Consider the following 55,431-nt stretch of genomic DNA (forward strand, 5'->3'; position numbering starts at 1 on the left):
AAGAGCCGGAGTATCCCCCGAGCGCCACACCAGTGTCCCTGATCAAACGGAATCGTTATCCCCGATCAGCCGGAATGCCCGTCCCAGATGGCGTGGAATCGGTGGCCCAGATCGGGAGTATTCCGCAAGAGGAGGTTGAGCGGTTTATCGACCGCCACCTTGGCTTTTGCGTGCGCATCAGAGGCGCTGATCGTCCACTGATCCGCGCCCGCGCTGCGGCGGTTCTGATTACCCTCGCCACGCACCATCGCCGCGGGCTCGGGCGCTTCGAGGCCGGCGAAGTCCTCTAAGGTCTGCCAAAAGCTCAGCGTGTTGGACTCCTCGAGCAGCAAAGGGCAGACGTTCTCGGCACCGAGGGCAGCGTCGAGCGCGCGCAGCCAGCCTGCGTAGTCATAGGAGCGGGGCTCACGGAGTACCTCGCTGAGCCATGCCTCGAAGTCCGCCTGACCGGGATTGGGCCGAGCGCTGGATCCCTGCGCATACCCCGATGCCAATCGTTCGGCCAGATTGCGGAAAACGATCACCGCCCGGACGGCGCCCTCGCGCCAGACCGCTTCATTGAGCACGCGCAGAAGCCGCACGATCGGGCGCGTTTCGAGTCGACTCCTCGAGCCAAGCACCTCGTCGCTTGCGATGAGCCGCTGCGCATCGGGCGCGTGTTGTTGCTGGTGCGCTCGCGCGCGAAGACCTCGCGCTGGAGCGTCGTTGAGCCGCATTTCGGCAGGCCAATGTGGACGATCAGATCGGTCATGGATTACGGCGCTGCGGCGAGGAGAGCCATCGCTGATCAGCGCGGCGGGTATCGCTTCGCGTACGCCGCGCCCGATCGGCGAAGCTCAGGGTGAGAACATTCGCGGTGCTAAGCGACCGGCGCGTCGCTGCGTGCCGCCTCCCGCCGCCGCACGCTCACCGAGAGCCCGAGCGCGGCGATGGCGAGCAGACCCTGCGCCAGTGCCTCACCATCGATCTCGGGGACGGCGCGGGCGTTGACAAAGACAAGCTCGGCGCTTGTGACGTAGCTCTTTACCACCGCGCTCTGCTCATCTGGATCGTAGTACGCCGCCACCAGCGACGGGCTACTCTGGAAGTAGACATAGTGCGCATCCGACTCGGAGAGGCCATCCGCGAGGAACGGCGCCCCGTAAACCTCGGTGGCGTATTGTTGCGCCACCGACGCACTCCCCCACCAGGGCAGCGTCGAGGCAGTGAATGCGCTGTCGAACTCGCTAAAAGTCCCCTGATAGGCGGTGAACTCATAGCGCTGGCCATCGACGACGACCTCTTTGCTATTGCCACCGGCAATCAGTTCGCCAGCCGCCGAGGGGGCGAGGAGCAGGAGGGCGATCGCGACCAGCGCCAAAGCGCTCGGGCGCATGCCCGGCGACGCGGTGCTCAGCGGGTCATCCACCCACAACGCCGCGCGCCACCTCGCGCCGCCGGGCGCCCGCCCAGAGCCCGAGCGCGGCGATCGCGAGCGTGCCCTGCGCCAGTGCCGCGCCGTCGATCTCGGGCACCGGCGTCGGGGCGGCGAGCTCGTAGGCGAAGGTCACCGTGGCATTCGTGGCGAAGTCTGAATCGGCAACCGTGCCCGCGGCGCCGGTCGTCGCATAGCCTGTCGTGGGATTCCCTGCCCCGGAGATAAAATCAACGAACCACCCCCCTGAGGACGTCCCCGCGAGCGGGCCCTGCGCACTCTCAATCGCGAGCTTTCGGGAGAGCACACCATTGCCGTACCAGGAGGTGCCGCGCACGTCCTTGCCGGCAAACTCCGGATCACTATCCGTGCGGCCGCTCGCCCAGCCGATGGTGTAGTACTGGTTATCGACGATGATCGTCTCGGTGACCTCGCCCATCGCCGGTGTGGCGGCGAGCAGGGCGGCGAGCGCGGCAACTCGCCATCCGCTGGCTAGACGCATGGACGCGCCTCCGCCGCCTCGCCATCGTCGCGCCGCCGGGCGCCCGCCCAGAGCCCGAGCGCGGCGATGGCGAGCGCGCCCTTCGCGAGTGCCGCGCCGTCGATCTCGGGCACATAGCTCGGCGCGCTCGACTCATAGGCAAAAGTTACTTTCGTATCCGGGTCGAGCGGCGAGAATCGGTCAAGCTCGCTTTTATCTCCCGTACTGAAGATGCTGATGTTGTTCGACGTAATAAAGTCATACACAAACACCGCGCCGATGTCGGAGTCATTGCTTACCAGTCGATCCTGCGTGCTCTGGCTTGCCAGTGACTCGGCGAGCGTGGCGTTGCCGTACCAGGATGTGGTGCTGAGATTATAGGGGCTGGCGGTATAGACATCCCGATCACCCGAGGCGTAGCTCACCGTGTAGGTGACGGTGTCAACCACGATTTGCTCGGTGTCTTCGGCCTGCCCGAGGGAGGGCAGGCCGAAGACACCGAGCAGCGCGCCGGCGAGCGTGGCGAGTCGCCATCTGGTGGCTAGACGCATGGACGCACCTCCACCGCCTCGCCATCGCCGCGCCGCCGCGCACCCGCGCCTGCCCAGAGCCCGAGCGCGGCGATGGCGAGCGCGCCCTTAGCGAGTGCCGCGCCGTCGATCTCGGGGACGACGACGGGCGCGGCGAGCTCGTAGGCGAAGGTGACGATCTGGCCGTCGCTAAAGGTCGAATTCGCCTTGCTCCCTGTATTGGCCACTGTGTCGTAGCCCTTGATGGCGTTGGAGCTCGTCGACTCCGCATCGGCGTAGATGAACCAGGCCGAGCCTCGGTTGCTATTCCCGAGCGCACCCTGCGCGCTCTGCGTGGCGAGGTCGGCGGCGGTGCCCACATTGCCATACCAGGACGTCGAGGTAATGTCCTGCTCACTGCGATCGCCCCAGCCATTGTCTTTACTGCCCACCGCCCAGGCGATGGTGTACTCGATGTTATCGACGATGATCACCTCGGTGGGATCGGCCGCGCTCGCCGCGCCGGCGCTCATCAAAAGTGCTGCCATCGCGGCGGCAAGACCGGTGGCTTTCAGGCTCGCTTGGCTCATCGCGGCGTTGTCTCCGAGGCGCTCGGCGCGGGTTGGCGCCGGTATGATCCCAGTGATAAAGAGCCTAGCGCAGGCGCGGCGCGGCGGCAACGCCCGCCCGGGCGCGGGCGGCGCCGCGGGCTGGCCCGCGCGGGCGCGGGCGGCGCCGCGGGCTCGCCCGCCCCGGCGCCGGCACCCTCCGCCCGACCGGCTGGTCAACCATCCCCGCGGATCCGTCCGGCGGGCCGGGGCGGTTGCCGGCACTGAGACGGCAGCCACCGGTGCTGAGACATCGACAGATGCCCGCATGGCGGGCTCGAGCGGCTCGGGCGGGCGGTTCCGGGAGTTCGGCGGAACATTCAATCGCTTTAGCCTTTGTTCGAGGTCGGTTCCTGCGCATCCATTGACGCCCGCAACTCGGCAATCTCCGCCTGCAGCGCCTCGTACTCCGCCTCTTTGCGACGCAGGAAGCGCCAAGTCATGCGCGTCTTCTCCTCAATGCCCTGCGGCGTGAGGAGGTAGATGTAGCGCAGCTTTTTCGGGTTGCGATGAAAGTTCTGCAGTTTCACCAGGCCCTTGTCCACCAGCGCGCGCAGGCAATGGTTGGCCTTGCCCACGCTGATGCCAAGCTCATCGGCAAGGGCGCGCTGACTGAGTTCGGGGTTGCTGTGGAGGGCTTCGAGGGCCCGTCGGGCGAGATCCTCTTCGAGCGCCCCCGGAGGACTTTGTCTGGACAATAACCGCAATCCGGGAAGGGACGTGATCGGTCGCATGAGCGACTTTTGGGCACGCTACCGCCGGAGCCGTCCCTTTTCATTTTTGCGGGACACCCGAGGAGCGTTCACGTTATGAACAGTAATGTTAACGGGTGAATTGGGTCGGCCGGGAGGGGTTGAACAAAGAAACGGCAATGTTTCTAATAGACTATACTTACGATTACTTTTTATTGGTATTTCTTGCGAATTTTGAACCGCGCTAATCCTCAATGTTAGTTCGCCTGTCGGGCCTCCGCTCGGCGCAAACGAACTCACTGAATGACGACGATTCAGCGCATGGCCGGCATCGCGCCTGCTGCAGGAACCAGGGGAAGAGCACGAACCCTGATTCGCCGATGGGCCGCAGGGGGATTAATGACCGGCGGAGGGGCCGACGGCTCAACAGGCCGACCCCCCCTCCGCTCCAGGCGGGATCAGCCCGCCGCGGCCAGCGCCTGGTCGATATCGGCGAGGATGTCGTCGATGTGCTCGATCCCCACCGAGAGGCGGACCATGTCACGGCTCACGCCGGCGCTGGCGAGCTCCTCGTCATTGAGCTGGCGGTGGGTGGTGGTGGCCGGATGGCAGGCCAGCGACTTGGCATCGCCGATGTTCACCAGCCGGGTGATGAGCCCGAGCGCGTCGATGAACTTCGCTCCGGCCTCTTCGCCACCCTTGATGCCGAAGCTGAGGATGCCGCCGGCGTTGCCGCCCATGTACTTCTGCACCAGCGAATAATAGGGGCTGTCGCTGAGGCCGGCGTACTTCACCCAGGTCACGCCGGGATGGGCCTTGAGGTGCTCGGCCACCGCCAGGGCATTTTCGCCGTGGCGCGCCATTCGCAGCGGAACGGTCTCAATGCCCTGCATGAGCAGGAAGGCATTCATCGGCGAGAGCGCCGCGCCCATGTTGCGCAGCGGTGCCACGCGGCAGCGCCCGATGTAGGCCGCCGGCCCCAGCGCATCGGTGTAAACCACGCCGTGGTAGGACGGGTCGGGCTCGGTGAGCATCGGATACTTCTCGGCATGCTTCGCCCAGGGGAAGTTGCCGGAGTCGACGATGACGCCGCCGACGGTGGTGCCATGACCGCCCATGGCCTTGGTCAGCGAGTGGATGACGATGTCAGCACCGTGCTCGATGGGCCGCCAGAGCACCGGCGTGGGCACGGTGTTATCGACAATGAGCGGCACGCCGTGGCGGTGGGCGATGGCCGCGAAGGCCTCGATGTCGACGACGTTGCCGTTGGGGTTGCCCACGGTCTCGGCGTAGACGGCCTTGGTGTTCTCGTCAATGAGCGCCTCGATGGCCGCCGGGTCGTCGCCGCTGCCAAAGCGCACCTCAATGCCCATGTTGGGGAGGGCGTGGGCGAAGAGGTTGTAGGTGCCGCCGTAGAGCTGGCTGGTGGTGACGATGTTATCGCCCACCCGGGTGATGCACTGGATGGCGTAGGTGATCGCCGCCATGCCCGAGGCCAGGGCGAGTCCCGCAATGCCCCCTTCCATCTCGGCCACGCGCTGCTCCAGCGCGGCGTTGGTGGGGTTCATGATGCGGCTGTAGATATTGCCCTCGACCTTCAGGTCGAACAGATCCGCCCCGTGCTGCGTGTCATCGAAGGCATAGGAGGTGGTCTGGTAGATCGGCACCGCCACCGCCTTGGTGGTGGGATCCGGCGAATAGCCGCTGTGAATGGCCTTGGTCTCGAGTTTCATGGGCAGATCTCGCTCCTGGTTGATCGCGTCCGCATCTGAGCGTCGTGGCACTGAATAATCGCAACTCTAACGTGTTTGCGGGAATGCGTCTCGAATATGCGGTGATAAAGAAATGCCGGAACGGCATAAAGAATGGACCCGCTTCAGGGATGCGGTCCGAAACGCCATCGATCGGCTCAGCCCTGCCGAGAGACGGAAGACCTACCGGCAAATGCCGAGCAAGGTGTTAACTCGGATCCGAGCGCGGCGCACACGCGCACTACACACGGGCGTCACACACGCTGTTAATACATGCTCGTAACACACGCGCATTGCACACGACTGGTATCCACCCTCGGAGGGATCGATGGTTCTTGGGACGGGCAAGCCACGCATGCCGCATCAGAAAAAGCGGATCAATGTCAGCATCGACCCGGATCTTCTGGACGAGGCCAGGGCGCTGGAGATCAACCTCTCCCGACTCTTTGAGGATCATCTGCGCGAATCGTTGCATGCCCTGCGCTGCCGGGCCTGGCTCAAGCGAAACCGCCGTGCCCTGATGGACAATCGGGTCGATACCGGAAGAGACCCGAATGACCCGGCACATGGATCATGGCCGTTCATCGATATCGACGATAGCGACGACTTGCTGGCCGAGGCGTGCGTTCAGGCAATGATCGATCGCGTGCCGATCCTCAAGGAGTCGGTCGACCGACGGCTGAGCGGACAGCTCGCCTCGACAAGCTATCCGGTGTACCGCGCCGGCAGGCTGCGAATCGACCGGCGCGCGCCGTTTCTCGTCAGCCTGCAGAGCGCCCTGCTCCAACCCCTTGGCCGAGCCATTGTCGCGCCGCTTATACCCACGGAGCATTTCGGGCGGCCGCTGCAGGAAGCTCACCCAATCGTGAAGCTCGAGTGTTCGCCCGGCAGCACTTTCGTGGTCGTCATCGACCGGCTGATGACGGTGCCGGAGAGCGCACTGGGCCAGTCGGCGGGATCGCTCACCGAGCAGACCCCGCAGATCATGCGCGCCATCGATTTCGTGTTCGGCGGAATATAGAAGCGCCCCTGAACCACCCTGACGATGTGTATCAGGCGTGTGGCTGGAGGATGTGTCGCGTTCATGTTCACGATGCCAGCGACGGGGATCACCGCACACCATCCAGAAAAAACCGGAGGCAGAGCGATCTGCCCCCGGTCATGATGGCTATCTGCGCCATATCATCACTCCAGCATGCTGCGGAGCATCCAGGCGGTCTTTTCATGGAGCTGCATGCGCTGGGTGAGCAGATCGGCGGTGGGCTCGTCATGCGCCTCATCGGCCAGGGCGAACACCTCGCGCGCGGTCCGGGCCACCGTTTCGTGGTCGCGGACGAGCTGACGCAGCATCTCGTTGGCATCCGGGTTGCCGGTCTCCTCCGGGATGGCGGTGAGCTTCTGATACTCGCTGTAGCTGCCCGGCGCCGGCTCGCCCAGGGCGCGGATGCGCTCGGCGATCTCATCCACCGCCGTGGCCAGCTCGGTGTACTGCTCTTCGAACATCGTGTGCAGGGAGTTGAACATCGGCCCTGTCACGTTCCAGTGGAAATTGTGCGTCTTCAGATACAGCGAATAGCTATCCGCGAGCACACGACTGACGCCGCCGGCGATCTCCGCGCGGGCGCCTTCCTCGATACCGATGTTGATGGCGGGCGTGGCCATAATGACCTCCTTTCTATCCATGTCCCAGGATTAGTTTGCAATGATTACAAACTAACATGTCGTCTCGCCGAACCCAAATACTATGCCAATCCCGTGACGGACGGATTGCGCCAGGTCATCCGCCGGCCCCCGGAAACCGGGCGATGGCCATGGAATCTAATGGCTTCCACCCGCCAGGTTGAGCCCCACCAGCCCGATCACGATCAGCGCCAGGCTGGCGGCCTTGATCCAGTTCATGGTCTCGCCGAAGAAAAAGACACCGACCAGCGCCACCAGTGCCGTGCCGAGCCCCGCCCACACCGCATAGGCCACGCCCACCTCCATGCGCTTGAGCACAAAGCCCAGCGCAATGAACGCCATGAGATAGCCCGATACCGTCACCACGGTCGGCACCAGGCGTGAGAAACCATCCGAGAGCTTGAGGGCCGTGGTGCCGATCACCTCCATGGTGACGGCGGCGACGAGCAGGAGCCAGGCGGGCATCGGATCTCCTTGCGGGCAATTGTGAACGGGGACCAGCGACCACTCTAGGGGCTGGCCCGGTGGGGTCAAGGGCGGTCCCGTCGCGGCGGCGTCATGGCCGTATCGCATGCTACGGTATCGGCGTTGATGCTCTTGTTGACCTGACCACGCCCGAGGAACGCGCCTTGCCACTGCCGAGCGCCCGCCTGATCCGCCCCGCCCTCATCATCCTCTTCGCCCTGGGCCTCGCCCTGCTCAGCCACACATGGCGCAGTGATGCGAATGACACCGAGGCGCTGCCCGAGGCCTGGCACTCGATGACGATGGCCGAGGTGCAGATCATCCCGGCATCGGGGGAGAGCCGCTGGCTCACGGTGCGGCTTGCCGACGAGGCCGATGAACGCGCCCAGGGCATGCAGCATCTGCCCGCCCGCGTCATCCGCGACCATCCCATCTGGTTTGAATTCCCCACGCCGCGTCGCACGGGCTGGCATATGCGCAATGTGCGCATCGCGCTGGATATGGCCTACGTGGCCCCGGACGGAAAAGTGATCGCCGTCGAGCGTATGGAGCCCGGCCACAGTGGCTATGGGGTGAGTGAGGAGATCGCCGCGGCCCTCGAGGTGGCCGCAGGCGAGGCCGAGCGCCTCGGCATCCGGCCCGGCACCCGGCTACGCCTCCACGATCAGATCCGGCCCGGCAACTAACCCTTCTGCGGCCGCCGCACGCGGATGTGCAGATCGCGCAGAGCGGTCTCGTCGACCTCGGCCGGTGCCTCGGTGAGCAGGCAGGCACCGGTCTGGGTCTTGGGGAAGGCCATGACGTCCCGGATCGAACTCGCGCCGGCCATCATCATCACGATGCGATCAAGCCCGAAGGCGATCCCGCCGTGCGGCGGTGCACCGTACTCCAGCGCATCCAGCAGGAAGCCGAACTTCTCACGGGCCTCTTCGGCGCCGATGCCGAGACGCTCGAAGACCGCCGACTGCATATCGGGCCGGTGGATACGGATCGAGCCACCGCCAAGCTCCGTGCCGTTCATCACCAGGTCGTAGGCGCGCGAGAGCAACGCCTCGGGATCGGCGGCGTTGACCTCCTCCAGGGTGTCGCACTGCGGCGCGGTAAAGGGGTGATGCAGCGCGTAGTAACGTCCATCGCCCTCGTCATACTCGAACATCGGGAAGTCGACCACCCAGAGCGGCCGCCACCCGCCCTCGACGAGTCCGAGGTCGTGGCCGACGCGTACCCGCAGGGCCGCCAGTGACTCGTTGACCACCTTGGCCTTGTCCGCCCCGAAGAAGATGAGATCCCCCGCCTCGGCCGCCGTCCGCGACAGGATCTCGCTCACAGCCGATTCGGGCAGGAATTTGAGGATCGGCGACTGCAGGCCCTCGACCCCCTCACCCGGGTCGTTGACCTTGATGTAGGCGAGGCCCCTGGCACCGTAGCGGCCGACAAAGTCGGTGTACTCGTCAATCTGCCTGCGCGTGAGCGACCCACCCCCGGGTACGCGCAGCGCCGCCACGCGGCCGCGGGGATCCGCCGCCGGCCCGGCGAAGACCTTGAAGTCCACCTCGGTGAGCAGATCGCCCACCGTGACCAGCTCCATGGGGATGCGCAGGTCCGGCCGGTCGATGCCAAAGCGCTCCACCGCCTCGGCATAGGTCATGCGCGGGAAGGGATCCGGCAGTTCAACGCCGGCCACTTCCTGCATCAGCTCGCGGACCATCTTCTCCATGAGCGTGGTGATCTGCGCCTCGTCCATGAACGAGGTCTCGACATCGAGCTGGGTGAACTCGGGCTGGCGGTCGGCGCGCAGGTCCTCGTCGCGGAAGCAGCGCACGATCTGGTAGTAGCGATCGAGCCCCGACATCATCAGCAGCTGCTTGAAGAGCTGGGGCGACTGCGGCAGGGCATAGAAGCTGCCGGCATGCAGGCGGCTCGGCACCAGGAAGTCGCGGGCCCCCTCGGGCGTGGCCCGGGTGAGCATGGGCGTTTCCACATCCAGGAAGCCGTGGGCATCCAGGAACCGGTGCATGAAACCGGTGACCTTCGCCCGGGTGATCAGGTGCTGCTGCATCTCCGGGCGGCGCAGGTCGACGTAGCGATAGCGCAGTCGCACATCCTCGCCGACGTCGTCCTCGTCGAGCTGGAAGGGCGGCGTCTTCGCCTGGTTGAGTACCTCGATATCGTGGCCGAGCACCTCGACCTGGCCGGAGTTGAGGTTGGGGTTGACGGTCCCCTCGGGCCGGTTGCGCACCTTGCCGCGGATTTTCACCACCCACTCCGGGCGCACCCGGTCGGCGGTGGCGAAGGCGGCCTCACGATCGGGGTCGAAGACCACCTGGAGCAGCCCCTCGCGGTCGCGCAGGTCGATGAAGATGACACCCCCATGATCCCGCCGCCGGTGCACCCAGCCGCAGATCTCCACTTCCTGATCGAGCAGGGCCTCGGTGACATCGCCGCAATAGTGGGTGCGCATGAATCCCTAACCGCCTTTGGCAAAAGCGGAAATGGTAAGCGGTGGGGGGTTGGCAGGCAAGCGAGCCGAGGGCCGGGCCGCTACACCCCGTTTTTTGGGGGATTGCCACGGGATTCGTGTGGCGCGATGTTAGTGCCCATGTCGACCTGGACCGCAAAGACCAGACAATCTTAAGACTCGGGACTCAGGAAGCCGGAGGATCAGCCCCCAATGAAAAACCTCACCATCACTGTTGATGAAGAGACCCTGCAGTGGGCGCGGATTGAAGCGGCTCGCCGCGGCAGCAGCGTCTCGCGCCTGGTGGGCGAAATGCTCGCCGAGCACCGCGAAAAGACGAGCGACTACGAACGCGCCCGCCAGGCGTTTCTCGCCCGCGGTCCCTTCCGCACAACCGGCAAGCGCAAGCCTTATCCAAGCCGAGAAGAGATCTATGACCGAGAAATATTTCGTCGATACGAACGTTCTGATCTATAAGTTTGACGCTGGTTATCCCGCGCACGCCAGTATCGCTCATCAATGGCTGAAAAGGCTTTGGAGGGAGCGGACCGGCATCATCAGTACTCAGGTGCTGAAAGAGTTCTACGGAGTCATGAGCCGTAGGATCACGTCCGAGCAACCACGCGAGCAGATCCGCGCGGTGGTGCGTAATCTACTCACTTGGCCAGTCGTTGAAACCGACGGCGGGGTGTTGGAAACCGCCTGGACGATTGAAGATAAAGGCCATTGCAGCTGGTGGGATGCCATGATCATCGCCGCAGCGCAGCACGCTGGCTGTAGCGCGATTCTGACTGAGGATCTCGGTGAGCATCTTATGCCGCCCGGCATGCGCCTGATCAATCCGTTTGCTGGCGCGATCCATGAACCATCGGCGCACTACGAGGTAAGGCCAGACCGGCTGCCGGGCTGACGCGTTGGTTGACCCGCCGCTCCTCAATCCGCCTTAGCGGATGACTTGCCGGACTTGCCACCGGCACTGTTTGTGTCGCCCGACTTGGCTTTGCCGGAGCCGGCCTTGGCGCCATCGGAGCTCTTGGCGCCGCCGTCGGCTGACTTGCCGCCCTCGGCTTTGCCCCCCTCGGCCTTGCCGCCGGACTTGCTGTCCGACGCGCCTTCGCCCGCGATATTACGGCGGTTGTCCCTCTTGAAGTCGGTCTCGTACCAGCCACCGCCCTTGAGCCGGAAGGCGGCCGCCGAGATCTTGCGGCGCAGCGCCGCATGATGACACTCGGGGCAGTCGGTCAGCATCTCGTCATTGATGCCCTGCAGCGCCTCGAGTTCGTGGCCACAGTCATCACACACATACTCGTAGATCGGCATGCTTTATGTCCTCACGCAGTGGGCCGTTACCGGCAATGCAAGCTTTCTGGGGACAGATCGCCCCGATTGCAAGGTATGATAGCGCCTTTCGGCCGGCCCCGGGTGCCGGACATCGACTTCCAGTGAACAGGAGAAACGTCGTTTGCCGTTCCAGATCATCGCCGCCATCTTTCTGTTCGCCCTGCTGTTCGTGTTCATCCAGATCGGCGTGGTCACCGTGGCCTTCGACAAGCTGGGGCTCTCGCATGGCTCGGCCATGCTCCTGCTGGTCACCTCGCTGCTGGGCAGCTCGATCAACCTGCCGCTGTTCAAGGTGGACGCCACCCGCGAGCCCGATCCGCAGTGGCAGCAGCGGATGCGCTGGATGGCGGCACTGCATCGCAGTTTCGACCCCAACAAGGTGCTGATCGCCATGAACGTGGGCGGCGGCCTCATCCCCATCGGCTTTTCCGTCTACCTGCTCAACCACAACCCACTGTCGATGGGCATCGTGCTCGCCGCGATCGCCATCCAGTCGGCGATCTGCTATGCCTTCAGCCGGCCGATTCCCGGCCTGGGCGTGGGCATGCCCATTCTGATCGCCCCCATCGCCGCCGCGGTGATCGCGGTGACGCTGGCGCCGGAGAACAGCGCCCCGCTCGCCTATATCTGCGGCACGCTTGGCGTGCTGATCGGCGCCGACATCCTGCGCCTGAAGGACGTCCGCGGCCTGGGCTCACCGCTCGCCTCCATTGGCGGGGCGGGTACCTTTGATGGTGTGTTCATCACCGGCCTGGTGGCGGTGCTGCTGGCCTAGCTGAAGGAGCAAAGAATGGACTTCAACCGCTATCGTGACGTCCTGGCCGAGCGGGTCGGCCGACTCGCACTGCCGTTTGATGACGACGAATACACCCGGCGACGCCAGGGTGTGGCCGATGCCATGGCCGAGGCGGGTCTGGCCGCGCTGCTGGTCACCGATGCCGCGGATATCTGTTATCTCACCGGCTACAACACCTTCGAGGTCTCGGTGCATACCGCGCTGCTGCTGACCGCTCCAGAGGCCGCGGAGGGCAGACCTCAGGGCCGTGCCGTCCTGCAGGTCCCCTCCATCGAGACGGGCCCCGCGGTGACCACTGCCCGGGTGGATGAGGTGTTCGGCTATCGCTGGGAGGCGGCCAATGGCGCCATTGATCAGATGGTCGGGATCATCAGCGATCTGGGGCTGATTGGAGCCGGCGGGGGCGGCCGTGATGTGGCGCCGATCTGGCCCGGCGACGTGGGCGCCTCGGCCGGGGTCGCGCGCAATACCCCTCGAATCGGCACGGACAATTGGGGGCCGGCACTGCGCTGCGGTTTCCGCGACGGCCTGGCCACGGCCCTCCCGGGCGTTGCACTGATTGATGCCTCCGGTCTCGTTGATGGCGTGAAAATCGTCAAGAGTGAGCCGGAGATCGCCCTGCTGCGCGAGAGCGCGCGTATCACCGAGACCGGCATTGCCGCGGCCGAAAGCCTCATCGCGCCGGGTGTGACCGACCAGCAGCTCGCCGCAACGGGTTCGGCGGCCATGCTCGCCGCCGGCGGGGAGTTCATGAGCCTGCAACCCATCGTCACCGCCGGATGGCGGTCGAGCGTCATCCACTGCAACCACCAGCGGCATACCGTGGCCGAAGGCGACCCGGTCTTCCTCGAGTTCGGTGCGGCCTGGCATCGCTACACCGCGCCGATGATGCGCACCCGGATCGCTGGCACACCGAGCGATGAGATGCGCCGCACAGCGGGGGTGATTCGGGATATCTATGAAGCGCTCACCGCCAACATGCGCCCCGGCGTCACCATGGACGCCGCGGCGGCCGCCGCCGATGCGGCCCTCGCGCCGATGGCCGAGCGGGCGTTTTTCTCCGGCGTCTATGGCTACACGGTGGGCATCCAGTTTCCGCCCTCCTGGGTGGAGGCCTCGGGCTACATCGCCCGCGGCGTCGAGCGCGAGTTCACGGATAACATGGTCTTCCACCTCCCTCTGATGCTTCGCCTACCCGGGGAGTGGGGCATCGGCATGAGCAACACCGTGCGCGTGACCGCCGATGGCGGCGAGGCGCTGACGAATAATGATCTGGCGCTGATGGGGGTCACGGGATAGCGAAACGGGATAGCAATGGATGGCGATGGCGATGGCGATGGCGATGACGATGACGATGACGGTAGACGTTATCAGGGCCGGAAGCGGGCCGCTTACAAGGTGTTCCTGGCCAGTTGAACACGCTTTTTACACACGATCATGTGGTCCAATCGTGTTCAGTCCGCGCAGCCGGGGGGGTAGCACCCCCTTTGGCGACCGGAACCGCCTTTTGGCCCTTAGCCCCGCCCCCCCTTGGCCCTCTCTCGCTGATGACATAACCCCCTGACCCTCAGGAACCGCTGACCATGGCCAGACCCCATCCTCCCGTCATTCTCATCACCGGCTGCTCGACGGGCATCGGCCGGCACTGCGCCTTCGCCCTGCAGAAACGCGGCTGGCGCGTGTTCGCCACGGCCCGCAGCCCGGCGGATGTCGAAGCGCTGATCAGCGACGGTCTGGATGACGCGCTGATGCTGGACGTCAGCGAGGATGCGAGCATCCAGCAGGCCATGGACACCCTGCTCAAGCGCACGGATGGCCGGATCGATGCGGTGTTCAACAACGCCGGTTTCGGCCAGCCCGGGGCGCTGGAAGACCTGCCCCGCGAGGCGCTGCGTGAGCAGTTCGAGACCAACGTCTTCGGTGCCCATGCCGTGACCCGGGCGGTGCTGCCGGCGATGCGCGCACAGGGCTTCGGGCGCATTGTCCAGCACAGCTCGGTGCTCGGCTTTATCGCGCTGCCCTGGCGTGGCGCCTACAACGCCAGCAAGTATGCGCTGGAGGGGCTGACCGACACCCTGCGTCAGGAGCTCCACGGCACCGGCATCGAGGCGATCCTCATCCAGACCGGCCCGGTCACCAGCCGCTTTCGGGCCAATGGCTGGGAGAAGTTCAGGCGCTGGGTGGGGGTCGGCGGGCCCGCATCACCGCCCGGTGAGCCCAGCACGGCGAGTGCTACGGGCGCCTACACCGGCACCGACTGGCGCGAGCGCGTGGCCGCCAGCACCCACCGCGACACCTATCAGGCAGTGATCGGCCGACTCGAGGGTGATGGCGAGCCGCCCTTCACCCTCGGCCCCGAGGCGGTGGCGCGCAGCCTCACCCTGGCCGTCGAGTCAATCACGCCCAAGCCGCGCTATCACGTGACCGTGCCGACCCATGTATTCAAGGCGCTGAAACGCTGCCTGCCCACCCGCGCGCTGGACATCGTTATTCGCTGGGTTGACCGCTAGACCCTCGCATCGATCCGGTCCAGATCACCTTCCCAGTCCAGTATCTCTCGGTCGGCGCTGACCAGTGACGCGCTCTTTGCCAGCGCCGTTGCAACGATGAAGCGATCAGCCGGGTCACGATGAAAGTCCTCCAATCGGCAGGCTTTCAGGACGATTGTTCCATCAACCGGTATTTCAATAAGCCCTGCCTGTAACCAGTCCAGGCGCCATTGTTCCGGCGAGACCGACAGAGCGACCCGCCCACGTTCCGCCAGCATGGCCACTTCCCAGAAACTGATTGCGCTCACTGCCACCCAGGCCGACCGCCAGGCTGCCTCGACCTGCTGCCGGGCCTGCATCCCCACGCTCGGATCATTACGGTCGATCCATAGCAGCGTATGGGTGTCGAGGATCACTCCATCGCCTTCCATAGATCGTCGCCCAGTGGCGATATCACGTCACCGTGGATTTCCAGCGCGGGGTGTAGACCGAACGGTGTACCGATACGACCCCCAGAATAGGGACGTAGCTCCGCGATCGGCCGGCCGTTTTTCGTCACCACCCAGGTCTCACCGGATTTGGCGACATCGTCCATCAGCGCAAGACATTTCGCCTTGAACTCGGATGCCTTGATGGAATGTGAAATCTCTTTTTTGACCATGGTCATGATCATAGTCACCTGCCTGCTCTCCCGCAAGGCTGCAGGGGATGCCGTGACGAGCGGCGGTGATTAAACCACCGCCGGTTCGCTGATGCGCTCGAAACGCAGCTCGCTCGCCTCGCCGCTGCCCACGGCATCCACCCGAATGCGGTCACCGGCGGTGAAATCACCGGCGAGGATGCGCTGGGCGAGCACGTTCTCCACCCGCTGCTGGAGGACGCGCTTCAGCGGCCGGGCACCGTAGATCGGGTCAAAGCCGGCCTCGCCGATGACATCCAGCGCGGCATCGGTGAGCTCCAGCGCCATGTCGCGCTCGCGCAGCCGCTCCGAGAGATAGCGCACCTGGATCTCGGTGATCCGCCGGATCTGGTCGCGCTCGAGCGGGTGGAACACCACCACATCGTCGACACGGTTGATGAACTCCGGGCGGAAGTGCTGCGAGACCACGCCCATCACCTCGCGCTTCATCTCGTCGTACTGCGCCTCGCCGGCATGCTCCTGGATGAGATGCGAGCCGAGGTTGGAGGTCATGACGATGACCGTGTTGCGGAAGTCCACCGTGCGCCCGTGGCTGTCCGTGAGCCGGCCGTCGTCCAGGACCTGCAGCAGGATGTTGAAGACATCGGCATGGGCCTTCTCGACCTCGTCGAGGAGCAGCACCGAGTAGGGCTTGCGCCGCACGGCCTCGGTCAGGTAACCACCCTCCTCGTAGCCGACATACCCCGGAGGCGCGCCAATCAGCCGGGCCACGGAGTGCTTTTCCATGAACTCCGACATATCGATGCGCACCATCGCCTCCTCGGTGTCGAAGAGGAAGGTCGCGAGCGCCTTGCAGAGCTCGGTCTTGCCCACACCGGTCGGGCCCAGGAACAGGAACGAGCCATTGGGCCGGTTGGGATCGGAGAGCCCGGCACGGGAGCGGCGGATGGCGTTGGCCACGGCCTCGACCGCCTCACCCTGGCCGATCACCCGGTCGCCCAGCGCCTCTTCCATGCGCAGCAGCTTGTCGCGCTCGCCCTCGAGCATCTTCGAGACCGGGATCCCCGTCCACTTCGAGACCACCTCGGCGACCTCTTCGTCGGTGACCGAATTGCGCAGCAACTGCATCTCCTGGCTGTGTTCGGCCTGGGTCGCGGCCTCCAGCTTCTGCTCGAGCTCCGGAATGCGGCCGTACTGCAGCTCCGACATACGCGTCAGGTCGCCGGCACGACGGGCGGTGTCGAGCTCCTGACGGGCCTGCTCGAGGGCCTCCTTGAGCCCGGTGGTGCCCTCCACCGCCGACTTCTCGGCGTTCCAGACCGACTCCATCTCGTTGTATTCGCGCTCGATCTCGCCGATCTCGTCCTCGAGCGTGGCGAGCCGCTTCTTCGAGGCCTCGTCGGATTCCTTGTTGAGCGCCTCGCGCTCGATCTTGAGCTGGATGAGCCGGCGCTCGAGCCGATCCATGGCCTCCGGCTTGGAGTCGATCTCGATGCGGATGCGACTGGCGGCCTCGTCGATCAGATCGATGGCCTTGTCGGGCAGCTTGCGATCGGTGATGTAGCGCTGCGAGAGCGTCGCCGCCGAGACGATCGCCGGGTCGGTGATCTCCACGCCGTGGTGCACCTCGTAGCGCTCCTTGAGCCCCCGCAGGATGGCCACCGTGTCCTCCACGCTCGGCTCGTCCACCAGCACCTTCTGGAAGCGGCGCTCAAGGGCGGCGTCCTTTTCGATATTGGTGCGGTATTCATCCAGCGTGGTGGCGCCGATGCAGTGCAGCTCGCCGCGTGCCAGCGCCGGCTTCAACATATTGCCCGCGTCCATCGAGCCCTCGGCCTTGCCGGCACCGACGATGGTGTGGATTTCGTCGATGAACAGGATGATCTCGCCTTCCTGCTTGGCCAGGTCCTTCAGGACCGCCTTCATGCGCTCCTCGAACTCGCCGCGGTACTTCGCACCGGCGACCATCGCGCCCATGTCGAGCGAGAGCACGCGCTTTTGCTTGAGCGCCTCGGGCACCTCCTGGTTGACGATGCGCAGCGCCAGGCCCTCGACGATGGCGGTCTTGCCCACGCCCGGCTCGCCGATCAGCACCGGGTTGTTCTTGGTGCGGCGCTGGAGCACCTGGATGGTGCGGCGGATCTCCTCATCGCGGCCGATCACCGGATCGAGCTTGCCCTGCTCGGCCCGCTCGGTGAGGTCGATGGTGTACTTCTCGAGCGCCTGGCGCTGGTCCTCGGCATTGGGGTCGTCGATGTTCTCACCGCCGCGGGTGGTCTCGATGGCCTTCTCCAGCGCCTCCTTGTTGGCGCCGGCATGCTTAAGGGCCTCGCCCACCCGCGTCTTGCCATCATCCACCGCGGCCAGCAGGAACAGCTCGCTGGAGATGTAGCTGTCACCCCGCTTCTGCGAAAGCTTGTCGGTGAGATTAAGCAGGCGATTGAGATCATTGCTGACATGCACCTCGCCGCCGGTGCCAGAGACGGTGGGCAGACGGTCCACCGCCTCGCCGAGCTGCGAGCGCAGCATATTGACGTTGACGCCGGCCTGCTGGAGGAGGTGGCGCGCACCGCCCCCCTCCTGGTCGAGCATGGCGAGCGTGAGGTGCTCGGGCTCGATCATCTGGTTGTCGCGGCCCACGGCCAGCGACTGGGCCTCGGCCAACGCCATCTGGAACTTGGTGGTCAGTTTGTCCATTCGCATGGGACAGACTCCTCTGATGATCGGTCCGTTCGCTTACCGGAGATCTGGGGACGATCGCCACCGGATGCAAGCTTTTGTCCACGCCGCAGGCTTCGCCTCTGGCGTAAGCTTCAGTAGGATCAGAGCACCGAAGCGCATATAACGCAGGGACCGCAGACTTGGCCGACCGCAAACTCCGCATTCTCTGGGCGAACCCCTACTGCCTTCTGGACCTGTCCAGTGGGGCGTCGATGACCGTCCGGGAGCAGCTCCGACAGCTCCATAAACTGGGCTGGGAAGTCCGTGTGATCGGCGCGACGATTTTCGACTCCCCGAACGGCATCACACGCCTTGCGAACCATTGGGAAAAAATCAAGCAGTCGAAATCGAGGATCGTGCGCGTAAAAGACGCACCCCTTGTTCACAACCTCGTCAAGACCCGCTCAACCCAGCGCGCCGAGATGACCGCGGCCGAAGAGGCCATCTGGTATCAGACCTACACCAAGGCGCTCGATCAATTTAAACCTGACATCGTTTACTACTACGGCGGACGAACACTGGACCTGCTCATCGGTGACGAGGCGCATGCCAGAGACATCCCAGTAGCCGCCTATCTTGCCAATGGAAACTTCGGTGGAAAACGGTGGTGTCGGGACGTTGATCGTGTGATAACTAACGCGAAAGCAACAGCACATTACTACAAAGAAAAGGATGGCATAGACCCGATACCAATCGGCGTGTTTATCGATCCCGCCCGCGTTGTCGCTCCCAAGAAGGAGCGGAAAACGTCTTATTCATCAACCCATCACTCGCAAAAGGCGCCGCTTTAGTAGTACGAATTGCTATGCTACTCGAAGAAGAAAGACCTGACATCACATTCGAGGTAGTCGAATCACGTGGTGCCTGGGAGGGACTATTGAGACAGGTCTCTTCACAGTACGGCCCAACTCGAAACAGGCTTAACAATGTCACCCTAACTAACAACACTAATGACATGCGGCCTGTCTATCAACGGGCCCGTCTCCTTTTAGCGCCAAGTCTGTGGTGGGAAGCATACGGACGCGTCATTGCCGAAGCTCATATGAACGGCATACCGACGATCGCTACCAATCGAGGAGGCCTTCCAGAGGCAACGGGGAACGGCGGATTTCTGATTGATTTACCAGATGCATGCTATAGCTCTCCCTACAAAGAAATACCGTCCGATCGAAAACTTATGGAAATAATCAATCTAATTACTCAGCTCCATGACAACGAGGACGAGTTCAATCGGATGCAGGCCCACGCTAAAGAGGCAGGCACCCGGCACAATCTTGAGAAAAAAGGAAAAATGCTGGAAAAAATACTCAACAGCATCATGGAGCATAAGCAGCATGAAACTTAATGCTTACCAGTTGAGCGTTATGGCGGCTGCATCAGTAAAAAAGAATTTAACGATTACCATAATCGGTGCGAATGATGGAAGAATTAATGACCCGTTGTTTCCGTTGATCAGTGGGCCACTGAAGAACCGATGCACTGCTGTTCTGATAGAACCAAATGAATCACTCAATTCAATACTTCGGGAAAATTACTCATTCACTAAAAGAAAGGTTATTATCAACTCGGCAGTAAGCAATCAATCCAATATCACTCTATACTCCGTTAAAGAAGCGTTTTGGGCGCACTGCCAACCGACCTATGCCCAAAATTGGCCAAATTATCGCGCCCCGACCGGAATAACCTCTGTAGATCGTAATTTTGTAAAGAAGTGGATTGAAAAATATCAATCCGCCAGCTTCAACTCAGATGCCGCGATTGATTCTCGCACCGTGAGATGTAGCCGGCTACAGCCTCTTCTCTCCGAAAAAGCCTCCATGGAATCTATTGACGTACTACAAATAGATGCAGAGGGACATGATGACCATGTTCTGTATGCTAGCGATATCGAACTTCTTTTACCAGGGATAATTTTTATAGAGATCACACACCTTTCGCGCGAGCGTTTAAATGCTCTACGAAAACATCTAGTAGAATGCGCTTATTCGTGTGTACTACAAGGTGAGAATATGATGGCAATCCGCGTGCCTCAGGATACGACCGATCCATAAAAAGCGCTTCGAACGGCCGCTCTAACGGAAACTGCAAATATACTTTAGTAGAGCAAAATGCTTCGTCTAACACGGGGATCTAAGGTCACGGGTGCATTGCTCACCACCGACGAATATAACCAGCGATCCGCCCGGTGCTCTCGTCGCGGCGATAGGAGTAGAGCCGAGCGGGATCGGTGAACGTACAGTGGACTACGTGCGTGGCCGCGCCGGCCCGGATGCCGACCTGACTGAAAACCCCCTCTGCAGTGGCGGCCAAATCCAGCTGAAACTGCTCATCCCCCGACAGTGACGGCCAGCTGCGCGGCACCGTCCCACCTGCGATCATCGCCTCAATCACCTCTGCGCCCACCTCATACGCGTCAGGCCCGATGCAGGGGCCGATACAGGCAACCAGATCCGACGCCGGCACCGGCAGTGTCTCGATGGTACGCTGGATGATCCCGGCGGCGAGCCCCCGCCAGCCAGCATGGACGGCGGCCACGCAGCGGCCGGCGTGATCGGCGAGCAGAATGGGCAGGCAGTCGGCCACCAGCACCGCGCAGACCTGCCCCGGCTGATCGGTCCACACCGCGTCGGCCTCGGTCACATCACGCTCGACCTCACCGGCATGAACCACTCGGGTCCCGTGCACCTGGGCGACCCAGCGGGGTTGCTCGGGCAGCCCGGCCTGCTCGGCCAGACGCCTACGATTCTCGCGCACCGCGGCGAGATCATCGCCAACATGCATGGCGAGATTGAGTGAGTCGTACGGGGCCTTGCTGACTCCGCCGCAACGGGTGGTAAAGCCGGCCTCAACCGGCAATGCCCAGTCCGGGCGCAGGATCCCGATCTTACCGCCGGTCATGGCCGCCAGCGGCCGTCATCAGCCGCGCCTTCGGCCACGAAAGATTGATGGTGACGAAGTGCGGCGCACAGCTGCTCGAAGTCCGCCGGCGGTGCGGCCGACCAGCGCAACGTCTCGCCGCTCACCGGATGGGTCAGTGTCAGCGTCTCGGCATGCAGGGCCTGGCGGTGGAAGCCCCGCAGCACATCGGCGACCGTGTGTAGGTTCCGTGTGGATGACGCGTGTTCACGCTGCGCCGCGTTGACCCCACTATCCGCCTCACCACCCACCCCACTCACCGCGGCATCACCATCCACCGCCACCGACGCTGCCCCCGACGGCAACGCCAGCCGCCCGCCATACAGGGGGTCACCGACAATCGGGTGCCGGATATAGGCCATATGCACACGGATCTGATGCGTGCGCCCGCTCTCCAGCCGGCAGCGCAGCAGGGTGTGCGCGGCAAACCGCTCTTCCACGCGATAGTGGGTGACCGCCGGCTTGCCAGCCGAGGCATCGGCCTGATCCGGGCCGGCATCATCCACCACCCGGCGCTGCCGCACGGCCATTTTCAAGCGATCCTTGGGATGCCGGCCGATGGGCGCATCCACGCTGCCGCCGGCGGTGAAGGTGCCGACCACCACGGCCAGATACTCGCGGCCGACGGTTCGGGCCTGGAGCTGCTCGACCAGGTCGGCATGCGCCTCCAGCGTCTTCGCCACGACCATCAACCCGGTGGTCTCGCGATCCAGCCGGTGGACGATGCCCGCCCGCGGGACGGCATGCAGGCGCGGGTCATGATGCAGCAGCGCGTTCTGCAGCGTACCGTCGGCGTTGCCGGCACCCGGATGCACGACCAGCCCCGCCGGCTTGTTGACCACCAGCAGCGCATCGTCCTCGAAGACGATATCCAGCGCGATGGGCTCGGCGGCCACCGGCCCCTCTTCCGGCAGCTCGGCGCAGATCACCACCTGCTCGCCGCCCTGCACCGGCGTCCGCCCCCGTGGCGAGGCGCCGTCCACCGTGAGCGCCCCGTCCTTCAGCCAGCGCTGCAGCCTTGAGCGGGAAAACGCCGGGAAGAGCTCGGCAACCACCGCATCGAGTCGCCGTCCGGCGGCGGCCTCGGGCACCCGGGCCGTTTCATCCACCCGCGTGCCATGCTGTCTGTCGTTCATCTCACTACTCATTGCCTTGCCCCGGATCCCTCATGGCGCTGGGCGCTGCCCGTGCTTTTCTCTAGACTAGGCGCATTGCCCACAGATTCGGAAACGGGTTCCATGAAGCGCTTTGCCCTCATTCTACTGGCCATCGGCCTGCTCGGTGGCTGTGCCAGCAACGATGACTCGCCCAACGAACTGGTCAACGCCGATGTGGCCGAGCTCTACGGGGAGGCCGCCTCGGCCATGGAACGCGGCGACTGGGAGACCGCCACCCGCGACCTGGAGTCCCTGCAGGCCCAGTACCCGTTCGGCATTTACGCCACCCAGGCGCAGCTCGACATCATCTACGTCTACTACCGCGCTGGCGACGTCGCCTCCACCGTGGCCGCCGCCGAGCGCTTCCGCCGGATCAACCCGCGCCACCGGGCGGTCCCCTACAGCTGGTATATGCAGGGCCTGGCGCTGGAGGAGAAGAACGAGGATCCCGTCAAGCGCCTGGTGGGTGTCGACAACACCCTCCGCGATCCGGTCCCGCGGCGGCAGGCCTTTGATGCCTATGCCACGCTGGTGGAGGATTACCCCGACAGCGAATACGTCGATCGTGCCCGGGAGCGGCTGGACATCCTGTTCGCCGACGGCGCCCGCTTCCAGCTCAGCGTGGCGCGGTTCTATGCCGACCGTGAGGCATGGGTGGCCGCCGCGGGGCGCGCGATCACGGTGATCAACGAGTTCCCCGATACCCCGTCGGTGGAACCGGCGATGGATCTGCTGGCCCTCGCCTACCGCAACCTGGGCCTCGATGAACTCGCCGACGGCGTGATCGCGGAGAAGGAGTCGCTGCCGAGCCGGGGCGGCGATGGCATCCCCGAGATGCCCGGCATCTATGAAGGCGAGGAAATCGAGGTGCCGCCAGCGCCGAGCGCTGACGATGCCCCCGGGCGGGATGCCCCTGAGCCGCCCAGTAACGTGCTGTAGCGAGCCGCGGGTGAGCCGGATACCGGCGTCGGCGGCCGACGCGCCGGCCGCCTAAAGCGCCTGCTCGCCGGAGTCTCCGGTGCGGATGCGGATCGCCTCCTCCACCGGGCTGACAAATACCTTGCCGTCACCGATCTTGCCGGTATTGGCGGCCCCCACCACGGCCTCGACCACTCGGTCGACCAGCTCGTCGGCGACAACCACCTCGACGCGCATCTTGGGCAGGAAATCCACCACGTACTCCGCCCCGCGATAGAGCTCGGTGTGGCCTTTCTGGCGGCCAAAACCCTTGACCTCGGTGACGGTCATGCCGGTGATGCCCACCTCGGCGATGGCCTCACGCACGTCATCGAGCTTGAAGGGCTTGATGATGGCCTCGATCTTTTTCATGCAATCTCTCCGCTTTCAAAGAGTGCCACAGTGTATCAGGCCGGCTGACGGCCAAACCCCGAGGTGATCGGATAGCGCCGGTCACGACCGAATGCCTTGGTGGTCACCTTGACGCCGGGGGCGGCCTGGCGGCGCTTGTATTCATTGCGATGGAGAAGCCGCACGACCTGCTCGACCGTCTCCCGCTCGTGCCCGTGATCGACGATCTCCTCGATGCTGGCATCTTCCTCGACATAAGCGGCGAGGATGGCATCGAGCTCGGCGTACTCGGGCAGGCTGTCGGTGTCTTTCTGGTCCGGCGCCAGTTCGGCACTGGGCGGGCGCGAGAGAACCCGTTCGGGGATCACCTCGGCCAGGGTGTTGCGATAACGCGCCAGGCGGTAGACCTCGGTCTTGAAGATATCCTTCAGCGGCGAGAAGCCACCGACCATGTCGCCGTAGAGCGTCGCGTAACCCACCGCCATCTCGCTCTTGTTGCCGGTGGCGAGCACCAGCCCGCCGAGTTTGTTGGACACCGCCATCAGCAGTGTGCCGCGGATCCGCGACTGCAGGTTCTCCTCGGTGACATCCGCCGGCCGGTCGCCGAAGACCGGGGACAGCACCGAGTGGAATTCGTTGAACACCGATTCGATGGCCACGGTGTCGTAGCGCACGCCGAGGGCCTCGGCGATGACGCCGGCATCGGTATGGCTCATCTCCGAGGTATAGCGCGTGGGCATCATCACGCAGTGCACACGATCCGCGCCCAGGGCGTCGACAGCAATGGCGGCGACCAGGGCCGAATCGATCCCGCCGGAGAGCCCGATCACCACACCGGGGAAGCGGTTCTTCTCGACGTAGTCGCGTACGCCCCAGACCAGGGCCTCGTAGACCACGGCCTCGGCGGAGAGCGAGGGCTCGATGGCGCCCTCGAGCGGGGTCCAGCGACGATGGATGCGCTCGATATCCACCGGATAGAGGCCGGTGTCGAAATTCGGGGCCCGCGACATGAGGTCGCCATTGCCATCGAAGGCGCAGGAGCCGCCGTCGTAGACCACCTCGTCCTGCCCTCCGGCCATGTTGCAGTAGAGGATCGGCAGGCCGGTCTCGGCGATGCGGTCGCGCAGCACCGACGCCCTGGCGCTGCCCTTGTACTGGTCGAAGGGCGAGGCGTTGAGGTTGACGATCAGATCGGCACCGGCGGCGGCGGCCTGCCCCACGGGTCCGGCATGCCAGGCATCCTCGCAGATGGTCACGCCCACTCGACAGCCCGCCACGTCCACCACGCAGGGCGTCTCACCCGGCGTGAAGTAGCGCAGGTCGTCGAAGACACCGTAAGTGGGAAGTTCCTGCTTGGCGTAATGCGCCACCACCGCACCGTCGCGGATGACCAGCGCGGCGTTATGAAGGTGCCCGGCCTCGAGCCGGGGCGCCCCGACGATCACGGTGATGCCCCGCGCCGCATCGGCGATGCGGTCGATACCCCGCTCCACGGCGGCGATGAAATCCGGCCGCAGCAGCAGATCATCCGGCGGGTAGCCGGTCAGCGTGAGCTCCGGGAAGAAGACCAATTGCGCACCGAGGCGGTCACGCGCCTCGGTGGCCGCCGCGATCACGGCATCGGTGTTACCCGCCACATCCCCAACGAGGAGGTTGAGCTGGGCCATTGCAAAGCGCAGGCGCTCGTTCATCCGAGCAGGATGCCTCCCCCGGTCATGGGCTGCCAACCCGTCAGGCAGCGGGTGTCAATCAGCCGGTGAACGCGTCACTGACCCGCTGGCCGATCTCCGCCGGCGAACGCACCGTGGCCACACCGGCCTTCTCCAGCGCGCCGAACTTGTCCGCCGCCGTGCCCTTGCCACCGCTGATGATGGCCCCGGCGTGGCCCATGCGCTTGCCGGGAGGCGCGGTGACGCCGGCGATGTAGGCCACCACCGGCTTGCGGACATGCGCCTGGATGTACTCCGCGGCCTCTTCCTCGGCGGTACCGCCGATCTCGCCCACCATGACGATGCCCTTGGTCTGGCGATCGGCCTCGAACTTCTCGATGACATCGATGAAGCTCATGCCCTGGATGGGATCACCCCCGATGCCCACACAGGTGCTCTGGCCCATGCCGATGTCGGTGGTCTGCTTGACCGCCTCGTAGGTCAGGGTGCCGGAGCGGGAGACGATGCCAATGGAGCCGGCCTTGTGGATATGGCCAGGCATGATGCCGATCTTGCACTCGTCCGGCGTGATGATGCCGGGGCAGTTGGGGCCGATCAGCGTGGCGTCGTAGAAGTCCAGCGCCGCCTTGACCTTGAGCATATCGAGGACCGGAATGCCCTCGGTGATGCAGGCGATGACCTTGATGCCGGCCTCGGCGGCCTCAAGGATGGCGTCAGCGGCAAAGGCCGCCGGCACGTAGATCATGGAGGCATCGGCACCGGTGTCGTCCACGGCATCGCGCACGGTGTTGAACACCGGGCGATCGAGATGCGTCTCGCCGCCACGGCCCGGGGTGGTGCCGCCGACGATGTTGGTGCCGTAGGCGATGCACTGCTCGGCGTGGAAGGTGCCCTGCTTCCCGGTGAAGCCCTGGACGATGACCTTGGTGTGCTTGTCCACCAGAATACTCATGAGAATTCCTCGTCTGCTGTCCGGGTTGCGGGATCAGGCGCTGACCGCGCCGACCACCTTTTCTGCGCCGTCGGTGAGATCGTCGGCGGGGATGATGTCGAGGCCGCTCTCGGCGAGGAGCTGCTTGCCCTGCTCGACGTTGGTGCCCTCGAGCCGGACCACCACCGGCACGTTCACGCCCACCTCCTTGACCGCGGCGATGACGCCCTCGGCGATCATGTCGCAGCGGACGATGCCGCCAAAGATGTTGACCAGGATGCCCTGGACGTCGGGGCTGGCCGAGATGATCTTGAACGCCTCGGTGACGCGCTCCTTGTTGGTGCCGCCGCCGACATCGAGGAAGTTGGCCGGCTCGCCGCCGTGGAGCTTGATCACGTCCATGGTGGCCATGGCCAGGCCCGCGCCGTTGACCATGCAGCCGATGTTGCCGTCCAGGGTGATGTAGTTGAGGCCGTGCTCGGCGGCCTGCACCTCGGTCTCGTCTTCCTGGCTGATATCGCGCATGTCGGCGATCTCAGCCTGGCGGTTCACCTCGATGGCATTGTCATCGACGTTGATCTTGGCATCCAGCGCCAGCAGCTCGTCGTCGCCGGTGACGATGAGCGGGTTGATCTCGACGAGACTGAGGTCGCGTTCCTCAAAGCAGCGGTAGAGACCGCGCATGATCTGCGTGAGCTGCTTGATCTGCGCCGGCGTGAGGCCCAGTGCGAAGCCCATCTGCCGGCACTGGTAGGGCTGCAGCCCGGCCACCGGGTTGACGCGCACGGTGATGATCTTCTCCGGCTCGGTGGCGGCGACCTCCTCGATGTCCATGCCACCGGCGGCCGATCCCATGAAGACGACGCGCTTGCTGGCGCGGTCGACCAGGGCACCGAGATAGATCTCGCGGGCGATGTCGAGCCCTTCCTCGATCATCACCGAGTTGATCGGCATGCCGTGTTCGTCGGTCTGATGCGTAACCAGCCGCGTGCCGAGCATCTCTTCGGTGTACTGCGTGACCTCGTCGAGGCTCTTGGCGATCTTCACGCCGCCGGCCTTGCCCCGGCCACCGGCGTGAACCTGGGCCTTGACCACCCAGACCGGTCCGCCGAGCTGCTCGGCCGCGGACTTCGCCTCGGCGGCGGAACGGGCCACGAAACCCTTGGGAATGGGAATACCGTACTGGCTGAAGATGTGCTTCGCCTGGAACTCGTGAAGGTTCATGGACGCTCCGCCTCCTCGAATAAAATTGGCCGCATTCTCCACGATTCGCCGGGCCGATTCAAAAAAATGTCGCACCGCAAGGTAACGGCACCCTCCGGCCGCCACCGAGACCGGCACCCACTGGCATCGCGACTGCCGTTCACCGGGGCCATAAAGCCACCGGCCGGCATCAGAGCACCATCAATCTGCGCTGTGATCCAGGCCACAACCCCGCCCCCACTGCCTCCGGTCGAATACACCCCGCGGGCCATCACCTTCCGCCCGCGCATCAATATGGAGGTCCATTCATGCGGAATCGACAGAAGGGTTTCACGCTGATCGAGCTGATGATCGTCGTCGCCATCATCGGCATCCTCGCCGCCGTCGCCGTACCGGCCTATTCGGATTACACGGTGCGAGCCAAGGTGACGGAGGCGGTCACGGCTGCCGGCGCCGTCAAGACCAGCGTTGCGGACTATTACTATGCGAACGGAGAGCTGCCGACATCGAATACGGAAGCGGGGCTCGGGTTGGGTGCTGATTACGAGACGGACCTAATTAGCGATATCTCTCTGAGGGATGGTTCAGCTACAGACATTGCCAAAGGAACAATCGTCGTCAGCTTCAAAGAGGTTGGTGATGATATCTCCGCTGGTAGCAGCCTCGCCTTCATACCTGACACATCTGGTAACAACCTGAGCTGGACATGCAGCGCGACAACCAATGGCGGCGATCTCCCTGCAAAATATGCCCCCGCCAATTGCCGCCAGGCCGGTAACAGCGGCACCTGAACCGCCCGCCAAGCAACTCGGCTCAGCTTGGCTGCAAACCCAACCCACACCGGTGGCGCGAGCCAACATTAAGGTCGCGCTGCCGGCGCCATTCTGTCGTGGTGCGAATGCAGCGGTGATCGAAGGAGGTTGGGGATGCTCTGGCCGACGCGTCGCACACGATCAGTCCACACGATCAGTCCACACGATCAGTCCACACGATGACTCCACACGATCACCTCAGACGCCATTGCCCCATCCGGCGCGGCGTCAACATCTGCATGGCCGGTGGCGTCGCGGGCGTGGTGATGCGGATCAGGCGTGTGTACAGATCGTGTGCAGCCGCGGCGGGAGCCCTTTACTCATTCCCTCGTCGCGCCCGCGGCAGGGCTCCCGGGCGTGACGATGTGTATCAATCGTGGAGCGGGGGCGTGTGCCATATCCATGTGCGGAGGGCACAGCCACCCCATGCAACACCTCCCTCTCCCTCCACCCGCCACTGCAACACCGGCAGCGTCATGCTCGAAACATTGATCGCGCTGCCGGTGATTCTGGTCCTGGGGCTCTCCGTCGCGCAGTGGGCGTTCATTCACGAGGCGCGGGCGGTGATCGACCATGCCACCCTGATGGCCGCGCGGGCCGGCGCCCTCAATAATGCGGACATGGGGGCGATGCGCAACGCCTTCGCTCGGGCGATCACGCCGATGGAACTCGCCAGGCCGACAGCCACCGCTTTTGAGCGCACGTTCATCACCCGGGCCATGCCGGATAGCCGGATCAACCTCGATCTGCGCATCCTCAACCCCACGCAGGAGGCCTTCATCGACCACGCCCGGCGTGATCGGCAGGGCCGGCGCTACCTGCCCTACCGCCGCCTCGAGGCCGCCTCGACGCAGCCGGGACCGCGCAGCGACCTGAACATCCAGGACGCCACCCTCCTTCGCGTTCAGGCCCGCTATGGCTACGAGCTCAAGGTACCCTACGCCAACTGGTTCATTCTCCAGGCCGTTCGCGCGGCAACCCGCTGGACCAATGCTTATGACTCCCGCGAGCGCCTGATGCTCGCCAACGGACGGCTACCCATCCTGACCACCGCCACGGTGCGCATGCAGAGCCGGGCCTATGCCGGTCGGCAATACCCGCGACGCGCAGATCTCCCCCGCTCCCGCGGGAAACGATAAGCAATCCGGGACAAGCCGGAGTCCGCAGGATCACCCGCCGGACCCCAGCCACAGCCGAGAGATCCTTGCAGGATTCAGGCCATATCCGTGGTTTTCGCGTTCACTTGACCCCCGTCAACAGGGCGGGCTAGCGTTAAACCGACTGTCACAATCCTGTGATGGCTGCCAATCGGCAAGTGACCGGCATTCCGCCGTCACCCGAAACAGCAACAAGGAGACTTACACATGAAGTCATCCGCCATCTTCACGCGTGCCGCGGCCGGTGCGCTGGCAATGGGCCTGTCCACGGCCGCCCTCGCCGATACCTGGCGATACGCCCACGAAGAGTTCGAGGGCGACGTCCAGGACGTCTACGCCATGGCCTTCAAGGACTACATCGAGTCCAACTCCGACAACACGGTCGAGGTCTACCGCTTCGGCGAGCTGGGCGAGTCCGACGACATCATGGAGCAGGCACAGGCCGGCATCCTCGAGTTCGTCAACCAGTCACCGGGGTTCAGCGGTGCCTGGCTGCCCGCGGCCCAGATCTTCTTCGTGCCCTACCTGCTGCCCACCGATGAAGAGACGGTGCTGGAGTTCTTCGACGAGAGCGAGGCGATCCACGAGATCTTCCCCGAGCTCTACGCCGAGCATGGCCTCGAGCTGCTGAACATGTATCCCGAGGGCGAAATGGTCGTCACCGTCGATGAGATCGTGACGAGCCCCGAGGACTTCAACAACAAGAAGATCCGGGTCATGACCAACCCGCTGCTCTCGGAGACCTACAACGCCTTCGGCGCGACGGCCACGCCGCTGCCCTGGGGTGAGGTCTACGGTGGTCTGCAGACCGGCGTGATCGACGGCCAGGAGAACCCCATCTTCTGGATCGAGTCCGGCGGCCTCTACGAGGTCTCTCCGAACCTGATCTTCACCGGACATGGCTGGTTCACCACCGCGTCGATGGCCAACAAGGACTTCTTCGACGGCCTGCCGGCCGATGAGCAGCAGCTCATCGTCGACGCGTCCGATCACGCCTATGACGTGACCATGGAGCATATCCAGGGCCTGGCCGACGAGTCGCTGGACAAGATCCTCGCGGCCTCCGACGAGGTGACGGTCACGCGTCTGACCGACGAGCAGATCGAGGCCTTCAAGGCCCGTGCGCCGCAGGTCGAAGAGGCCTACCTCGAGATGACGGGTGAGAACGGCGAAGTCCTGCTCGAGCAGTTCAAGGCCGATCTCCAGGCGGTTCAGAACGACTGATCAGCCGCCTGATGACCGTCGCTTCGGAGGGGGTGCGGTCCGCACCGCGGGCCCACCCCCTTCCTGTTTCTCAGCGGGGAGGCCAGTCACAATGAGCGCTGAAGAAGACGAAGCCGCCGAGAAGGCCTATCGATCGGACCTGCCGGGTCCGCTGGGACTGCTCGACACCTTCCTCGCCCGCCTTGAAGCGGTCATCCTGGCCCTGGGCGTCCTGCTCATGGCCATCAACACCATCGCCAATGTGGTCGGGCGCTTCGCGCTGGGCCAGAGCATCTTCTTCTCCGGCGAGATCAACCGCATCCTGATCATCATGATCACCTTCGCCGGCATCGGTTATGCCGCCCGTCACGGCCGTCACATCCGCATGTCCGCGATCTACGACGCCTTCCCCGTGCGCGGCCGCAAGGCGGTGATGATCATCATCGCCCTGGTGACCTCCGCCACGATGTTCTTCCTGCTGTATTTCTCGGTCTGGTACATCATCGATGTACGGGACAGCGGCCGCGTGCTGCCGGCCCTCGGCTTCCCGATCTGGACGATCTACGTCTGGGTCCCGCTGGGTTTCGGGATCACCGGCATCCAGTACTTCCTCACCGCCATCAAGAACCTGCGCGAAAAGGACGTCTATCTCTCCACCGCCATGGTCGATGGCTACAGCGACACCGAGACCGAGGTATAGGCCATGGGCATCATCATGTTCACCGCCATGGTCATCCTCCTGCTCCTCGGCTTTCCGATGATGGTGCCGCTGATCGCCGGCGCGACCATCGGCTTTACGATGATGTTCGGCGGCTTTGGCCAGATGGAGACGCTCATCCAGCAGATCCTCGCCGGCATCCGCCCGGCGTCGCTGATCGCGGTCCCGATGTTCATCCTCGCCGCCGACATCATGACCCGCGGGCACTCCGCCGAGCGGCTGATCAACATGGTCATGAGCTTCATCGGCCACATCAAGGGCGGACTGGCGGTGAGCACCGCCGCCTCCTGCACGCTGTTCGGCGCGGTCTCGGGCTCGACCCAGGCCACCGTGGTCGCCATCGGCTCGCCGCTGCGCCCGCGCATGCTAAAGGCCGGCTACAAGGACTCCTTCACCCTGGCGCTGATCATCAACTCGAGTGATATCGCCTTCCTGATCCCGCCCAGCATCGGCATGATCGTCTACGGCGTCATCTCGGAGACATCCATCGGCGAGCTGTTCATCGCCGGCATCGGCCCCGGACTGATGATCCTCGGCATGTTCGCCGTCTACTGCATGATCTATGCGCGGGTCATGGACGTCCCCACCGAAGAGAAGGCGAGCTGGGGCGAACGCCTGGCCGCCGTCCGCCAGGCGCTCTGGCCCCTCGGCTTTCCGCTGATCATCGTCGGCGGCATCTACGGCGGTGTCTTCAGCCCCACCGAGGCGGCGGCCGTGTGCGTCCTCTACGCCCTGATTCTCGAGTTCGTGATCTTCCGCTCGCTCAAGGCGAGCGATATCTGGGCGATCGCCAAGTCGACGGGGCTGATCACGGCGGTGGTATTCATCCTCGTGGGCGCGGGCAACGGCTTTTCCTGGATCATCTCCTTCGCCCAGATCCCGGACGCGGTGCTGGGCGCGGTGGGCATCAACGACGCCGGCCCCGTCGGCGTGCTCATCGCCATCTGTATCGCGTTCTTCATCGCCTGCATGTTCGTCGATCCAATCGTGGTGATCCTGGTTCTCACGCCGATCTTCATGCCGGCCATCGAGGCCACCGGCCTCGACCCGGTGCTGGTGGGCATACTGATCACCCTGCAGGTGGCCATCGGTTCGGCGACGCCGCCATTCGGCTGCGATATCTTCACGGCCATTGCCATCTTCAAGCGGCCGTATATGGAGGTCATCCGCGGGACACCACCGTTCGTCCTCATGCTGGTGGCGGCGGCGGCACTACTGATCATGTTCCCGCAGATTGCCCTGGGCCTGCGCGATCTGATGTTCAACTAGGGGCGGCGAATGGCGGTATTCAATCGAATCCTGGTTCCCGTGGATGGCTCCAGCGGCGCCATGAAGGCGCTGGAGAAGGCCATCGGCCTGCAGCGGCTTACCGATGCGGAGATTCTCGTCCTCTGCGTGTTCAAGCACCACAGCCTGCGCGAAGCGTCACTCTCCATGGTCCGGCCTGGACGGCTGGACCTGCCCGATGACGCGCTCAAGGAATATGCGACCGACATCGCCATGTCGGCCAAGCAGTACATCACCGATCACGATGTGCCCAAGGAACGGCTGCGGGCGTTCGTAAAGGGTGGACGGCCGGCGAGCACCATCGTCCAGTTCGCCCGGCAGCGCGAGTGCGATCTCATCGTGGTCGGCGCCCAGGGCACCACCGACGAGGCGAGTGTGCTGCTCGGCAGCGTCGCCCATCGGGTGGCCGGCGCCGCCCATTGCCCGGTACTCGTGGTCTGATCAGCCGATGGCGAGGAGCACGCCGGCGGCGACCAGTGCCAGCCAGACGTAGAGCGTGCGCCGCAGCAGACCGTGGACGTCGGCCACCGCCTCGGCGGTGAGGTCCCGCGGGGCACCCGCCGGTGGAATCCCCAGCGCTGCCAGCCCGGTCTCCGCCAGGCGCCGCGGCGCTTCCTCGCCGGCGGTCTGCTCCCAGACGCCCCAGGCGCCGCCGAAATGCCCGGCAAGGGCGAGCGCGAGCGCCATCAGCCGATCCGGGAGCCAGTCGAGTAGCGCCAGCAGTTCAGCGGCCCGGCCGCAGTAGCCCGGGCCGGCATTGTCGTGGCAGTCGCCAAAGCCGCGGGCGAGCACGGCGAGGCGGTAGCCGAACGCTCCCAGCGGACCGAGCAGCACGAACCAGAAGATCGGTGCGAAGAGCCGGGTCCGCGCCCGCAGCACCAGATGCCCGGCGGCGGCCTCGGGCAGGTCCTCGAAGGCCATCTCACCGGCCTGCCCGCCGGAGAGATCATTCAGCGCCGCCGCCGCGGCCGCCTCGTCGCCACGGCGCCAGGCCGCGGTGAAGGCCGCCACCTCCGTCTCCAGCGTCTCACCACCCCCGAAGGCAAAACACAGCGCGGCGATACCCAGCACCAGCTTCGGCAGGCCGAACAGGGCATCGCCAAGCGACCACTGCAGCAGCGCCACCGGGGCCAGCAGCGGCACCAGGAGCAGTGCCAGTCCGCAGGCATGATTCCAGGCATGAAGCGGCATCAGCCGGGCCTGCAGCCAGGCCGCATAGCGGTAGAAGCCGCGGGCGCTGCGCCAGCCGCCCGGTGGCAGGTGGCTGTTGACGAGCAGCGAGGCGATGAGCGCGATCAGTTTCACTTCGACAGGACCCTGCGCTGGGTCGTCGGCCGGATGATGCCGAGGTTGCGCTGCAGCCGCCCCCAGTCGAAATCCGGGCCGGGGTCACTCTTGCGGCCCGGCGCGATATGACAGTGCCCCACCACCCGATCGGCACCGATACCGGGGTAGCATTCACGCAGCAGTCGGATGATCGACTCCAGCCGCTCGTACTGGATATCACGAAAACCGGACCCGTCGGTGCCCTCCAGCTCGATGCCGATGGAGAAGTCATTGCACTCATGACGGCCCTGGAACACCGAATCACCGGCGTGCCAGGCCCGCTGGCCGAACGGAACGAACTGGGTCAGATGCCCGTCCCGCGCGATCAGGACATGGGCGGATACCCGCAGACCGGCCAGCTCGGCAAAGCGTGGGTCCGTGCGGGTGTCGAGCTGGTTGGTGAAGAGCTGGCTGATATAACCGCCACCGAACTGCCCGGCCGGCAGACTGATGCCGTGTACCACGACCAACTCCGGTTCACTGCCTGGCGGTCGGGGGCCGCGGTTCGGCGAATCCACGAAAGACACACCGGCGATCAGCCCGGTTGACGCATCGACCTGCATCCAGCCTCCTTCCTCGGTAAGACCCGCCTGAGCCGCGGATGATAGCATCCTGCATCGGACAGGAATCTGCGGGATCGAACCATGCCCTCACCGGCCATCGACACCAATCGTCTGGAGGCGACGACCAGCCCCTATCTGCGCCAGCACGCCGCCAATCCGGTGCACTGGCAGCCCTGGGATGACGCCGCCCTTGCCGCTGCCCGCGAGCGCGACTGCCCGATTCTGCTGTCCATCGGTTACTCGGCCTGTCACTGGTGCCATGTCATGGCCCACGAGTGCTTCGAGCATCCGGCCATCGCCGAGCAGATGAACCGCGATTTCATCAACATCAAGGTCGACCGCGAGGAGCGCCCGGACCTGGATCGCATCTACCAGACCGCCCATCAACTGCTGGTGGGACGCGGCGGTGGCTGGCCCCTGACCGTCTTCCTCACCCCTGACCAGGTGCCCTTTTTTGCCGGGACCTACTTCCCGGCCGAGCCCCGGGAAGGCATGCCCGGCTTCGGCGATGTCATGGACCGCATCCACCGGGTCTGGCAGGACCATCGCGACGAGATCACCGAACAGAATGCCGATCTGCAGCGGGTCATGGATCGGCTGAGCGCGGGTACCGCCGGCGCCGGGCTGCCCGGCAGCGACGCGCTGGAAGCCGCCCGCCTGCAGCTCGGCGAGCGGTTCGATCCGGCCCATGGCGGCTTCGGCGATGCCCCCAAGTTCCCCCAGCCGGTGGCGCTGGAGCGCTTGCTACGCCATTACGCCCGCAGCCAGCAGGGCGGAGAGGCCGACCGGGGCGCGCTGCATATGGCCTGCCACACCCTGCGGCGCATGGCGCTCGGCGGGATTTACGACCAGGTGGGTGGCGGCTTCGCCCGCTACTCGGTGGACGGCGAGTGGATGATCCCGCACTTCGAGAAGATGCTCTCGGACAATGCCCTGCTCATCGGCGTGGCCAGCGACGCCTACCGCGCCACCGGCGACCGGTTTTTCCGCCGTATCGCCCGCGAGACCGCCGAGTGGGCCCTGCGCGAGATGCAGCTGCCGGCGGGCGGCTTCGCCACCTCGCTGGATGCCGACACCAGCGCCGGCGAGGGCGCGTTCTACCTGTGGACCCCCGAGGAGATCCGCGCCGTCGTCGATGCCGAGGAGGCCGAGCTGGTCATCCGACGGCTGGGGCTCGATGAGAAACCCAATTTCGAGGGCCGCTGGCACCCCCAGGTGCATATGGCCTTCTCGGAGCTCGCCAAGGTGCTCAAGACACCGCGGGAGGCGCTGGTGGCGCGCTGGCAATCCGCCCAGCAGAAACTCCGCACCGCGCGCGATGGACGCGAGCGCCCCGGCCGCGACGACAAGGCGCTGACGGCCTGGAATGCGTTGATGATCCGCGGCCTGGCCCGCGCCGGTCGTTTCCTCGATCTACCCGACCTCATCGACCGTGCCGAGCAGGCGGAGCACTTCGTGCGCGAGCATCTGTGGCGGGACGGGCGGTTGCTGGCGAGCTGGCGTGACGGACGCGCCGATCTCCCCGGCTACCTCGATGATCATGCCTTCATGCTCGCCGCGCTCATCGAGCTGCAGCAGGCACGCTGGTCCGCGGGCCGGACCGACTGGGCCATGGCCCTGGGGGATGTGCTGCTCGAGCAGTTCGAAGACCCCGAGGCGGGGGGCTTCTTTTTCACCGCGGCCGACCACGAGACGCTCATCCAGCGCCCACGGGCCTGGACCGATGACGCCCTGCCCGCCGGCAACGGCGTGGCCGCCCTCGCCCTCAATCGCCTCGGTCAGTGGGTCGGCGACCGCCGCTACAGCACGGCTGCCAAGCGGGCGGTGGCCGCGGCCGCCGAGAGCATCGACAAGGCGCCGGCCGCCCATTGCGCGGTACTCGACGCCCTGGACGAGCTGCTGGCGCCACCGGAGCAGGTGATCATCCGGGCGGATGGCGCCACCGCAGCGGCCCTGCGGGAAGTGGCCGAGGCCGGCTACCACCCGCAGCGGCTGATCTTCATGCCGGGGCCCGGCGAGATGGCCGCAGCCGCCCCCACCGACGGCAGTGGGGCCTGGGTCTGTCGCGGTCACACCTGCCTGCCCGTGGCCCGCACGCCCGCCGAACTCAGTGATCGTCTCGCCGAGCGCGATTGACGCTCCAACGGCCCCGCCCCGCTCGGACCCACCACGCCCGCACTGTCTCGCATCCACCACACAGGCGGGGCGGCGCGTTGCCGTCCCGCCACGGCTGTCATAGGAATGACCGAGAAATGCCACTGAACTGACCGGAAATCGTCACCGGATCCTCATCGGCTCGTCACATCTTCCGGGCAATGTCATCGCCAGTCGCGACCGCGGCCTCCACGGCCGGGTGTCGCGCCAACGCAACGACATTGTCCAAATGAGGAATCACGTGATGAAGCACGCATCCAAACTGGCCTTCCTCGCCGCCGCTGGCATGGCCACCGCCGGCGCCCAGGCCGCCGAGTTCGAAGTCGAAGGCACCACCCTCACCCTGGGCGGTGAGATTGTCCTCAACTATCTCTACGAGAAGCGCGACGACGGTAATGATGACACCAAGTTCGTCGACGACGGGTCGAAGGTCGTCATTGCCGGCGAGCGCGATCTGGGCAATGGGATCACGGCCTACGCGGAGGCTGAGTTCGAGTTCAACGTCCTCGGTAACAACGACGACGTCAAGCGCGACGGCAGCGTCCTCGGCTTCGTGGGTGAGTTCGGTGAAGTCGCCGTTGGTGCGAGCGATAACGTCTATGAGGACCTGATCAGCGACGCGGTGGATCCGTTCGAGAATGCGAGTTTCGAGGGCGCCGATCTGACCAACGAAGACAGCATGGTCACCTACTACAGCCCGGACTTCGATGGGTTTTCCTTCCGTCTGCAGGGCCGCCATAAGAACCGTGACAACCAGAGCGCCAAGGTCAGCCTGATCGCCGCTGCCGAGTATGATTTCGGACCGCTGGCTCTGGCTGCCGCCTATGACAGCCGTGGCTCGAAAGACTCCTCCAAAGGCAGTGACTTCAAGTCAGAGGATCATGTCCTCGGCTTCTCAGCGGTGGCGGACATCTCCGAGCGTGTTGAGGTCGGTGCCCGTTTCTCCCAGGTCAACAACCAGGACGGTAACGACCAGGATTTCACGGCCGTTGTAGTGAGCTATGACTACGGCGGTGGTGACCTCTACGGCGGTGCGCAGAACTTTGACCCGAAAAACGGCAGCAGCAGCAGTCAGGTCGCGGCGGGCATCAACTACGAGCTTGCCGACAGCGTCATGATCTTTGCCGAGTATGGTGATCTGGACCGTCAGCTCTCCAACGGCAATGTGATCGATGCGGGCGACACCGACAAGCTCGGCGTCGCGGGTCTGATCTACGAGTTCTGATCCAGTCCGACCGCTGTCCCCCACCCCGAACCGTCCGCCGGCGTCGCTAACCGGCGGGCGGTTCTCTTTTTTCTAAAGATCCAGTTCGCCCTGACCGGGTGGCGCACGGCGCCTGCGCCGCGGCCGCTCGGGACTTGGCGTGCGGCTGGCGTGTTTGCGGCGCACCCGTTCGGACTCACGCTGCAGGTCGCGGCTGGCGCGATGGGCCTTGATCCGCTCGCGGGCCTCGCGGGCGGCCTGCTCATGATCCACCACCGGGTCGGGATAATCGCGGCCGAGCCGGACGCCGTAGCGCTGCTGAAGCCCGGCGGGCATCCGCCAGGGCTCGTGAACCCACTCCGCCGGCACCGCGGCCAGCGCCGGAATCCAGTGACGGATGTAGTCGCCGGCGGGATCCTGGTCGCGGGACTGCTTGACCGGATTGTAGATCCGCAGGGTGTTGATGCCGGTGGTGCCGGACTGCATCTGGAACTGGCAGTAATGGATACCCGGCTCGTAGTCGGTGAACAGCCGGGCGAGCGCCCGCGACGGCTCGCGCCAGTGCAGCCACAGGTGATAGCTCGACACCGCCACCAGCATGGCGCGCATGCGAAAGTTGATCCACCCCTCGGCGCGGAGCTGGCGCATGCAGGCATCCACGAAGGGCAATCCCGTGCGCCCCTCGATCCAGGCGGAAAGACGGGCCGGGTCGGTGTTCGTCTCATCCCGCAGCCCGTCGTAGCCGCGATGCATGTTGCGGTACTCGATCGCGGGCTCGTCCTCGAGCTTCTGGATGAAGTGACAGTGCCAGTGCAGGCGCGACTCGAACGACTTCAGTGACTGCGCCCAGCGCGAGCGGGGAGCCGCGGCGCGGGCCTCGGCCCAGCGACGCCGGTGGGTCTGCACGATCTCGCGCAGCGAGAGGGTGCCGTAGGCGATATGCGGGGAGAGTCGCGAGCACACCCGCCACGCCGAGACCGGGCTCGCCATGCCCTGGCGGTAGTTCTCGGCCCGCTCGGCGAGAAAGCTCGCCAGCAGATCCTCGCCGGCGGCGCGGCCACCGGCCTGGCGCCCGGGACAGGACGTGCGTCCAACCCCGCGTTCGACAGGCAGGGCCTGCGGGTCGAGGGCGTGAGCGCGGAACGCTGCACCGGGCTCAACCGCCAGGGCCTGCGTGGGCCGTGCCACGGGGGAGGCCTTCATGCGCCGCTCCCAGTGCCCGGCCCATTCATCGCGACTGGCGAGGGGGCGCACCACGCCGAACTGCGGCGTCTGCTCAAATGCGACACCGGCGCGTCGGCACCAGGCCGCGACGGCCCGGTCACGGCGGTACGTCCAGCCGTTGCCGGTCTCCTCGTGGGCATGGATGGCAGAGAAACCGATCCCGGCATGCAGCCACTCGAAGAGCGCGGGTAGATCGGCCTCGAACACCCAGAGCCGCAGGCCCAGCGCCTGCAGGGCCGCATCGAGTTCGCGCAGGCTCTCGCGGATGAACGCCCAGTGGCGGACTGCCGTATCCGGCTCCGCCCAGTAGCCGGGCTCGATGACATACACCGGCAGCACCGGCCCCGCCGCCACCGCCCGGGCGAGCGGGGCATGATCGGCGATGCGCAGGTCGCGCTTGAACCAGACAAGCTGCGGGCTCATCGCCGGCGTTTCCGGCCACTGGGCACGGCCCGCGGTGTCTCGGCCGCGCCCTCGGTTTCGGCCAGCCGGCGGTTGCGGCGACAGCGCTCCGAGCAGTAGCGCACGTTCTCCCAGTCCTTCGCCCACTTGCGCCGCCAGTTGAACTCGCGGCCGCAGACCGGGCAGGTCTTGCTGGGCAGCGCGCCCGGCATCGTCTGCCTAACCCTCGCGGGCGGCGATGGCCGCGTCAATGCGCGCAGCGAGGGCCGCAAGCTCCTGGCGCAGGGGCGGCTCGCCGGCGTCGAAATCAAACCCCTCGCCATGCAGGGCGCAGAGCGTGCCGAGCACCTGGCCGTCGGCGTCATGCAGCGGATAGCCGAGGTAGGTGCCAAGCCCGAAGCGCACCAGATCCTCATTACCGGCCCATTCCGGATCCGTTCGGGCATCGGCCACTTCCAGGGGGCGATCCTCGTTGACCACCTGCTCGCAGTAGAGCTTGTGGCAGCCCGCGTTCACGCTCTTCGGCCCGGCATCACCGGGGTGGTAAGTATCCTGCCGCGGCCCGGCGCTGACGGCCGTGACCATGTGCGTCGGCGTCGAGCGCATGATCAGCAGCGAGTCGACGCCATAGGCGTCGGCGAGCGCCTCCAGGGGCGCCTGCCAGTCATCGGCAAAGCCGGGATAATAGCGCGCTGTGTCCATCGGACCTCCGATTGTTGCATCCACCGTCATGCCAATGGGGCATTGGGAACGCCCCGACACCCGGTTAGTATGCCGCCTTGACCCCGGTTTCGGAGACCCCGCCGCCCATGGCCCAGCGCCACTACGCCCTCACCCGCGATCGACCCGGCCCCGAGGACCGGTTCTTCGTCGAGGCCCTCGACCCGGCCCGGTGGGCGCCGGCGGCGGGCGGCGACTGGCACACGCGCTGGCAGGTGGGCATGCCCCGGCCCGAGACCTTCGCCCGGGTCATCGGCGGGCGCAGCATCAACCACATTCCCGGCAACCACTGCCTGACCGTGAAATCCGCTCTGGCGGACACCCTCGCCGGCCTCAACGGTCGGCTTGCCGCCATTCATGGCGAGGACAGCCCGATCGTCCGGCGCAGCCAATTCACTCCGCAGACCTTCTGCATGCCCGATGATCATGCCCGCCTGCTCGCTGAGGCCGCCGCCCATCCGGGGCGGCTCTGGCTGCAGAAACCGGCCAACGGCGCCCGCGGCGAGGGCATCCGGGTGCTCCGCGACCCTGCCGAGGCCCCGACCGGCGAGGACTGGGTGGTCCAGCACTACCTCGATGACCCGCATCTGATCGACGGGCGCAAATACGTCCTGCGGCTCTATGTCCTCATCAGCAGCATCGAGCCCCTGCGGGTCTACCTCTACCGGGAGGGCTTTGCCAAGCTCGCCTCGCATGCCTACACGCTGGATGACCTCGCCGACCCCTTCGTCCACCAGACCAACCCCGACATCAATGCCGGCAATACCGGCATGGACGAACCGGTGGTCTTCATCGAGCTGTCCCGCTATCGCGAGCGACTGCAGGCCGAGGGCCGCGACCCGGCGGCCTTGTTCCGCCGTCTGCGCGAGCTGATCACCATCACCGTCATCGCCGCCCGCGAGACTCTGCGCAGTGCCACGCTCGCCACCGGCGCCGACCCGCAGGGCTGCTACGAGTTCCTCGGCCTGGACTGCCTGGTGGATGCCGACATGAATCCCTGGCTGCTCGAGTGCAACCTGAACCCGTCGCTGGGCGTTTACGCCGGGGCGGGCGGCGGCGGCGATGCCGAGGGTCGCATCAAGCGGGCCATGGTCCATGACCTGGTCTCGCTGCTGGGACTGAACGCGCCCGACCGACCCCGGGCCGATGCGCGCGCCGAAGCGGGCCCGCTCGCCGCCGCGGCAGATGCCGAGCTGGCGGCCGCCGGCGACTTCGAGCGGCTATTCCCTGGCGCCGATGCCGCGCGCTATTGGCCGTACTTTCCGGCGCCACGGCCGGCGGATCTGCGCCTCGCCGGGGCGCTTGCCGACACGGCCATCAGGCCACCGCCCCTGCGGCCCTGGCAGGTCGAGGAGGTGTTCGGTGATGACGGGCTGCGGCTTTTCGCCACCGAAACGGGTCAGTGGCTTGCCCCGAATCCCACGGCCGCGCTGGTGTGGCTGCATGTCGCCGATGGGCTGGATCCACAGCGCATCATCACCGAGCTCTCCGCCCTGCCCGGCGCCGGGCCCCGCGAGGGAGTGGAATGGGATGTGCTCAACACCCTCGCCGACTGGGCCCGGGACGGGCTGCTGCGCCAGGTCAGCGCGTCGCGAGCGCCTCGCTGATGGCCGCCAGCCCCTCGGCACAATCCGCCGTGTGCCGCCCGCTTGCCTCGGCATCCCCCCGGGTGATGCCCAGACCCAGCAGATAGACCGGCTTGCCAGCGGCCGCCGCCGCGCGGACGAACCGATAGCCCGACCAGACCATCAGCGAGGAGCCCACGACCCAGAGTGCCGGAGCGGCCTCAAGCGCCGCGAAGGCGGCCTCCACCCGGGCCGTGGGCACGGTCTCCCCGAAGAAGGTGACCGCCGGCTTCAGCATGCCACCACAGGCCTCGCAGGTCGGTACCACGAAGCGGCCGTAGTCGACATCGCCCAGTTCGACGTCGCCGTCCGGGGCGATCTCGCGTCGCCGGGCGGCCTCCGCCCAGCCCGGGTTGGCGGCCTCGAGCTGATCCTGGTGTCGGGCCCGTGGGATCACCCGGCCGCAGTCCCGGCACTCCACCCGGTCGAGGCGGCCATGCAGATCGAGTACATCCGGACTCCCGGCGGCCTGATGCAGGCCATCGACGTTCTGGGTAATGAGGGGCCCCACGATTCCCTGCCGCGCCAGGCCGGCCAGGGCGCGATGGGCGGCATTGGGCCGGGCCCGCTCCACGGTGCGCCAGCCCACCAAGCTGCGGGCCCAGTAGCGCTGGCGGCCATAGTGACTGCCGGTGAACTCGGCAAGCTGCATGGGCGAGCCGCGCTTCCAGCTCCCGGCATGATCGCGGTAATCGGGAATGCCGGATGCCGTGGAGACACCGGCGCCGGTGATCACCATTGCCGGAGCCCGGCACGCCAGGGCGTCCGCCAGTTCGGCGGCGGACAGCTCCAGGGCCGGTTCGGGCAGGGGGCGGGCACTCGCCACGGCGATGGAACTCCTGCGGGCGAAAAACCTCAATCACCGCACAGGCCGAGCCCCGCGGTCAACCGCGGGCAGATGCCGCTACGCTACAATGCCGTGGTCGCACCGATCACCTGACCGGCGCACCCAGCAACGAGAGGTCACCCTTGCTCGCACCCCTTCACCCGGCCCGTCCCGACGGCGTCGCCATGATCGTCATCCTGGGCGTCATCACCGCCTTCGCGCCCCTGTCCATCGATCTCTATCTGCCCGGCCTGCCGCTGATCGAGGAAGACCTCCAGGTCAGCGCGGCGCTCACCCAACTGAGCCTGTCGCTGTTCTTCGTCGGGCTGGCCAGCGGGCAGTTCCTGTACGGACCGCTGGCCGATCGCTATGGACGTCGTGGACCGCTGCTCGCCGGCATTCTCATGTACCTGGCGGCGACGCTGGTCTGTGCGCTCGCGCCGACCATCGAGGTGCTGCTTGGCGGGCGCCTGGTACAGGGCTTCGGCGCGGCCGCCGGCCCGGTGATCGCGCGGGCCGTGGTACGCGATATCTACGCCGGTCGCCGGGCGGCCCGGGTGATGTCGTTCGTGATCCTGGTCATGACCCTGGCGCCGTTGATCGCGCCGGTCCTGGGGGGCTGGCTGAGTGCGGGCCTCGGCTGGCGGGCGACATTCTGGGCGCTGACCGGTTTCGCACTCCTGTGCACGGCGATGCTCCTGATCGGCCTGCCCGAGACGCACCCGCGCGAGCGGCGCCCGACCGGACGCCTCACGCGGCTTTTCCTCGGCTATGTCCCGATCCTGCGGGATCCGCTGAGCCTCGCCTACCTGGGCGCCGGCGGCATGGCCTTCGGCGCGCTGTTCGCCTATGTGGCGGGCAGCCCGTTCGTCTACACCCGCGTCTTTGACGTGCCGCAGGCGCAGTTCGGGTACTTCTTTGCGCTCAACGTCATTGGCCTGCTGATCGGCAACCTCACCAACGGGCAACTGGTCATGCGCTTCGGCCATCGCCGCATGCTCACCGCCGGCGTGCTGACCATGGCCGTGGCGAGCGCCATCCTGCTGGCCATGGCCGCCAGTGGGGTGACCGCGCAGTGGCTGATCACGCCGGTGCTCTTCGTCGCGCTCGCCACGGTGGGGATCATCGCGGCGAATACCGTGGCGGGACTGCTCGACCGGCATCCGGATCATGCCGGCGCGGCCTCGGCGCTGTTCGGCGTCGCCCAGTTCGGCCTCGGCGCCCTGAGCGCAGGGCTGGTGGGGCTGATCGGCGGCCATCCACTGCTCACCATGGTGAGCGTCATGAGCCTCGCCGCCACCCTGGCCGCGCTCTCGGTGCTGGTGCTCTGGCAGCAGCAGCGCCGCCTGGCGGCGGCGACCTGAGCCATGGCCCGCGAAGACGACCGCATTGATAACCGCATCGCCTGTCTGCGCACCGATCGGCTGCCGGCGACGCTGATCTCCGATGCGGGGTATCACTGCGAGGTCTGGCGCAGCAGCGGGAGCGTGATCCGCGATGGCGAGCGGCAGACCCTGGACCGGGTCATCAAGATCCCGCGCCTGCCGATTCCGGCCATTGAGGTGACCATCCTGCACCGCGATCACCAGAGGCTGCAGGCCGCGCTGGGCGACATCGTGCCGCGGACGGTGTACGTCCGCACCGTCATTGATGGCCAGCCCAGCGCCATCGCCATGGCCCCCACCGTCCGACGCTGGTTCGATGTGGCCAACCCCGTCAATCAGTCCGAACTGGCGCCGATGATCGCCCGAGACGAGCGCCTGCGCGATGCCCTGCGGCATTTCATCGCCACCGCCGAGCAGTGGTACGTGCGCGAGGATCGGGTCATTGACCTCTACGGCGTCGACAACCTGGTACTCGATCGCAATCATCACCTGCACTATATCGACAGCTTCGGGGTATTCTTTCATGCTGACCTGCTGGAGATCCTGCCGGACCCGGATCCGGGGCTGGCCGAGCGGATCCGGCTGTCAAGGATGCGGCTGGACTATCTCAATCACCTGCTGGAGATCGCCGATGAATGCGCCTAAAGCCCTGACACTGGCCATCGCCCTGCTGCTGTTCGGCCTGCTGCCTGCCAGCGTGGCCGCCAGTGCCAATGCCGCCGGCGAGCCGGCATCGCCCGAAGAGGTGGTGCACGAAGTCGTCACCGAGGCCCTGCAGACCATTGCCGAGGAGCGCGACACACTGGCCACGGACCGGGCAGCGGGTGTCGAGCTCTTCAACGAGCAGGTGCTGCCCTGGGTGGATACCAGTCTGATGGCCCGCTTCGCCATGGGGCCGGCCGCGCGCCAAGCCGATCCGGCGGATATCGAGCGCCTGCGGGCCGCGCTGACGAAGCGGGTTGCCAATCTCTATGCCGGGGCCCTGCAGCGCTATGCCGAGGAGGCGGCGGACTTTGCCGAGGAGGGAGAGGTGACCCTGCGCACCGTCTCCGAGGATGACAAGCGGGCCATCGTCTCGGCCAAGGTGCGCGGGCCGCATGTCGATGACCTGACCCTGCGCATCCAGCTCTACAAGCGCGACGACCGCTGGCGCGTGTTCGATATCGAGACCAGCGGCGTGAGCATCCTGCTGGTCTTCCGCGACGCCCTGCAGGCGGCAAGCCACGGCGGCGATGTCGATGCCATGATTGCCGCGCTCGAGGAGGGCTCGGTGAATGTCGAGGAGGCCTGGGAGGAGGAGAGCGCCGAGTCCGCAGACTCCTGAGCGGATCGCGCCTAGTAGCCGGTCATCTCCAGATAGCCCACCCCATCGACCGTGCCCTCCACGGCCACGGATCCCTCCCAGTAGCGGACGGTGGTGGGCATCTCCTGGGCATCAAGCCGGGCCTCGACCTGCAGATCCAGGCCTTCGTCAGGCAGCTGCAGTCGCCAGCCCACCGGGTAGCGCGATCCGGTCCGCGGACTCTCCCAGTAACGCGCTGGCGTCAGCCGGAAATCATCACGTCCGAGCACCCGGCTTCCCCCCTCGGCATCCACCAGAATGCCGGCGGAGTTCGGATCGGTATCGCCATCAGTGCGGCGCAGCCGATAGACCATGAGGTCGCGGCCGTCATCAAGCTGGAGGGCGAACCAGTCCCACCCCTGCTGGTTGGCATCGAGGGCGCTGGTGCTCCACTCACGATCCAGCCAGGCACTGCCCCTCACCGCCGCGCGCCGGCCATCAAAGCCGACCTCACCCTCGGCGGTCAGCCGGGTGTAGGAGTAGTAACGTGAGGCATTGGCCGGATCCGCGCCCTTGCGGCTGTAGCCGGCATCACCCTGGAGGACATGCGGCTTGGCTGCGCTCAGCCTCAGGTCGACGGCGATGCCGGTAGCGGGATCCTCAGCGTGAATGGTGAGTGGAAAGAGCCGCTCGGGGCCCGTGCTCTCGATGGTCCAGTCATCAAGCCAGACCCGCACGGGCCGGACATGCGCGCCGGCCAGACCCAGGGCGCCGCGCTGGTAGCGCTCCGCGGCGCGATGCTCGCCGGCGGTGAGATCGGTGACGGCGAAATGCCCCATCCAGGCCTGTCGTGTCGCCCAGTCGCTGTCTCGCTCGGGCATGGACGGAGCCAGCGCCGATCGGAACAGCGTGAGCTGGAAGCCGTAGGCGTCGCCGTTATCGGCGGTGAGGTTGCCGGTGAAATACCACCACTCGGTCCGGTGATCGGGATGGGGGCCATGATCGGCCGGGAATTCCAGCGGCCGCGGACCGGTCACCCGGGCGAAGGCATCGGCGTCCGCCGTCGGCCCCATGACCTCGGCGAGGTTCTGGGCCTCGCCCGCCGGGCGGGCATGATCAGGACCGAAGCGCACCACGCCGATGATGAGCGCGCCAAGCAGCAGTCCAAGCAGCCCGAGCAGGCCGGGGTCCATCCGTCGCATCACTCCCCCTTGAGTCCTTCCGCAAGGCGCAGGCGCGCCGCGCGCCAGGCCGGATAGATTGCGGCCAGCAGCGCGGCGGTCACCGCCAGCGCCACGCCCTCGACGACCGGTCCGGCCTGGAGCTCAAAGCCCATGGTCCAGCCATAGGCCCGGCGATTGATGACAAAGACCAGCAGCGCGGCGAGTGCGATGCCGAGCGGCACCGCCCAGAGCCCGGCAATCAGCCCCAGCAGGCCACTCTGCCTGCCCACCAGACCGGCCAGGCCGCTGCGGCCAAGGCCGATGGCCCGCAGGACCGAAAACTCCCGCAGCCGATCGAGCTGTAGCGCCATGAGCGCGGAGATCACCCCCACGAACGCCACCAGCCCGGCGAGCCAGCGCAGCACCTCGGTAATGGCGAAGGTGCGATCGAAGATCACCAGCGACTGCTCGAACACCGCGGCGTTATCGGTGACCCGGGCCCCGGGCACGCCGCCCAGGCGGGCCTCCAGGCGCTGCATCAACTCAGCACGCACGGCGCCACCCGCGGCATGCACACCGATGCCGGCCAGTGCAGGATCGTCGTAGAGGTCGAGGTAGAGCCCCCGTCGCATGAGCACCGCACCGGTGGGCGAGGCATAGTCGCGATAGATGCCGGCAACGGCGAACTCGTTCGTCCCACCCGCCACCGGCAGGCTGAGGGTGTCGCCCGGGAAGAGATCGCGACGGGCCGCGAACGGCTCGCTGACCAGCACGGCGCGGTCATTGGCGTAGCCCTCGAGCGCTGTATCGGCCGACGGCCGGCGGATATCCACCGCCGGCGTCTGCCCCGCCGGCAATCCCAGCGCCCAGAGCGTCACCGGGCCGTCCGCCGTCGCCAGGTCCACCCACTGCGAGCGACTGACGAAATCCACCGCCGGAAGATCGGCAAGACGATCGGCCTGGGCGTCCGTGAGCCCGCCGGGTGCCGAGACGTAGAAGTCCGCCGCCAGAGAGCCCTCCAGCCAGTCAATGACGCTGGCGCGGAAGCTCTCGATCATGACGGCCACTCCGATCACCGCGGCCACCGCCACCGACAGCGCGGCGACCGCAACGCCGGTGCGGCTCAGCGACGCCACCGCGCCCTCGACGATCAGCCCACCCACGGGCCGGCCGCGCATCAGCGGCCGCAGCATGGCCCCCGTGCCCAGGATCACTGCGGGCGCCAGCAGCGCGGCCCCGAGAATGAGGGCAAACAGCCCGACGAATGCCGGCACCAGCCCCGAGCTCAGCGCGATCACCGCGGCCCCGAGCACCACCACCACGATCCCGCTCCAGCCGCCGCGGGTGGCGAGCTGCCGCGCCCGCGTCTCGAGATCCGCCCGGGAGAGCGCCGCCCGCGGCGGGGTGGCCGCCGCCTCGCGCGCCGGCGCCAGGGCTGCCCCCACCGAGCCGGCGAGGCCGACCAGCAGGCCCGCCGCGAGGCTCCAGGGGGAGAGGACCAGCTCGCCGGCGGCGCGCTCGAAGTACACGTCATTCACGGTCTGCAGCACCAGGCCGACCAGGCCATGGGCCAGGGCGAATCCCAGCCCGAGACCGATCAGGGTGCCAACAATCCCGATCAGCAGGGCATCGCCCAGCACCTGCAGGAGCACCTCCCGGCGCTGCACGCCCATGGCCCGCAGGATGCCGATGGTGGGGCGGCGTCGAACCCCCAGGAAGCCCAGCGTGTTGAACACCAGGAACGCCCCGACCACCACCGCGAGCAGCGACAGGGCCGTCAGATTGATGTGGAATGCCCGGCTCATCTGCAGCACCGAGTCCGCGCTCGCCGCCGCGGGGACAATGCGCGCGTCGCTGTCGAGCTGCGCGGCAAGGGCCTCGGCGCGGGTGTCATCAATGATCAGATCAATGCGATCAAGGCGACCGAGCTGCCCCAGCAGGGACTGCGCCGCGGCAATATCGGCCAGTAACAGCCCGCGGCTCTGGTCATCGGGATCATCCACCACGGCCACTACGGTCACCTGGTGGGGGCGGCCATTGATGCGCAGATCCAGCGTATCGCCGGTGGCGACGCCCAGCCGCTGCGCCTCGCCACTGCCGAGGGCAACGGCATCGTCACGCAGCAGGAGGGTATTGAAGGCATCCCCCAGGGCATCACCCCCGCCCAGCGGCCGCTGGAACGGGCCCTCGGCGAAGGCATCCAGGCCCAGCAGGGTGAGCGGCCGCTCGCCGGCGCCCGCCCGCGTCACACCACCCTGCACCACCGGCGCCGCCTGCCGCACGCCAAGCTCCGTGCGAAGTCGGGTATAGAGCGCCTCGTCAACGCCGCCGGGCCCGGCGACGACCTGATGCGTGGCCCGCCCGGTCACCGACTCCAGCGACACCCGCATCGCCTCACGCGCCGAGTGATTGGCGAGGTCCACCGCCACCACCACCGCCACGGCAATGGCCACGCCCAGCATCGCCAGCCCGGTCTGCAGGGGATGGCGCCGCAGGTCGGCCCGGCCGATACGGCCCAGCAGCCGGTTCATGGCGTGGCGGCCCCGGTGTCCGGCACGCCGGCGGGTCGGGCTTCCGCCGCCTCCACCAGCCGGCCCTCGCGGATGGTGAGCAGCTGGTCGGCCAGCCCGACCACCTCGCGGGCATGGGTGACCATGATCAGCGTGCGCTGCTCGGCGCGGCAGAGGGAGTCGAGCAGCGAGACCACCCGTTCGGCGTTCTCGAGATCGAGGTTGCCCGTGGGCTCGTCGGCCAGGATGAAGTCGGGCTCGTGGATGAGCGCCCGGGCGATGGCCACCCGCTGCTGCTCACCGCCGGACAGTCGGTCGGGCCAGTCCTCACCGCGGCCATCCAGCCCGACCCGCCCGAGCCAGTCCGCCACCCGGCCGTCATCGGCCATGCCGTTCAGACTGAGCGGCAGGCGCAGGTTATCCGCCACCGACAGGGTGGGGATGAGGTTGTAGGCCTGAAAGACAAAGCCCATGCGACGACGGCGCAGGGCCGTGAGATCGCGATCGCTGAGCCGGGCGAGATCGGTGCCGTCGACGCGCACCACACCCGCGCTCGGCCGGTCCAGACCGCCGAGCAGGTTGAGCAGGGTGGACTTGCCGGAGCCGCTGCGGCCGACCACGACCACGAACTCGCCGCCATGGATCTGCCCGGAGACCCCATCCAGCACCGTGCGGCGCGGGGTCTCGCCGTACCAGCGGCTGAGCGATTCGAAGGCGATGTCGGCCATGCGGGCCTCCTGTGGGTTGTACGGCACGGTAGCGTGACAGAGTGCGTGTCATGGCTTCCAGCCTGGGCTCTGTTATCCTCGAAGACCGAAAATCGCCGGAGTAATTCCATTATGACCGACTCCGAGGTTCCGACCGTCGGCCCCCGTCTCTACCAGGTGCCCGAAGGGGATGACCGCGAACGGCTGACCTGCCCCGAGTGCGGCTTCATCGCCTACGAAAATCCGCGCATCGTGGTGGGCGTGGTCGCCCGGGCCGAGGACGAGCGCATCCTGCTCTGCCGCCGGGCCATTCCGCCGCGTATCGGCTACTGGACCCTCCCGGCGGGCTACATGGAACTCAACGAAACCGCCGAGGCGGGCGCCTGCCGCGAGGCCTGGGAGGAAGCCCGGGCCCGGCTCGAGCTCACCGGCCTGCTCGCCGTCTACAGCCTGGCCCGCATCCATCAGGTCCAGCTCATCTACCGGGCGATCCTCACCGACCCGCACGTGGAGGCCGGCCCGGAATCCCAGTCCGTGGGGCTGTTCCACTACTCCGATCTGCCCTGGGACGAGCTCGCCTTTCCGACGGTGGAATGGGCGCTGAAGCAGGACCATCAGGCGCATATGGAAGGCCATGGCCAGGCCTTCGCCAATCCGCAGTCATAAGGAGAAACTCATGGCAACGGCAACCCTGGGTGGCGGCTGTTTCTGGTGTCTGGAGGCGGTATTCCAGCGCTTCGCCGGCGTCAATAGCGTGACCTCCGGCTACGCTGGCGGCGACACCCCCGACCCGGACTACCGCAGCGTGTGCACCGGCCGTACCGGTCACGCCGAGGTGGTGCGCATCGACTACGACCCGCAGACCATCGACTTCGATACGCTGCTCTCGGTGTTCTTCACCATCCATGACCCGACCACGCCCAATCGTCAGGGAGCGGATGTGGGGCCGCAGTATCGCTCGATCATCCTGTACGAGGACGATGATCAGCGGGCCATCGCCGAGGCGCATATTCAGCGACTGACCGCGGAAGGGGCCCTCCGTGCGCCCATCGTCACCGAGCTGGTGCCACTGACCCGGTTCTACGCGGCCGAGGCCGAGCATCAGGACTACTACCGGCAGAACGCGCCGATGCCCTACTGCCAGATGGTCATCGAACCCAAGCTGGCCAAGGCCCGGGCCGGGTTCAGCGACCGCCTGGCCGACTGAGCGCGCCGCTCAGGCCTCCTGGACCAGCACCCAGGGGGCGGCCACCACCGCCCAGAGCTCGGGGTCGCGGGCGTGCCACTCCTGCGCATCCTCCGACACCGCCCGCCAGACCTGGCCGGCGGTCATCCATTCCATGACCGTCGGCTCATCATCCCGCACGAAAGCCGCCGCGACCGCGACCAGGTCCAGCGCCGGATCCACCCGCACGACCACGCCGCGGGCGAAGTGCCGCTCGAGTTCCGTCCAGCGGATACGGCCGGTTTCGGCGTTCAGATGCGTCTCCAGCGGAATCTCCGAATCGGTCATGAAAAGCTCCTGGAACCGACAACTGGCGTTGCGTGAACACAACTTTGTGAGCACCGGCATGAACGTCGTCACGCAACTGCCTGAAATTTTCTACGGTTTTATTTAATCAAGGGGGTTTGCATGGGGCGACAAACTAGGCTATGTTTCGTCCTGTGCGCAACAGCGGGCCAGTGCGTGTTGCATCTGCACCACAAACCGGGCGGCTGATGAGCACGAAATTACGAACAGCCGGTGGTAGCTCCCCGGCATGACTGTTCAAACTTATCCCATATGGGGGACAGCAAAATGATGAAGAAGACAACTTCCGCCCTGGCCGCCGCGGCCCTTCTGGGCACCGGTATCGGCACCGCCTCCGCCGCGACCTTCCAGATCGACGACTCGACCTCGGTTGATCTCGGCGCCCGGTTCTACTCCTGGGTCACCGGTACAAAGGACGCTGAAGGCAAGAGCCAGACCAACTATGCCACGTCGCCGCGCATCAACGTCGGTGCGAGTTCCGATGCGGTCAACGGCCTGACCGTCTCGACGTTCATGCAGTTCCGCCCGCAGGCGACCCTTGGCAACACCAAGGACGACGAGAACGATGACGGCGTTCGCACCCACGTTGCTTACGGCACCGTCGCAGGCGACTTCGGCTCGGTCACCTATGGTAAGAACGACAACCTGTTCTACCGGTACCTCGACATCCTCGCCGACAAGAACGACGTGCTGACCTACACGTTCTCCAACGCCATCCAGCGGACCCGCGTCCTGACCTACGCCTCCCCGGACTTCGACGGCTTTGGCTTCGAGGTCGAGGCAGCGCTGCAGGGTGACAACGAGAAGGACGCCCTGACGGACAGCGCCAGCGACAATCCTGGCACCCGGACCAGCAGCAAGACGTCGAGCATCAACGCGGCCGCCTACGCGAACCTGGATCCGGTCACGGTTCATGTTGCTTACGCCGAGGGTAACCTGCAGAACTCGAACTCTGACGGTGCCTACGGTGTCGGTGCCGTCACGACCATCCAGGACGTGAAGGTTGACGCTTTCTACAAGTACAGCAACATCTACAAGGATGGCGTCCAGGGCACCAAGAAGCAGAAGATCTATGGTGTGATCGGTGAGTTTGACAACAGCTTCGGCCTGGTCCAGCTGGGTGCCCAGCAGGTCAAGGGCAATGATATCTCAAGCCGCACCGAGGTCATTGCTCGCGGTGTGTATGACCTTGCCGACAACGTCTACGTTTCGGCCGAGTATCGTAAGGCTGACAAGAGCCAGGATGAGGGCGACGGTTACGCCCTGGCCTTCAGCTACAAGTTCTAAGACTGTCTGACAGTTGAAGCCTTGAAAGGCGGCCTTCGGGCCGCCTTTTTATTTTCTGCTGGACGAATCCCGCACCGAGGCCTACCCTGCGCCGCCATGAGCGCCCGCGACTGGTTTCTTTTGATCGTCCTCTCCACCGTCTGGGGCGGATCGTTTTTCTTCTTCGAGGTGGCGCTGCAGACACTGCCGCCGTTCACGGTGGTCCTTGGACGGGTCAGCCTGGCGGCCGCCGCCCTGTTGCTCATTGCCCGCGCCCGCGGTGCCTCACTCCCCTTCTCCGGCACCATCGCCCGTCGTTATCTGCTGCTCGGTGCCATCAGCAATGCCATGCCCTTTTCCTTCATTGTCTGGGGCCAGACCCAGATTCCCAGCGGGCTTGCCTCCATCATCAATGCCATGACACCGATCTGGGCGGTCCTGGTGGGGCTGCTCATCGGTAGCGACGAGCGGCTCACCCCAGCCCGCGCCACGGGCGTTCTGCTGGGCTTTGCCGGCGTGGCGGTATTGATGGGGCCGGATCTTCTCCGCGAGCTCGATCCCTACAGCCTGGGGCAGCTCTCGGTAGTGGGGGCGACCATCTGCTACGGATTTGCCGTCCATTACGGCCGGCGTTTCGGAGACACGCCACCTCTGGTCAACGCCGCCTACATGCTCACGGCCGCCACGGTCTGGCTGACGCCGGTGACCCTGATCGTCGATCAGCCCTGGACACTCTCTCCGGGTCTGCAGGGGTGGGCGGCCCTGGCCGGGCTGTCCCTGCTCTGCACGGCCTTCGCCTACCTGCTCTACTTCCGCATCCTGGCCTCGGCGGGCGCCACCAACATGTCGCTGGTGACCTTCATCGTGCCGGTATCCGCCATCAGCCTGGGGGCGATGTTCCTCGGAGAACGCCTTGAGCCCACGGCCTTCCTCGGCATGGGCGTCCTGTTCCTGGGTCTGGCGGTGATCGATGGCCGGCTCTGGCGGCGCCTGAGGCAGGGCGGAGCCCGCCGTCCCTAACCGGGCGCGCCTGAATCCCGTCGACGGGCCGCGCCGGCCGAGCCGGCATCCGTGGCAGTGTCCGGATCCGATGAATCCAGCGGCTGGAAAAGCCGCTCGACGGTGTCCGTATCCAGCACATCGGCACCGGCCGTGCCCGCATCCCCCAGCAGGCGCTCGCCAAGCGCCGCCTTGTCCCGCTGCAGCGCCATGATGCGGTCTTCCACGGTATCGCGGGTGAGCAGGTGGTACACGAACACGGGCTGATCCTGGCCGATCCGATGGGCGCGGTCGGTGGCCTGCCGTGTCACCGCCGGGTTCCACCAGGGATCGTAGTGGATCACGGTATCGGCGGCGGTGAGGTTGAGACCCGTGCCACCGGCCTTGAGGCTGATCAGAAAGATCGGCACCTCGCCGGCCTGGAACCGGGCCACCTGGGCCTCGCGGTCGCGGGTCTCGCCGGTGAGCTTCGCCCAGGTGAGACCCCGCGCCTCAAGGGCGGTCTCGATGAGCGCCAGCATGCGCGTGAACTGCGAGAACACGAGCACCCGACGCCCGGCCTGGCGCAGGTCATCGATGAGCTCCAGGAGCAGGTCAAGCTTGGCCGAACTGGACCCCCCGACCGAGGCCTCCCGGATCAGTCGCGGATCACAGCAGACTTCACGCAGCTTGAGCAGGGCATCGAGGATGCGCACGCGGTTCTGCGGCTCTCCCGGCCGGGCCAGCGCCTCGCGCACGCGTGGCGCCTGGGCGATCCGCAGCTGCTCGTAGAGATCGCGCTGGGCACCGGCCAGTTCGGCGTAGAGCGGAATCTCGGTTTTCGCAGGCAGGTCCGAGGCAATGGCCTGCTTCGTGCGACGGAGCAGAAAGGGCGCCACCCGCTCCCGAAGCGCTTCAAGCCGGCTGTCGTCGCCCTCCTGCTCGATGGGCCGGCGGTAGACCCGCTTGAAGGCGGCGGCATTGCCGAGCAGCCCCGGTGCCACGAAGTCGAACTGTGACCAGAGCTCACCAAGGTGATTCTCGAGCGGCGTCCCCGTGAGGCTGAGCCGCTGGCGGGCCTCCAGCGTGCGCACCGCGCGGGCCGCCTGGGCCCGGGGGTTCTTGACCGCCTGCGCCTCGTCCAGCACCAGCAGATGCCAGGACTGCGCCCGGAGCCGCTCGATATCGCGCACCAGCAGGCTGTAGGTGGTCAGCACCAGGTCGTACTCCGCCAGCCGTGCATAGCCTGCATGACGCTGCGGACCATGCAGCTGCAGCACGCGCAGGCCGGGAGCGAACTTCTCTGCCTCCCGGGCCCAGTTGAAGAGCAGACTCGTGGGCACGACCACCAGGCTCGGGGCGCGGGCGCGGCCGGATTCCTTCTCCAGCAGCAGATGGCTGATGACCTGCAGCGTCTTGCCGAGCCCCATATCATCCGCCAGCACACCCCCCAGCTCGAGCCGGGCAAGGCGCTGAAGCCAGGCCACGCCCTCGCGCTGATAGGGGCGGAGCACGCCATGCAGGCCCCTGGGCGTGGCCACCCCGGCCTGCGGATCGAGGCGGTTGAGTTCGCGCCCCAGGCGGCGCAGATCCGCGTCACCCACCCAGTGCAATGCATGGCCCTCGGCCTCATCCACGGCATCGAGGACATTGCTGCGACCCAGCGGCAGCATCAATCGCCCATCGTAGAGCCTGGCAGCGGGATCGTAGAGCTCGGTGAGCCCCTTCAGCAGCGGTACCAGCCGCCGGGCTGGCACCGGCACGAGGCGGCCGTCCCCCAGGTCCACCAGCAGACTGCTGGCCGGGTCGATGGCATCGAGGTAGGCGGGCGACATGGCCGCGGGATTATCGCGGATCAATGCCAGCAGAAGGGGCATGAGCGCGTGGCGCTCGCCATCCACCTCGATGGTGAGCGCGAAACTGAACCAGCCGGGCTGCTCCGGCATCCGCTCGGCCTCGGCCTGCCAGCGCTCCACCTCGGCCAGGCGCCAGGGGAAACACGGCTCGATGGCCACCCGCCAGCCGTCGGCACGCAGCGCCGGGACATCCTCTGCGACGAACTTGCGCCAGTCGCGGGTATGGCCCGGCACCAGCCGGCCTTCGGCCATGGCACCGGCCGGATGCAGGCCGGCCTGCGCCAGACGCTGCCGGGCGCGGG

58 protein-coding genes (1 of these 58 only partly in view) are annotated in these 55,431 nt (G+C 66.0%); 27 read left to right on the forward strand and 31 right to left on the reverse strand.

All coding sequences use genetic code 11. The features are described from left to right. Positions 1–65 precede the first annotated feature (65 nt). The 7 genes from V6X63_RS03360 to V6X63_RS03390 all read right to left on the reverse strand — a co-directional run bounded on the left by V6X63_RS03360 (position 66) and on the right by V6X63_RS03390 (position 5,437). Positions 66–716: a hypothetical protein gene (locus V6X63_RS03360; RefSeq protein ID WP_367978114.1), complete on the reverse strand. Its 651-nt coding sequence runs from the start codon at positions 714–716 to the stop codon at positions 66–68. Positions 717–859: 143 nt separating this feature from the next. Next, entirely contained in the window at positions 860–1,408 is a 549-nt protein-coding gene (locus V6X63_RS03365) for a hypothetical protein (protein ID WP_367978115.1), read from the reverse strand. Next, positions 1,401–1,916, reverse strand: coding sequence for a hypothetical protein (locus V6X63_RS03370; RefSeq protein ID WP_367978116.1), 516 nt, complete (start codon positions 1,914–1,916; stop codon positions 1,401–1,403). The genes V6X63_RS03365 and V6X63_RS03370 overlap by 8 nt, the downstream gene beginning before the upstream one ends. Continuing rightward, complete coding sequence (locus tag V6X63_RS03375) at positions 1,907–2,446, reverse strand: hypothetical protein (RefSeq protein WP_367978117.1); 540 nt, start codon at positions 2,444–2,446, stop codon at positions 1,907–1,909. The genes V6X63_RS03370 and V6X63_RS03375 overlap by 10 nt, the downstream gene beginning before the upstream one ends. Then, positions 2,437–2,994: a hypothetical protein gene (locus tag V6X63_RS03380; protein ID WP_367978118.1), complete on the reverse strand. Its 558-nt coding sequence runs from the start codon at positions 2,992–2,994 to the stop codon at positions 2,437–2,439. The genes V6X63_RS03375 and V6X63_RS03380 overlap by 10 nt, the downstream gene beginning before the upstream one ends. A gap of 347 nt (positions 2,995–3,341) precedes the next feature. After that, positions 3,342–3,710: a MarR family EPS-associated transcriptional regulator gene (locus V6X63_RS03385; RefSeq protein ID WP_367978119.1), complete on the reverse strand. Its 369-nt coding sequence runs from the start codon at positions 3,708–3,710 to the stop codon at positions 3,342–3,344. Between the two features lie 452 nt (positions 3,711–4,162). After that, positions 4,163–5,437 carry an O-acetylhomoserine aminocarboxypropyltransferase/cysteine synthase family protein gene (locus V6X63_RS03390; RefSeq protein ID WP_367978120.1) on the reverse strand — a complete coding sequence of 425 codons (1,275 nt, stop codon included), beginning with the start codon at positions 5,435–5,437 and terminating at the stop codon, positions 4,163–4,165. 346 nt (positions 5,438–5,783) lie between these two features. On the opposite strand from V6X63_RS03390, the gene V6X63_RS03395 reads away from it, so the two are divergent. Beyond that, positions 5,784–6,476 (forward strand): CcdB family protein, encoded by a 693-nt coding sequence (locus V6X63_RS03395; RefSeq protein WP_367967157.1) that lies wholly within the window; start codon positions 5,784–5,786, stop codon positions 6,474–6,476. 164 nt (positions 6,477–6,640) lie between these two features. Here V6X63_RS03395 and V6X63_RS03400 read toward each other — a convergent pair whose 3' ends face one another. Continuing rightward, positions 6,641–7,117, reverse strand: coding sequence for a Dps family protein (locus tag V6X63_RS03400; RefSeq protein WP_367967158.1), 477 nt, complete (start codon positions 7,115–7,117; stop codon positions 6,641–6,643). A gap of 156 nt (positions 7,118–7,273) precedes the next feature. Continuing rightward, the gene (locus tag V6X63_RS03405; protein ID WP_367967159.1) at positions 7,274–7,600 is read right to left on the reverse strand and encodes a DMT family transporter; all 327 of its coding nucleotides are present in this window, start codon (positions 7,598–7,600) and stop codon (positions 7,274–7,276) included. A 164-nt stretch (positions 7,601–7,764) separates the two neighbouring features. Here V6X63_RS03405 and V6X63_RS03410 point away from each other — a divergent pair, with 164 nt between their 5' ends. Beyond that, positions 7,765–8,286 carry a DUF192 domain-containing protein gene (locus V6X63_RS03410; RefSeq protein WP_367978121.1) on the forward strand — a complete coding sequence of 174 codons (522 nt, stop codon included), beginning with the start codon at positions 7,765–7,767 and terminating at the stop codon, positions 8,284–8,286. On the opposite strand, the gene aspS is transcribed toward V6X63_RS03410, so the two are convergent. Next, entirely contained in the window at positions 8,283–10,061 is a 1,779-nt protein-coding gene (gene aspS / locus V6X63_RS03415; protein WP_367978122.1) for an aspartate--tRNA ligase, read from the reverse strand. The genes V6X63_RS03410 and aspS overlap by 4 nt on opposite strands. A 210-nt stretch (positions 10,062–10,271) precedes the next feature. Here aspS and V6X63_RS03420 point away from each other — a divergent pair, with 210 nt between their 5' ends. Together V6X63_RS03420 and V6X63_RS03425 are read left to right on the forward strand one after the other, a co-directional pair. Beyond that, entirely contained in the window at positions 10,272–10,535 is a 264-nt protein-coding gene (locus V6X63_RS03420; protein WP_367978123.1) for a hypothetical protein, read from the forward strand. Beyond that, complete coding sequence (locus V6X63_RS03425; RefSeq protein ID WP_367978124.1) at positions 10,492–10,968, forward strand: PIN domain-containing protein; 477 nt, start codon at positions 10,492–10,494, stop codon at positions 10,966–10,968. The genes V6X63_RS03420 and V6X63_RS03425 overlap by 44 nt, the downstream gene beginning before the upstream one ends. Positions 10,969–10,991: 23 nt before the next feature. On the opposite strand, the gene V6X63_RS03430 is transcribed toward V6X63_RS03425, so the two are convergent. Beyond that, entirely contained in the window at positions 10,992–11,378 is a 387-nt protein-coding gene (locus V6X63_RS03430; protein WP_367967164.1) for an FmdB family zinc ribbon protein, read from the reverse strand. Positions 11,379–11,520: 142 nt separating this feature from the next. Here V6X63_RS03430 and V6X63_RS03435 point away from each other — a divergent pair, with 142 nt between their 5' ends. From V6X63_RS03435 to V6X63_RS03445, 3 genes are all read left to right on the forward strand, one after another. After that, positions 11,521–12,174, forward strand: coding sequence for a DUF1614 domain-containing protein (locus V6X63_RS03435; RefSeq protein WP_367967165.1), 654 nt, complete (start codon positions 11,521–11,523; stop codon positions 12,172–12,174). Between the two features lie 15 nt (positions 12,175–12,189). Beyond that, a complete protein-coding gene (locus V6X63_RS03440; protein ID WP_367978125.1) occupies positions 12,190–13,494 on the forward strand; it encodes a M24 family metallopeptidase in 1,305 nt (434 codons plus the stop codon). A gap of 284 nt (positions 13,495–13,778) precedes the next feature. Further along, positions 13,779–14,705 (forward strand): SDR family NAD(P)-dependent oxidoreductase, encoded by a 927-nt coding sequence (locus V6X63_RS03445; RefSeq protein ID WP_367978126.1) that lies wholly within the window; start codon positions 13,779–13,781, stop codon positions 14,703–14,705. Here the strand turns inward: V6X63_RS03445 and V6X63_RS03450 are convergent. From V6X63_RS03450 to clpB, 3 genes are all read right to left on the reverse strand, one after another. Beyond that, the gene (locus tag V6X63_RS03450) at positions 14,702–15,115 is read right to left on the reverse strand and encodes a type II toxin-antitoxin system VapC family toxin (protein ID WP_367978127.1); all 414 of its coding nucleotides are present in this window, start codon (positions 15,113–15,115) and stop codon (positions 14,702–14,704) included. The two genes, V6X63_RS03445 and V6X63_RS03450, sit on opposite strands and share 4 nt — an antisense overlap. Beyond that, positions 15,097–15,351, reverse strand: a complete 255-nt coding sequence (locus V6X63_RS03455) for a type II toxin-antitoxin system Phd/YefM family antitoxin (RefSeq protein WP_367978128.1) — start codon at positions 15,349–15,351, stop codon at positions 15,097–15,099. The genes V6X63_RS03450 and V6X63_RS03455 overlap by 19 nt, the downstream gene beginning before the upstream one ends. A gap of 63 nt (positions 15,352–15,414) precedes the next feature. Further along, the gene (clpB, locus tag V6X63_RS03460) at positions 15,415–18,027 is read right to left on the reverse strand and encodes an ATP-dependent chaperone ClpB (RefSeq protein ID WP_367978129.1); all 2,613 of its coding nucleotides are present in this window, start codon (positions 18,025–18,027) and stop codon (positions 15,415–15,417) included. 158 nt (positions 18,028–18,185) lie between these two features. Here clpB and V6X63_RS03465 point away from each other — a divergent pair, with 158 nt between their 5' ends. From V6X63_RS03465 to V6X63_RS03475, 3 genes are read left to right on the forward strand one after another with little or no spacing between them, the layout of a single operon-like run. Further along, positions 18,186–18,836 (forward strand): glycosyltransferase family 4 protein, encoded by a 651-nt coding sequence (locus tag V6X63_RS03465; RefSeq protein WP_367978130.1) that lies wholly within the window; start codon positions 18,186–18,188, stop codon positions 18,834–18,836. A gap of 14 nt (positions 18,837–18,850) precedes the next feature. Then, positions 18,851–19,390: a glycosyltransferase gene (locus V6X63_RS03470; protein WP_367978131.1), complete on the forward strand. Its 540-nt coding sequence runs from the start codon at positions 18,851–18,853 to the stop codon at positions 19,388–19,390. Further along, positions 19,380–20,096, forward strand: coding sequence for an FkbM family methyltransferase (locus tag V6X63_RS03475; RefSeq protein ID WP_367978132.1), 717 nt, complete (start codon positions 19,380–19,382; stop codon positions 20,094–20,096). Before V6X63_RS03470 ends, V6X63_RS03475 begins: the two co-directional genes overlap by 11 nt. Before the next feature lie 100 nt (positions 20,097–20,196). On the opposite strand, the gene pgeF is transcribed toward V6X63_RS03475, so the two are convergent. Both pgeF and rluD read right to left on the reverse strand, forming a co-directional pair. Then, entirely contained in the window at positions 20,197–20,943 is a 747-nt protein-coding gene (pgeF, locus tag V6X63_RS03480) for a peptidoglycan editing factor PgeF (RefSeq protein WP_367978133.1), read from the reverse strand. After that, positions 20,940–22,097: a 23S rRNA pseudouridine(1911/1915/1917) synthase RluD gene (gene rluD, locus V6X63_RS03485; protein WP_367978134.1), complete on the reverse strand. Its 1,158-nt coding sequence runs from the start codon at positions 22,095–22,097 to the stop codon at positions 20,940–20,942. Before rluD ends, pgeF begins: the two co-directional genes overlap by 4 nt. Before the next feature lie 75 nt (positions 22,098–22,172). On the opposite strand from rluD, the gene V6X63_RS03490 reads away from it, so the two are divergent. After that, positions 22,173–23,057 carry an outer membrane protein assembly factor BamD gene (locus V6X63_RS03490; protein ID WP_367978135.1) on the forward strand — a complete coding sequence of 295 codons (885 nt, stop codon included), beginning with the start codon at positions 22,173–22,175 and terminating at the stop codon, positions 23,055–23,057. A 51-nt stretch (positions 23,058–23,108) separates the two neighbouring features. Here V6X63_RS03490 and V6X63_RS03495 read toward each other — a convergent pair whose 3' ends face one another. The 4 genes from V6X63_RS03495 to sucC are packed head-to-tail and all read right to left on the reverse strand — an operon-like array spanning position 23,109 to position 27,251. Next, on the reverse strand, positions 23,109–23,447 hold the full coding sequence (locus tag V6X63_RS03495; protein ID WP_367978136.1) for a P-II family nitrogen regulator: 339 nt from the start codon (positions 23,445–23,447) through the stop codon (positions 23,109–23,111). Between the two features lie 35 nt (positions 23,448–23,482). Then, positions 23,483–25,117 carry an NAD+ synthase gene (locus V6X63_RS03500; RefSeq protein WP_367978137.1) on the reverse strand — a complete coding sequence of 545 codons (1,635 nt, stop codon included), beginning with the start codon at positions 25,115–25,117 and terminating at the stop codon, positions 23,483–23,485. A gap of 58 nt (positions 25,118–25,175) precedes the next feature. Then, positions 25,176–26,048: a succinate--CoA ligase subunit alpha gene (gene sucD / locus V6X63_RS03505; protein ID WP_367978138.1), complete on the reverse strand. Its 873-nt coding sequence runs from the start codon at positions 26,046–26,048 to the stop codon at positions 25,176–25,178. Between the two features lie 33 nt (positions 26,049–26,081). Next, complete coding sequence (sucC, locus tag V6X63_RS03510) at positions 26,082–27,251, reverse strand: ADP-forming succinate--CoA ligase subunit beta (protein ID WP_367978139.1); 1,170 nt, start codon at positions 27,249–27,251, stop codon at positions 26,082–26,084. Between the two features lie 287 nt (positions 27,252–27,538). On the opposite strand from sucC, the gene V6X63_RS03515 reads away from it, so the two are divergent. The 6 genes from V6X63_RS03515 to V6X63_RS03540 all read left to right on the forward strand — a co-directional run bounded on the left by V6X63_RS03515 (position 27,539) and on the right by V6X63_RS03540 (position 32,848). Then, positions 27,539–28,021: a pilin gene (locus V6X63_RS03515; RefSeq protein ID WP_367978140.1), complete on the forward strand. Its 483-nt coding sequence runs from the start codon at positions 27,539–27,541 to the stop codon at positions 28,019–28,021. Positions 28,022–28,518: 497 nt separating this feature from the next. Further along, the gene (locus V6X63_RS03520) at positions 28,519–29,181 is read left to right on the forward strand and encodes a hypothetical protein (protein WP_367967182.1); all 663 of its coding nucleotides are present in this window, start codon (positions 28,519–28,521) and stop codon (positions 29,179–29,181) included. A gap of 225 nt (positions 29,182–29,406) precedes the next feature. Continuing rightward, positions 29,407–30,423: a TRAP transporter substrate-binding protein gene (locus V6X63_RS03525; protein WP_367967183.1), complete on the forward strand. Its 1,017-nt coding sequence runs from the start codon at positions 29,407–29,409 to the stop codon at positions 30,421–30,423. 91 nt (positions 30,424–30,514) lie between these two features. Next, the gene (locus V6X63_RS03530) at positions 30,515–31,102 is read left to right on the forward strand and encodes a TRAP transporter small permease (RefSeq protein WP_367967184.1); all 588 of its coding nucleotides are present in this window, start codon (positions 30,515–30,517) and stop codon (positions 31,100–31,102) included. 3 nt (positions 31,103–31,105) lie between these two features. Continuing rightward, on the forward strand, positions 31,106–32,389 hold the full coding sequence (locus V6X63_RS03535; RefSeq protein ID WP_367967185.1) for a TRAP transporter large permease: 1,284 nt from the start codon (positions 31,106–31,108) through the stop codon (positions 32,387–32,389). Positions 32,390–32,398: 9 nt separating this feature from the next. Continuing rightward, on the forward strand, positions 32,399–32,848 hold the full coding sequence (locus V6X63_RS03540; protein ID WP_367978141.1) for a universal stress protein: 450 nt from the start codon (positions 32,399–32,401) through the stop codon (positions 32,846–32,848). Here the strand turns inward: V6X63_RS03540 and ampE are convergent, their stop codons facing one another. Both ampE and ampD read right to left on the reverse strand, forming a co-directional pair. Beyond that, a complete protein-coding gene (gene ampE / locus V6X63_RS03545; RefSeq protein ID WP_367978142.1) occupies positions 32,849–33,712 on the reverse strand; it encodes a regulatory signaling modulator protein AmpE in 864 nt (287 codons plus the stop codon). After that, complete coding sequence (gene ampD / locus V6X63_RS03550) at positions 33,709–34,296, reverse strand: 1,6-anhydro-N-acetylmuramyl-L-alanine amidase AmpD (RefSeq protein ID WP_367967188.1); 588 nt, start codon at positions 34,294–34,296, stop codon at positions 33,709–33,711. Before ampD ends, ampE begins: the two co-directional genes overlap by 4 nt. Positions 34,297–34,377: 81 nt before the next feature. Between ampD and V6X63_RS03555 the strand changes: the two genes are divergently transcribed. Both V6X63_RS03555 and V6X63_RS03560 read left to right on the forward strand, forming a co-directional pair. After that, complete coding sequence (locus tag V6X63_RS03555) at positions 34,378–36,432, forward strand: thioredoxin domain-containing protein (RefSeq protein WP_367978143.1); 2,055 nt, start codon at positions 34,378–34,380, stop codon at positions 36,430–36,432. 262 nt (positions 36,433–36,694) lie between these two features. Beyond that, positions 36,695–37,675, forward strand: a complete 981-nt coding sequence (locus tag V6X63_RS03560) for a porin (protein WP_367978144.1) — start codon at positions 36,695–36,697, stop codon at positions 37,673–37,675. 72 nt (positions 37,676–37,747) lie between these two features. On the opposite strand, the gene V6X63_RS03565 is transcribed toward V6X63_RS03560, so the two are convergent. From V6X63_RS03565 to V6X63_RS03575, 3 genes are read right to left on the reverse strand one after another with little or no spacing between them, the layout of a single operon-like run. Beyond that, on the reverse strand, positions 37,748–39,301 hold the full coding sequence (locus tag V6X63_RS03565) for an FAD-binding domain-containing protein (protein WP_367978145.1): 1,554 nt from the start codon (positions 39,299–39,301) through the stop codon (positions 37,748–37,750). Next, complete coding sequence (locus V6X63_RS03570) at positions 39,298–39,492, reverse strand: DUF2256 domain-containing protein (RefSeq protein WP_367978146.1); 195 nt, start codon at positions 39,490–39,492, stop codon at positions 39,298–39,300. The genes V6X63_RS03565 and V6X63_RS03570 overlap by 4 nt, the downstream gene beginning before the upstream one ends. A gap of 7 nt (positions 39,493–39,499) precedes the next feature. Further along, positions 39,500–39,982 carry a GAF domain-containing protein gene (locus V6X63_RS03575; protein WP_367978147.1) on the reverse strand — a complete coding sequence of 161 codons (483 nt, stop codon included), beginning with the start codon at positions 39,980–39,982 and terminating at the stop codon, positions 39,500–39,502. 77 nt (positions 39,983–40,059) lie between these two features. Between V6X63_RS03575 and V6X63_RS03580 the strand changes: the two genes are divergently transcribed. After that, positions 40,060–41,607 (forward strand): PqqD family peptide modification chaperone, encoded by a 1,548-nt coding sequence (locus V6X63_RS03580; protein WP_367978148.1) that lies wholly within the window; start codon positions 40,060–40,062, stop codon positions 41,605–41,607. Here V6X63_RS03580 and V6X63_RS03585 read toward each other — a convergent pair. Then, entirely contained in the window at positions 41,582–42,451 is an 870-nt protein-coding gene (locus V6X63_RS03585; RefSeq protein WP_367978149.1) for an NAD-dependent protein deacetylase, read from the reverse strand. The two genes, V6X63_RS03580 and V6X63_RS03585, sit on opposite strands and share 26 nt — an antisense overlap. Positions 42,452–42,594: 143 nt before the next feature. On the opposite strand from V6X63_RS03585, the gene V6X63_RS03590 reads away from it, so the two are divergent. Genes V6X63_RS03590 through V6X63_RS03600 form a run of 3 tightly spaced genes read left to right on the forward strand, consistent with a single transcriptional unit; the run spans position 42,595 to position 45,160 of the window. Further along, the gene (locus tag V6X63_RS03590; RefSeq protein WP_367978150.1) at positions 42,595–43,815 is read left to right on the forward strand and encodes a Bcr/CflA family multidrug efflux MFS transporter; all 1,221 of its coding nucleotides are present in this window, start codon (positions 42,595–42,597) and stop codon (positions 43,813–43,815) included. A gap of 3 nt (positions 43,816–43,818) precedes the next feature. Continuing rightward, positions 43,819–44,481, forward strand: coding sequence for a hypothetical protein (locus V6X63_RS03595; RefSeq protein ID WP_367978151.1), 663 nt, complete (start codon positions 43,819–43,821; stop codon positions 44,479–44,481). Continuing rightward, entirely contained in the window at positions 44,468–45,160 is a 693-nt protein-coding gene (locus V6X63_RS03600; protein WP_367978152.1) for an MlaC/ttg2D family ABC transporter substrate-binding protein, read from the forward strand. Before V6X63_RS03595 ends, V6X63_RS03600 begins: the two co-directional genes overlap by 14 nt. 11 nt (positions 45,161–45,171) lie before the next feature. Here V6X63_RS03600 and V6X63_RS03605 read toward each other — a convergent pair whose 3' ends face one another. Genes V6X63_RS03605 through V6X63_RS03615 form a run of 3 tightly spaced genes read right to left on the reverse strand, consistent with a single transcriptional unit; the run spans position 45,172 to position 49,519 of the window. Continuing rightward, positions 45,172–46,320, reverse strand: a complete 1,149-nt coding sequence (locus V6X63_RS03605) for a lipocalin-like domain-containing protein (RefSeq protein ID WP_367978153.1) — start codon at positions 46,318–46,320, stop codon at positions 45,172–45,174. Then, entirely contained in the window at positions 46,320–48,812 is a 2,493-nt protein-coding gene (locus V6X63_RS03610; RefSeq protein WP_367978154.1) for an ABC transporter permease, read from the reverse strand. The genes V6X63_RS03605 and V6X63_RS03610 overlap by 1 nt, the downstream gene beginning before the upstream one ends. Next, positions 48,809–49,519 carry an ABC transporter ATP-binding protein gene (locus V6X63_RS03615; RefSeq protein WP_367978155.1) on the reverse strand — a complete coding sequence of 237 codons (711 nt, stop codon included), beginning with the start codon at positions 49,517–49,519 and terminating at the stop codon, positions 48,809–48,811. The genes V6X63_RS03610 and V6X63_RS03615 overlap by 4 nt, the downstream gene beginning before the upstream one ends. A 111-nt stretch (positions 49,520–49,630) precedes the next feature. Between V6X63_RS03615 and V6X63_RS03620 the strand changes: the two genes are divergently transcribed. Both V6X63_RS03620 and msrA read left to right on the forward strand, forming a co-directional pair. Continuing rightward, entirely contained in the window at positions 49,631–50,164 is a 534-nt protein-coding gene (locus V6X63_RS03620; protein WP_367978156.1) for an NUDIX hydrolase, read from the forward strand. Positions 50,165–50,174: 10 nt separating this feature from the next. Continuing rightward, positions 50,175–50,705: a peptide-methionine (S)-S-oxide reductase MsrA gene (gene msrA, locus V6X63_RS03625; RefSeq protein WP_367978157.1), complete on the forward strand. Its 531-nt coding sequence runs from the start codon at positions 50,175–50,177 to the stop codon at positions 50,703–50,705. Between the two features lie 9 nt (positions 50,706–50,714). On the opposite strand, the gene V6X63_RS03630 is transcribed toward msrA, so the two are convergent. Continuing rightward, on the reverse strand, positions 50,715–51,011 hold the full coding sequence (locus V6X63_RS03630; protein WP_367978158.1) for a DUF2288 family protein: 297 nt from the start codon (positions 51,009–51,011) through the stop codon (positions 50,715–50,717). A gap of 285 nt (positions 51,012–51,296) precedes the next feature. Between V6X63_RS03630 and V6X63_RS03635 the strand changes: the two genes are divergently transcribed. Next, positions 51,297–52,316 (forward strand): porin, encoded by a 1,020-nt coding sequence (locus V6X63_RS03635; RefSeq protein WP_367978159.1) that lies wholly within the window; start codon positions 51,297–51,299, stop codon positions 52,314–52,316. A gap of 96 nt (positions 52,317–52,412) precedes the next feature. Further along, positions 52,413–53,315: a DMT family transporter gene (locus V6X63_RS03640; RefSeq protein ID WP_367978160.1), complete on the forward strand. Its 903-nt coding sequence runs from the start codon at positions 52,413–52,415 to the stop codon at positions 53,313–53,315. On the opposite strand, the gene V6X63_RS03645 is transcribed toward V6X63_RS03640, so the two are convergent. Further along, on the reverse strand, positions 53,312–55,431 hold the 3' portion of the coding sequence (locus V6X63_RS03645; RefSeq protein ID WP_367978161.1) for an SNF2-related protein. 1,192 nt of this gene lie beyond the right edge of the window; only the last 2,120 of its 3,312 coding nucleotides appear in the window; its start codon lies beyond the right edge, outside the window — the gene reads right to left on this strand; the stop codon is at positions 53,312–53,314. The two genes, V6X63_RS03640 and V6X63_RS03645, sit on opposite strands and share 4 nt — an antisense overlap.

It is taken from the genome of Spiribacter onubensis (genome assembly GCF_040838425.1).
GTDB classification, from domain to species: Bacteria; Pseudomonadota; Gammaproteobacteria; order Nitrococcales; family Nitrococcaceae; genus Spiribacter; species Spiribacter onubensis.

Coding starts and splice junctions, on each gene's coding strand:
- V6X63_RS03375 (WP_367978117.1), bottom strand. CDS start 2,446: ATGCGTCTAGCCACCAGATGGCGACTCGCCACGCTCGCCGGCGCGCTG.
- V6X63_RS03615 (WP_367978155.1), bottom strand. CDS start 49,519: ATGGCCGACATCGCCTTCGAATCGCTCAGCCGCTGGTACGGCGAGACC.
- V6X63_RS03600 (WP_367978152.1), top strand. CDS start 44,468: ATGAATGCGCCTAAAGCCCTGACACTGGCCATCGCCCTGCTGCTGTTC.
- V6X63_RS03525 (WP_367967183.1), top strand. CDS start 29,407: ATGAAGTCATCCGCCATCTTCACGCGTGCCGCGGCCGGTGCGCTGGCA.
- V6X63_RS03470 (WP_367978131.1), top strand. CDS start 18,851: ATGCTACTCGAAGAAGAAAGACCTGACATCACATTCGAGGTAGTCGAA.
- V6X63_RS03430 (WP_367967164.1), bottom strand. CDS start 11,378: ATGCCGATCTACGAGTATGTGTGTGATGACTGTGGCCACGAACTCGAG.
- V6X63_RS03360 (WP_367978114.1), bottom strand. CDS start 716: ATGCGGCTCAACGACGCTCCAGCGCGAGGTCTTCGCGCGCGAGCGCAC.
- sucC (WP_367978139.1), bottom strand. CDS start 27,251: ATGAACCTTCACGAGTTCCAGGCGAAGCACATCTTCAGCCAGTACGGT.
- V6X63_RS03475 (WP_367978132.1), top strand. CDS start 19,380: ATGAAACTTAATGCTTACCAGTTGAGCGTTATGGCGGCTGCATCAGTA.
- V6X63_RS03425 (WP_367978124.1), top strand. CDS start 10,492: ATGACCGAGAAATATTTCGTCGATACGAACGTTCTGATCTATAAGTTT.
- V6X63_RS03570 (WP_367978146.1), bottom strand. CDS start 39,492: ATGCCGGGCGCGCTGCCCAGCAAGACCTGCCCGGTCTGCGGCCGCGAG.
- V6X63_RS03520 (WP_367967182.1), top strand. CDS start 28,519: ATGCTCGAAACATTGATCGCGCTGCCGGTGATTCTGGTCCTGGGGCTC.
- V6X63_RS03420 (WP_367978123.1), top strand. CDS start 10,272: ATGAAAAACCTCACCATCACTGTTGATGAAGAGACCCTGCAGTGGGCG.
- msrA (WP_367978157.1), top strand. CDS start 50,175: ATGGCAACGGCAACCCTGGGTGGCGGCTGTTTCTGGTGTCTGGAGGCG.
- ampD (WP_367967188.1), bottom strand. CDS start 34,296: ATGCAGGTCGATGCGTCAACCGGGCTGATCGCCGGTGTGTCTTTCGTG.
- V6X63_RS03555 (WP_367978143.1), top strand. CDS start 34,378: ATGCCCTCACCGGCCATCGACACCAATCGTCTGGAGGCGACGACCAGC.
- V6X63_RS03370 (WP_367978116.1), bottom strand. CDS start 1,916: ATGCGTCTAGCCAGCGGATGGCGAGTTGCCGCGCTCGCCGCCCTGCTC.
- rluD (WP_367978134.1), bottom strand. CDS start 22,097: ATGAACGACAGACAGCATGGCACGCGGGTGGATGAAACGGCCCGGGTG.
- V6X63_RS03405 (WP_367967159.1), bottom strand. CDS start 7,600: ATGCCCGCCTGGCTCCTGCTCGTCGCCGCCGTCACCATGGAGGTGATC.
- V6X63_RS03575 (WP_367978147.1), bottom strand. CDS start 39,982: ATGGACACAGCGCGCTATTATCCCGGCTTTGCCGATGACTGGCAGGCG.
- V6X63_RS03515 (WP_367978140.1), top strand. CDS start 27,539: ATGCGGAATCGACAGAAGGGTTTCACGCTGATCGAGCTGATGATCGTC.
- V6X63_RS03495 (WP_367978136.1), bottom strand. CDS start 23,447: ATGAAAAAGATCGAGGCCATCATCAAGCCCTTCAAGCTCGATGACGTG.
- V6X63_RS03610 (WP_367978154.1), bottom strand. CDS start 48,812: ATGAACCGGCTGCTGGGCCGTATCGGCCGGGCCGACCTGCGGCGCCAT.
- V6X63_RS03535 (WP_367967185.1), top strand. CDS start 31,106: ATGGGCATCATCATGTTCACCGCCATGGTCATCCTCCTGCTCCTCGGC.
- V6X63_RS03530 (WP_367967184.1), top strand. CDS start 30,515: ATGAGCGCTGAAGAAGACGAAGCCGCCGAGAAGGCCTATCGATCGGAC.
- V6X63_RS03640 (WP_367978160.1), top strand. CDS start 52,413: ATGAGCGCCCGCGACTGGTTTCTTTTGATCGTCCTCTCCACCGTCTGG.
- V6X63_RS03620 (WP_367978156.1), top strand. CDS start 49,631: ATGACCGACTCCGAGGTTCCGACCGTCGGCCCCCGTCTCTACCAGGTG.
- V6X63_RS03440 (WP_367978125.1), top strand. CDS start 12,190: ATGGACTTCAACCGCTATCGTGACGTCCTGGCCGAGCGGGTCGGCCGA.
- V6X63_RS03380 (WP_367978118.1), bottom strand. CDS start 2,994: ATGAGCCAAGCGAGCCTGAAAGCCACCGGTCTTGCCGCCGCGATGGCA.
- V6X63_RS03595 (WP_367978151.1), top strand. CDS start 43,819: ATGGCCCGCGAAGACGACCGCATTGATAACCGCATCGCCTGTCTGCGC.
- V6X63_RS03630 (WP_367978158.1), bottom strand. CDS start 51,011: ATGACCGATTCGGAGATTCCGCTGGAGACGCATCTGAACGCCGAAACC.
- V6X63_RS03500 (WP_367978137.1), bottom strand. CDS start 25,117: ATGAACGAGCGCCTGCGCTTTGCAATGGCCCAGCTCAACCTCCTCGTT.
- V6X63_RS03450 (WP_367978127.1), bottom strand. CDS start 15,115: ATGGAAGGCGATGGAGTGATCCTCGACACCCATACGCTGCTATGGATC.
- V6X63_RS03400 (WP_367967158.1), bottom strand. CDS start 7,117: ATGGCCACGCCCGCCATCAACATCGGTATCGAGGAAGGCGCCCGCGCG.
- pgeF (WP_367978133.1), bottom strand. CDS start 20,943: ATGACCGGCGGTAAGATCGGGATCCTGCGCCCGGACTGGGCATTGCCG.
- V6X63_RS03455 (WP_367978128.1), bottom strand. CDS start 15,351: ATGACCATGGTCAAAAAAGAGATTTCACATTCCATCAAGGCATCCGAG.
- aspS (WP_367978122.1), bottom strand. CDS start 10,061: ATGCGCACCCACTATTGCGGCGATGTCACCGAGGCCCTGCTCGATCAG.
- V6X63_RS03565 (WP_367978145.1), bottom strand. CDS start 39,301: ATGAGCCCGCAGCTTGTCTGGTTCAAGCGCGACCTGCGCATCGCCGAT.
- V6X63_RS03390 (WP_367978120.1), bottom strand. CDS start 5,437: ATGAAACTCGAGACCAAGGCCATTCACAGCGGCTATTCGCCGGATCCC.
- clpB (WP_367978129.1), bottom strand. CDS start 18,027: ATGCGAATGGACAAACTGACCACCAAGTTCCAGATGGCGTTGGCCGAG.
- V6X63_RS03635 (WP_367978159.1), top strand. CDS start 51,297: ATGATGAAGAAGACAACTTCCGCCCTGGCCGCCGCGGCCCTTCTGGGC.
- V6X63_RS03560 (WP_367978144.1), top strand. CDS start 36,695: ATGAAGCACGCATCCAAACTGGCCTTCCTCGCCGCCGCTGGCATGGCC.
- sucD (WP_367978138.1), bottom strand. CDS start 26,048: ATGAGTATTCTGGTGGACAAGCACACCAAGGTCATCGTCCAGGGCTTC.
- V6X63_RS03540 (WP_367978141.1), top strand. CDS start 32,399: ATGGCGGTATTCAATCGAATCCTGGTTCCCGTGGATGGCTCCAGCGGC.
- V6X63_RS03395 (WP_367967157.1), top strand. CDS start 5,784: ATGGTTCTTGGGACGGGCAAGCCACGCATGCCGCATCAGAAAAAGCGG.
- V6X63_RS03605 (WP_367978153.1), bottom strand. CDS start 46,320: ATGCGACGGATGGACCCCGGCCTGCTCGGGCTGCTTGGACTGCTGCTT.
- V6X63_RS03445 (WP_367978126.1), top strand. CDS start 13,779: ATGGCCAGACCCCATCCTCCCGTCATTCTCATCACCGGCTGCTCGACG.